Genomic DNA, 54,617 nt, shown 5'->3' on the forward strand with positions numbered 1-54,617 from the left:
CCACGCTGGAACCCTGTTCCCTGCGCGACAGCGCAGCCAGGAAGGGCTGCGTAATCTCCTACAGAGGTTGCTTATAGCCTGTGATTGTCTGCTACCAGGCCACCGCCTCCCGCCCCCTGACCCGCACCTGCTGCGCCGGCACCCGCGCGTGCCATTGCACCACGCCCAGCGCCTCGATCTGGAACTGGCTGCGCAGCGTGCGCCCTTCTTCCTCGAACGACAACTGCAGCACGAAATGGCCGCTGTTGAGCAACAACCCTTCGCTTAACCGGGCGAAGGTCTCGTCATCCACCGCCCCCAGCGCCTGGCGCAATGCCGCGGCATCCACGTACCCCGCCGCCGGGCGGCCGCTGATGATGCGGCTGAGCATCGAACGGGAAAACTGCCCCTCGTACAAGGCCTCCAGCAACGGCAGGTGCTCCAGCCCCAGGGCGTTGGCATTGAGTCGCCAGCCGCCGGTCGATGGCAGTGCGCAGAGCATTCGGTAGCGGCCTTGCCGGCCACTGTCGGGCTCCAGCAGCAGGTTGAGTTCACTGGTGTCGAGCATCGGCTGGTTGGCCGCCAACCGGGGTGGCTGCTGGCGCAGATACTGGGCACTCTCGGCCCCTTGCAAGCGGGCATCGCTGTCGGCGTCCAACCAGTCGGCCAGGGCATCGACCAACCGCTCGGCGGCCATGTCGTCACCCAGCAGGTGGCGCAACTGGCGTTCGGCCCGTGGGCCGTCCTCACCCAACAGGGCATTGACGTTGAAGCAACCGTGCTGGTCGATCACCCGCAGTTGCGCCTTGCCGGCGCCGAAGTCGTAGGCCAGCGGCTGCCCGCGCAGGGCCTGCCAGAACAGCGGGCTGGCCCGCCAGGCCGGATCGCGCAGGGCCTGGGAGGCATAGGCCAGCCCAGCCTGCTCCATGGCCCGTACCTGCACCCGCTGGTGCAGCAGGCGCACCTCATCCACCTGGCGCCGGCCATCCTCCACCAGCCAGGCCAGCCCCGCCGCGAGCATCGCCAGTACCACCAACACCATCAGCAGTGCCGCGCCCTGTTGTCGCCTGCGCCCCATCCCTGTCTTCCTGTGGCCGCTGAAAAGCGCCAGTCAACACGCCCGTTGTTGCAGTCAGATGGCAGTCATGTGCCCGTCATCTGCGCAGGGCAGGATTGGCCTTCCTTTTTCTTTGACCTGACAGGAGTGGTCTTACATGGGTGGCATCGGAATCTGGCAATTGGTGATCGTGCTGTTGATCGTCTTCCTGCTGTTCGGCACCAAGCGTCTCAAGGGGCTCGGCAGCGATGTCGGTGAAGCGATCCAGGGCTTTCGCAAGTCCATGGGCGGTACTGCCGACAATGGCGTCGAGCAGCAACCCCAGGTGCTGAACAATCAGCCGGTACAGCAGGCGCAGACGGATCGCCAGGCCTGATGTTCGAGATAGGCTTCACCGAACTGCTGCTGGTCGGCATCGTCGCCCTGCTGGTGCTCGGCCCCGAGCGCCTGCCGGTGGCGGCGCGTACCCTCGGCCGTGGGCTGGGCCAGGCGCGGCGGGCGTTGAATGCGCTGAAGGCGCAGGTGGAGCGGGAGATCGACATACCCGCCCTGGATGCCGTGCCGTTGCAGCGCCTGGAACAAGAGATCCGCCAGGGTATCCAGCTCGACGCGACGCCGGCCAATGATGCGACTCCGGTCGCCCACGCCAAGGAGAGCGCCTGATGTCCCTCGCCCTCGAACAGGCGGCGCGCATGCCGCTGACCGACCACCTGCGCGACCTGCGCAAGCGCCTGGTGCGTTGCCTGCTGGTGGTCGCGCTGGTGTTCTGCGGCTTGTTCCCCTTCGCCCAGACGCTGTACACGCAGATCTCCGAACCGCTGCGCCGCTACCTGCCCGAAGGCGCCAGCATGATCGCCACCAGCGTCACCTCGCCGTTCCTCACGCCGTTCAAGCTGACGGCGATGTGCGCGCTGTTCGTCGCCATGCCGCTGTTGCTGCATCAGGCCTGGGGTTTCATCGCCCCGGGGCTGTACCGCCGCGAGCGACGCATCGCCCTGCCGCTGCTGGTGTCGAGCATCGTGCTGTTCTATGGCGGCATGGCGTTCGCGTTCTTCCTGGTGTTCCCGATGATGTTCGGCTTCTTCGCCAGCGTGACCCCCGACGGGGTAGCGATGATGACCGACATCGGCTTGTACCTGGACTTCATCATGGCGCTGTTCCTGGCGTTCGGCCTGGCCTTCGAGATCCCGGTGGCGACCTTCATCGTGGTCTGGGCAGGGTTGACCGACGTGGCCACGCTGCGGCGCAGCCGGCCCTATGTGATCGTCGGGTGTTTCGTGGTGGGGATGATCCTGACGCCGCCGGATGTGTTTTCCCAGACCATGCTGGCAGTGCCGATGTGGGTGCTGTTCGAGGTGGGGTTGCTGGCGTGTGGGTTGGTGCGCCGGGCGGTCTAACACTGTACCGGCCCTATCGCGGGGCAAGCCCGCTCCCACGCCAATCGCACATTTGCACACTCTGCGTGGGAGCGGGCTTGCCCCGCGATAGGGCCATCGGCTCAACCGGAACGGTTCAACCCCACCTCCATGTCATCGATCAACGCCTTGGCCATGGCACTGAGGATCCGCGCCGAGCTGCCGGCCAACAGGTCACCCTCCATTTCCGCCTCGCAGGTCAGGTGGCGGATGCAGCCGAGCAGCACCGACAACTCGCTGAAGGCGTCCTCGAAGGAAACACCCGGCTCGACCTTGAACAGGTCCAGGCAGACCGTACGGCCTGCGGTATGGCCACGAGTCATGGTCGGGCCTCCGGTTTGTGTTCGAGCAGGGCGCAGGCCAGTTGGCCTAGGTAGTCGCTGGCGGTGAACAGGCGGTCCTGAACTTCACCGGGTTCGGTCTGGAAGTAGATATCGAGCACATCGGAGATGGCGGTGGCTACCTCGACAGCAGCGGCCATCGCCTCCTCGCGGGTGAGCGTGGAACGGATACTGATGAAGGGTGCGAGACGGGGTGGATCGGGGACGATTTTTTTCATAGGTCCAACTCTTGTGCGTTCCAAGGAAGCGCCATCCCATGGCAATTCTCACAAGACAAAGGGTGGCAGCCGTGAACGGGGTGAGAATCCGGGGCACAAGAAACCCGGTCAGACCGAAGTCTGCCCGTGCACGGCTGCCATGAAGGGACTGCCGAAAAACTTGTACTCCAGGATTCTCACACCCTGGTCACCAAATCTGGCGACCCGATGAAGTTATCCCTGGGGTATTTCCCCGACAACGCGGCGGCTTCCGGCAAGCGCGTAGGATAGTTCCCAAGCTTTGTTGGCTGAAGCATTTGGTTTCAGATTCGGAAATATCTGACAGTTCTTGAGATCGCTGGGGCTGTTTCACAGCCCTTTCGCGGCACAAGGCCGCTCCTACACAGGAGTACGCGCATCCCTGTAGGAGCGGCCTTGTGCCGCGAAAGGGGCGCAAAGCGCCCCCAGGGATTACGACAGATAACCTGACCAGTGGTATTGACCTGGTATTAAAGTGGTATTAATTTTCCACCCAACAACAATATCGGACACCGCCCATGCGTCCTCTATCGGCCCTGCGCCCCGACGACACCAGCGCCACCCCGCTCTACCTGCAGCTGGCGCGCAACCTTGAGCAGGCCATCCACGCCGGCCAATGGACCGCCGACCAGGCGCTGCCCTCGGAGCGCACCCTCAGCGAAACCCTGGACATCTCCCGGGTCACCGCGCGCAAGGCCCTCGAGGTCCTGCTCGAACAAGGCCTGATCCATCGCATCCAGGGCTCCGGCACCTTCATCACCCCACGCCTCGAACAACCCCTGTCACGCCTGTCGAGCTTCAGCGAAATGCTGCGCATGAAAGGCTTCGTGCCCAGCTCCCAGTGGCTTGAGCGCAGCATCGGCACCCCGAGCAACGACGAACTGATCCGCCTCGGCCTGTCGCCCACCGACCAGGTGGTCCACCTCAAGCGCCTGCGCAAGGCCGACGATATCGTCATGGCGGTGGAGGTCAGCACCCTGCCCGCCCGCCTGCTCGGCGACCCGCAGGCCATCGGCGACTCGCTCTACCAGCACCTCGACCGGCTCGGCCGTCCGGTGGTCCGCGCCCTGCAACACATCCGCGCAATCAACGCCAGCGAAGAGCTGGCCGCCCAGGTGGGCATCGCCCCCGGCACCGCCATGCTGCTGATGACCCGCATCGGCTACCTCGACGACAACACCGCCATCGAGCTGACCGACACCTACTGCCGCAACGACTACTACGACTTCGTCGCCGAACTGCGACGCTGACCGGAGCCCCCATGGACATCGCCAATATCCTCACCCCCGACGGCTGGGTGCGCGGACAACTGCACCTGGAAAACGGCCGCATCCGGGCCATCGACGGCACGCCGTGCGACCCGCAGGCCAACGACCTGCCGTACCTGCTGCCCGGGTTCATCGACCTGCACGTGCACGGCGGTGGCGGCAGCGACATCATGCAGGGCGGCGACGCCTTCGCCACCATCGCCCGCACCCATCGGCGCTTCGGCACCACCTCGCTGCTGGCCACCACCATGACCGCGCCCCGCGAGGAGCTGACCCGCGTGCTCGCCGAACTGGGCGAACACCTCAGGCAACCGCGCCAGGGCGCGCGCATCCTCGGCGTGCACCTGGAAGGCCCGTACATCAACCCCGGCAAGCTCGGCGCGCAGCCGAACTTCGCCCACCAGGCGCTGCTCGACGAGGTCGAGCAATACCTGGCCCTGGCGCCGATCAGGGTCATCACCATCGCCCCGGAAGTCGCTGGTCACCTGCCGCTGATCCAGGCCCTGAGCCAGCGCGGCATCCGCCTGCAGATCGGCCACACCCTGGGCAGCTACGAAGAAGGCGTGGCGGCCCTGGAGGCCGGCGCCACCAGCTTCACCCACCTGTACAACGCCATGAGCCCGCTGCACCACCGCGAGCCGGGCATCGTCGGCGCGGCCCTGGCCCACGCCCGCTACGCCGAACTGATTCCCGACCTGCTGCACGTGCACCCCGGCGCCATGCGCGTGGCCCTGCGCTCGATCCCCTGCCTGTACTGCGTGACCGACTCCACCGCCGCCGCCGGCATGCCCGATGGCGAATACCGCCTGGGCAGCCACACCGTGACCAAGTGCCTGGGCGGCGTGCGCCTGCCCGACGGCACCCTGGCCGGCAGTACCCTGACCATGGACCAAGCGCTACGCAATCTGGTGAAGATCGGCCTGCCGCTGGCCGAAGCGTCCGAGCGCCTGTCACTCCATCCCGCCGATTATCTCGGCATCGCCGACCGTGGCCGCCTGCAAGCGGGCGCCTGGGCCGATGCGGTGCTGCTGGACCGCCAACTGAACCTGACCGCCGTGATGATCGAAGGAGAAACCGCATGAGTTCAAGGATGCTCGAAGAAGCCCGCGCCTGCGCCGAGGTCGTCGAACGTCAGACGCAGACGCTGGACCCACGCCTGCAAACCCTGGCCGAACAGCTGCGCCGGCTCGATCCGCAAGTGGCGCTGACCGTGGCCCGGGGCAGCTCGGACCACGCCGCCAGCTACTTCGCCTACATCGCCATGCAGCAGCTGGGTCTGCCGGTGGCTTCGCTGCCGATGTCGGTGGTGACCCTGCAGCAGGCGCCGCTGCGGGTGCGTGGCCAGGTGGCGCTGGGCTTCTCGCAGTCGGGCCAGAGCCCGGACCTGGTCGACAGCCTGCGGCGCCTGGGCCAGTGCGGGGCGACCACGGTCTCGCTGGTCAACGCCGAAGGCTCGCCCCTGGAGCAGGCCTGCCAGCACCACTTGCCGCTGTGCGCAGGCCCTGAGCTGTCGGTGGCGGCGACCAAAAGCTTCGTCGCCACCCTGGCTGCCAGCGCCCGCCTGGTCGCCCACTGGGGCCAGGACCGCGCCCTGCTGGAAGCCGGCCTGGCCCTGCCCGCGCAGCTGCGCGAGGCCGCGGCGCAGGACTGGAGCCCGGTCATCGACACCCTGCGTGACAGCGAGCGCCTGATGGTGATCGGCCGTGGCGCGGGCTTTGCCATCGCCCAGGAAGCCGCGCTCAAACTCAAGGAAACCTCGGTGATCCAGGCCGAGGCCTTCAGCAGCGCCGAAGTGCGCCATGGCCCGATGGCCCTGATCGATGCCCAGTACCCGCTGCTGGTGTTCGCCCCCCGTGGCGTCGAGCAGGCCGGGCTGCTGCAACTGGCCGCCGACATGCGCCAGCGCGGCGCCCGCGTGCTGCTGGCGGCGCCGGCCGATATCGCCGGGCGCGACCTCACCCTGAGCTGCGCCGAACACCCGGCCCTGGACCCGCTGCTGGCGATCCAGAGCTTCTACATCATGGCCGCGGCCCTGGCCGAGGCCCGCGGCCTCGACCCCGACCAACCGCGTCACCTGAGCAAAGTGACCTGCACGCAGTGAAGCCGCGAGGAACAGCGCATGCCCGACAATAACAAGATTATCCTCCATGCCCCGCTCGCCGGACCGCAGGTACCGCTGGACCAGGTACCGGATCCGGTGTTCAGCAGCGGCACTTTGGGCGACGGCGTCGCCATCGACCCGTTGAACGACGTGCTGCACGCGCCCTGCGCCGGCGAAGTGGTGCAACTGGCGCGCACCGGCCATGCGCTGACCCTGCGCGCGGCCAATGGTGCGGAAGTCCTTTTGCATATCGGTGTCGACACCGTGCAGTTGCAGGGGCGCGGCTTCTCGCCGCTGGTGGCGCTGGGCGACCAGGTGACCCTGGGACAACCGCTGGTGCGCTTCGACATGGACCTGGTGGCCCAGCACTGCGTCAGCCTGGTCACCGTGATGCTGGTCAGCAATGGCCCGGGCTTTGGCCTGATGCGGCTGGAGACAGGCACTGCGCGCCTTGGCGCGGCGCTGCTGGAGGTCGAGGCCACGGACAGCGAAGCTGATATACGACCGGTCAGCCATGAGCGTGCAAGTGGTCATGCCCGGGTTGCTCATCACGGTGGCCTGCACGCCCGCCCCGCCGCCCTGCTACGCCAGACCGCGCAAGGCTTCCAGAGCCATGCGGTGCTGCGTTTCGCCGAGCGCGAGGCCGACCTCACCAGCCTGGTGGCAGTCATGGGCCTGGGCGTTGGCGAGGGCGCAGAGGTCGAGCTTATCTGCACTGGGCCGGACAGCCAGGCCGCGCTGCAGGCGTTGATCGTCGCCGTGCAGACCGCCTCGGTCGGTGAGCGCCATGCCACCCACGTGCCCACCAGCGTCGCCACGCCCACACCCAATGCCGAGCCCGGCGTGCTCAACGGCGTCTGCGCCGCCCCAGGCCTCGCCCTCGGGCCACTGGCGCGCCTGGACGGCATCAGCCTGCCGGCGGACAGCGGCGACAACGATCCCGCCGAGCAGCACCAGGCGTTGAACACTGCCCTGGCCGAAGTCCGCCACGCCATCGACCGCGACTGGCGGCACCTGCCTCGCGGCCAGGAGGACGCGGCGGCGATACTCGAGGCCCACCTGGCCCTGCTCGACGACCCGGCCCTGCTCGGTGACGCCCGCCAGCATATCGCCGGCGGCGTCGCCGCCAGCCATGCCTGGAGCCGCGCCATCGAGACCCAGTGCCAGGTCCTGCGCAGCCTCGGCAACCCGTTGCTGGCCGAGCGCGCCAACGACCTGTACGACCTGCAGCAGCGGGTGCTGCGCGCCCTGCTCGGCGAAACCCGGCAACTGCGCCTGCCGCCGGCGGCCATCGTCGTCGCCCACGAACTGACCCCCTCCGACCTGCTGCTGCTCGCCCGCCATGATGTCGCCGGGCTTTGCATGGCCGCCGGTGGCGCCACCTCGCACGTCGCCATCCTCGCCCGCGCCCGCGGCCTGCCATGCCTGGTGGCCGTGGGCGAAGCGCTGCTCGACCTGCCCGCCGGCACGCCGCTGGTGCTGGACGCCGACCAGGGTCGCCTGGAAACCCAGGCCGCCCCACAACGCCTGGCCGAGGTCCACTGCCACCTGCAGCAACGCCGCGAAATCCGCCAGCGCCAGCAGGCTGCCGCGCAGCAAGGCGCGCGTACCCGCGATGGCCAGCTGATCGAGGTCGCGGCCAACGTCGCCAGCGCCGAAGAGGCCGCCCAGGCCCTGGCCCAGGGCGCCGACGGCATCGGCCTGCTGCGCAGCGAGTTCCTGTTCATCGACCGCCCCACCGCACCGGACGAGGCCGAGCAGCGCAACGCCTACCAGGCGGTGCTCGACGCCATGGCCGAGCGCCCGGTGATCATCCGCACCATCGACGTCGGCGGCGACAAGCAGCTCGACTACCTGCCCTTGCCGGCCGAGGCCAACCCGGTACTGGGCCTGCGCGGCATCCGCCTGGGCCAGGTGCGCCCGGAGCTGCTCGACCAGCAACTGCGCGCCCTGCTCCAGGTCAGCCCGCAGCGGCGCTGCCGAATCATGCTGCCGATGGTCACCGAGGTCGACGAGCTGATCGCCATCCGCCAGCGCCTCGACCGGCTGGCCGCCGAGCTGGGCGTGACGACTCGCGCCGAACTGGGGGTGATGATCGAGGTGCCGGCCGCGGCGCTGCTCGCCGAGCGTCTGGCCGAGCACGCAGACTTCTTTTCCATCGGTACCAACGACCTGTCCCAGTACACCCTGGCCATGGACCGTGACCATGCCGGGCTGGCCGCGCGGGTCGATGCCCTGCACCCGGCACTGCTGCGCCTGATCGGGCTGACCTGCCAGGGTGCGGCGAAACACGGGCGCTGGGTCGGCGTGTGCGGCGCGCTGGCCTCCGATCCGCTGGCCACGCCCGTGCTGGTCGGCCTGGGCGTGGCCGAGCTGTCGGTCAGCGCGCCGCAGATCGGCGAGATCAAGGCTCTGGTCCGCCAGCTCGATGCCAGTGCCTGCCGCCGCTTCAGCCAGGGCCTGCTGGGCCTGGCCAGCGCCGGTGCGGTACGCCAGGCCTGCCGTGACTTCGCCGCGCAACCCAACGCCCAACCAGCGGCCCCCGTGGCCCTACAACAATAATCGGAGCGCACCATGTACCAGCACTTCATCCAGGGCCTGCAGCGGCTCGGCCGCGCCTTGATGCTGCCCATCGCCATCCTGCCCATCGCCGGCCTGTTGCTGCGCCTGGGCGACACTGACCTGCTCGACATCGCCCTGGTGCATGACGCCGGGCAAGCGATCTTCGCCAACCTGGCGCTGATCTTTGCCATCGGCATCGCCGTCGGCTTCGCCCGCGACAACAACGGCACCGCGGGCCTGGCCGGCGCCATCGGCTACCTGGTGCTGGTGGCGACGCTGAAGGTGATCGATCCGAAGATCGACATGGGCATGCTCGCCGGCATCATCTGCGGCCTGCTCGGCGGCGGCTTGTACAACCGCTTCAAGGACATCCAGCTGCCGGACTACCTGGCGTTCTTCGGCGGCCGGCGCTTCGTGCCGATCGCCACCGGGGTATCGGCGGTGTTTCTCGGGCTGCTGTTCGGCCTGATCTGGCCGCCGATCCAGCACGGCATCAACGAACTCGGCCAGCTGATGCTGGAGAGCGGCAGCATCGGCGCGTTTTTCTTCGGCGTGCTCAACCGGCTGCTGATCATCACCGGCCTGCACCATATCCTCAACAACCTGGTGTGGTTCGTCTTCGGCAGCTTCCAGGCGGCCAGCGGCCAGGTGGTCACCGGCGATCTGGCGCGCTTCTTCGCCGGCGACCCTGACGCCGGGCAGTTCATGACCGGCATGTTCCCGGTGATGATCTTCGGCCTGCCCGCCGCCTGCCTGGCCATGTACCGCCACGCCCTGCCACAGCGGCGCAAGCTGATCGGCGGGGTGCTGCTGTCGATGGCACTGACCTCGGCGCTGACCGGAGTGACCGAGCCGATCGAATTCGCCTTCATGTTCCTGGCGCCGCTGCTGTACATGATCCATGCACTGCTGACCGGGTTGTCCATGGCCATCTGCGACCTGTTGGGGATCCGCCTGGGCTTCACCTTCTCCGGCGGCGGCATCGACATGGCCCTGGGCTGGGGACGCTCGAGCAACGGCTGGCTGGTGTTCCCGGTGGGCGTGCTCTATGGGTTGGTCTACTACTTCGTGTTCGACTACTGCATCCGCCGTTTCGACCTGAAGACACCCGGCCGCGAAGAACAGGCGGCCAGCCAGGCCGAGGGCAGCGATGCGCCACGGGCCCGACGCTACATCGACGCCCTCGGCGGCGCGGCCAACCTGCAGGGCGTCGATGCCTGCACCACGCGCCTGCGCCTGGTACTGGCCGACCGCAACCTGGCCCGCGACCAGGACCTGAAAGCCCTCGGCGCCCTCGCGGTGGTGCGTCCCGGTACCGGTGGCAGCCTGCAGGTGGTGGTGGGGCCGATGGCCGATGCGCTGGCCGACGAGATTCGCGCAGAACTGCCCCATGCGCGGGTGGCGGCACCGGTTGCCGAGAAGGCCGCCGTGGTCACCGAGACGGTCGTTGCGGATGAATGGCTGCAGGCCCTGGGCGGGCGCGAGAATGTGCTGGAGGCGCAGTGCGTGGCCTCGAGCCGGCTGCGGGTAAGGGTCAGGGATGAGGGCAAGGTAGAGCAGGAACGCTTGATCGCGCTGGGGTGCCTGGGGGTGAGTCCGCAGGCGGGTGGGGTGTGGCATCTGTTGGTGGGAGCGCGAGCGCCTGGATTGAGCCAGGCGCTGCAAGACATGTAGGAGCGGCCTTGTGCCGCGAAAGGGCCGCAAAGCGGCCCCAGAATTCCGGCGTTTTCGTCAAGATTGCCGGGGCTGCTGCGCAGCCCTTTCGCGGCACAAGGCCGCTCCTACAGCGATGGCACTAGCCTTAGAAATCGGCCAGCGGCCAGACCTCATAAGCCGGCGTTTCATACGGGTGGCTTTGCTTGAGCGCAGCAACCACCTGGCCGATCAGCGCATCAGCCACCACCAGCTCCACCCTCCACTCCTCGACCACCTCGACCTGGCCGGTCTGCCCGAGGTACGGCTGGCTGCCGTCCAACGGGCGGAACTGGCCCTGGCCGAGGGTCTGCCAGGCGCAGTGGTCGTAGTCGCCGATGCGTCCGCCACCGGCGGCGAACACGGCGGCCTTGACCACCTCGACATGGCTGTCGGGGACGAAGAAGGCGAGCTTGTACACCCTCAGTTCACCCACACCCGCGCATTGCGGAACATGCGCATCAGCGCCGCGTCTTCCTGCCACTCATCCGGGCGCCAGGAGTTCTGCACCGCGCGGAACATACGCTCCGGGTGCGGCATCATGATGGTCACGCGGCCGTCGCGGCTGGTCAGGCCGGTGATGCCACGCGGCGAGCCGTTCGGGTTGGCCGGGTAGGCTTCGGTGACCTTGCCGTGGTTGTCGACGTAGCGCAGGGCCACGCAACCGGACAGGTCGGCTTCCAGCAGTGCTTCCTCGCTGGCGAACTCGGCATGGCCTTCGCCGTGGGCGATGGCGATCGGCATGCGCGAACCGGCCATGCCCTGGAGGAAGATCGAGTTGGATTTCTGCACCTCGACCATGGCCACGCGGGCCTCGAACTGCTCCGAGCGGTTGCGCACGAAGTGCGGCCAGTACTCGGTGCCCGGGATCAGCTCGTGCAGGTTGGACATCATCTGGCAACCGTTGCACACGCCCAGGGCGAAGCTGTCGGTACGCTCGAAGAAGGCCTGGAAGGCATCGCGGGCACGGGCGTTGAACAGCGCCGACTTGGCCCAGCCTTCACCGGCACCCAGCACGTCGCCGTAGGAGAAGCCGCCGCAGGCCACCAGGCCCTTGAACGCTTCAAAGTCGACACGGCCGGCGAGGATGTCGCTCATGTGCACGTCGATGGCAGCAAAGCCTGCGCGGTCGAAGGCCGCAGCCATCTCGACCTGGCCATTGACGCCCTGCTCACGCAGGATCGCCACTTGCGGGCGCACACCCTTCTTGATGTACGGCGCGGCGATGTCTTGGTTGACGTCGTAGCCCAGCTTGACCGACAGGCCCGGGTTGTCTTCTTCGAGCAGGGCGTTGAATTCCTGGTCGGCGCAGTCGGCGTTGTCGCGCAGGCGCTGGACCTGGTAGCTGGTCTCGGCCCACTGGCGCTGCAGCAGGCGACGGTCGCCGTTGAACAGTTCTTCGCCTTCGAAGTTGATCAGGACTTCACCGTTGTTGATCGGCTGGCCGATCACGGCGACGCAATCCTCGCCCAGGCCAGCGGCGCTGAACTGCGCCAGCACATCCGGCGTGGCGTCCTGACGGACCTGGATCACCGCGCCCAGCTCTTCGTTGAAGAGGATGGCCGCGACTTTCTCGCGCTTGCTAGTCAGGTTGCCCAGTTCCAGCTCCAGGCCACAGTGGCCGGCGAAGGCCATTTCCAGCACGGTGGTCAGCAGGCCACCGTCGGAACGGTCGTGGTAGGCCAGCAGGTGGCCGTCTTCGTTCAGCCCCTGGATCACGGCGAAGAACGCCTTGAGGTCTTCGGCGTCATCGACGTCCGGCGCCTGGGCGGCCAGCTTGCCGTGGGTCTGCGCCAGGATCGAGGCGCCCATGCGGTTCTTGCCACGGCCCAGGTCGATCAGGATCAGGTCGGTTTCGCCCTTGTCCATGCGCAGCTGCGGGGTCAGGGTCTTGCGGATGTCGGTGACCGGGGCGAAGCCGGTGATGATCAGCGACATTGGCGAGGTGACGCTCTTCTGCTCGCCCGCTTCGCTCCACTGGGTCTTCATCGACATCGAGTCTTTGCCGACCGGGATGGTGATGCCCAGCTCCGGGCACAGCTCCATGCCGACGGCCTTGACGGTGTCGTACAGGCGGGCGTCTTCACCCGGGTGACCGGCGGCGGACATCCAGTTGGCCGACAGCTTGATGTCGGACAGCTTCTCGATGCGCGAGGCGGCCAGGTTGGTCAGGGTCTCGCCGATCGCCATACGGCCAGAGGCAGGGGCGTCGAGCAGGGCCAGCGGCGTACGCTCACCCATGGCCATGGCTTCACCGGTGTAGACGTCGAAGCTGGTGGCGGTGACGGCGCAGTCGGCCACCGGTACCTGCCACGGGCCGACCATCTGGTCGCGGGCCACGAGGCCGGTGATGGTACGGTCGCCGATGGTGATCAGGAAGCTCTTGCTGGCCACGGCCGGGTGGCGCAGGACGCGCTCGACCGAGTCATTCAGGTCCAGGGTGCTCGGGTCGAACTCATCGCCCAGCTCCGCTTCGCGGGTGACCGAGCGGTGCATGCGCGGCGGCTTGCCCAGCAGCACGTCCAGCGGCATGTCCACCGGCGTGTTGGCGAAGTGGCTGTCGGTAACGGTCAGGTGCGGTTCTTCGGTGGCCTCACCGACCACGGCGAACGGGCAGCGCTCGCGCTCGCAGATAGCCTGGAAGCGCTCGAAATCTTCGGCGCTGACCGCCAGCACGTAGCGCTCCTGCGATTCGTTGGACCAGATTTCGTGCGGGGCCATGCCCGGCTCGTCGTTGGGCACGTTGCGCAGTTCGAAACGGCCACCGCGGCCACCGTCGTTGACCAGTTCCGGGAAGGCGTTGGAAATACCACCGGCGCCGACGTCGTGGATGAAGGCAATCGGGTTCTTGTCGCCCAGCTGCCAGCAGCGGTCGATGACCTCCTGGCAACGGCGCTCCATTTCCGGGTTTTCGCGCTGCACCGAAGCGAAGTCCAGGTCGGCGGAGCTGGCACCGGTGGCCACCGACGAAGCGGCGCCGCCACCCAGGCCGATCAGCATGGCCGGGCCGCCGAGCACGATCAGCTTGGCGCCGACGGTGATCTCGCCCTTCTGCACGTGGTCTTCACGGATGTTGCCCATGCCGCCGGCGAGCATGATCGGCTTGTGGTAGCCACGGACTTCTTCACCGTGCGGGGTGTTGATGCCCTGCTCGAAGGTGCGGAAGTAGCCGGTCAGCGCCGGGCGGCCGAATTCGTTGTTGAACGCGGCGCCGCCCAGTGGGCCTTCGATCATGATGTCGAGGGCGTCGACGATACGCTCAGGCTTGCCGTAAGGCTTCTCCCATGGCTGCTCGAAGCCCGGGATACGCAGGTTGGACACGGTGAAGCCAGTCAGGCCAGCCTTGGGCTTGGCGCCACGGCCGGTGGCGCCTTCGTCGCGGATTTCGCCGCCGGAGCCGGTGGAGGCGCCGGAGAACGGGGCGATGGCGGTCGGGTGGTTGTGCGTCTCGACCTTCATCAGGATATGCACCGGTTCCTGCACCGCGCCGTACTGGCGGGTCTCAGGGTTCGGGAAAAAGCGGCCGGCGACGCTGCCGACGATCACCGAGGCGTTGTCCTTGTACGCAGACAGCACGCCTTCGCTGTGCATCTGGTAGGTGTTCTTGATCATGCCGAACAGGCTCTTCTCCTGCGCCTGGCCGTCGATGTCCCAGCTGGCGTTGAAGATCTTGTGGCGGCAGTGCTCGGAGTTGGCCTGGGCGAACATCATCAGTTCGATGTCGTTCGGGTTGCGCTTGAGCCCCTGGAAAGCATTGACCAGGTAGTCGATCTCGTCTTCGGCCAGGGCCAGGCCCAGGTCGATGTTGGCCTGCGCCAGGGCGGCGCGGCCACCGGCGAGGATGTCCACCGAGGTCATCGGCTTGGGCTGGGCATAACTGAACAGGTCGCCTGCGTCTTCCAGCCTGGCCAGCACGCGCTGGGTCATGCGGTCGTGCAGCTCGGCGGCAAGCACCTGGGCGTCGGCGTCGGAGATGCTACCGGCGACGTAGTAGGCGATGCCGCGCTCCAGGCGCTGGATCGACTGCAGGCCGCAGTTGTGGGCGATGTCGCTGGCCTTGGATGCCCAGGGCGAGATGGTGCCCAGGCGCGGCACGACCAGGAACAGGCGGCCGGCTGGCTCCTGCACCGGCACGCTCGGGCCGTACTTGAGCAGACGGCCCAGCACCTGCTGCTGGTCGGCGGTCAGCTCGCCGTCGACGTCGGCGAAGTGGGCGAATTCGGCATACAAACCAGTAACAGCGGGGACTTTCTGGCTCAGTTGCTCGAGTAATTTACCGTGGCGAAAGGCAGAAAGGGCAGGAGCGCCGCGCAGGATCAACATCGTCGGGACAGCCTCAGGAAGGGGTGTGCTTAGAGGCCGTGCATTCTAGCCTAATTCGCAGGCTTTCGGCACCCGCTCAAAGCCAATGCTGCCGGGCGGTGGAACCGGACCCAGGGGTCAAAAAAACCACCGGCTTCGCGCGATCCCTGTAGGAGCGGCCTTGTGCCGCGATGGGCTGCGCAGCAGCCCCAAATTCACTGCTGTGCTGGGAAAACCCTTGGGGGCCGCTGACGCAGCCCATCGCGGCACAAGGCCGCTCCTACAAAGGAATCGAGCCGCTTCTGCACAGAACCCGCTAGCAGACCTGCCAACCATTGTCGAGATATGGCGCCGCCGGTCCTTTGCGTATACTGCACCCTATGTTCGCCCACACTGCTTTGCGCCAGCGATGCGCCAAATGGCTCCTCGCAACCGGACTCTTCCTGATGCTCGGTGCCTGCGTTGAAAAACCCAGCACCCTCGAACGCGTCAAGGAGGATGGCGTATTGCGCGTGATTACCCGTAACAGCCCGGCCACCTATTTCCAGGACCGCAACGGCGAAACCGGTTTCGAATACGAACTGGTCAAGCGTTTCGCCGACGACCTGGGCGTGAAGCTGGAGATCGAGACCGCCGACAACCTCGACGAGCTGTTCGACCAGTTGGGCAAGCCGTCCGGCCCGGTACTGGCCGCCGCCGGCCTGGTCAGCAGCGAGCGCCGCGCCGCCCAGGCGAAGTTCTCCCACCCCTACCTGGAAGTGACCCCGCAGGTCATCTATCGCAATGGCCGCTCGCGGCCGACCAGCGCCAAAGGGCTGGTGGGCAAGAAGATCATGGTGCTCAAGGGCAGCAGCCACGCCGATCAGCTCGCCGAGATGAAAAAGCAGAACCCGGGGCTGGAGTACGAGGAGTCCGACGCCGTCGAGGTGGTCGACCTGCTACGCATGGTCGACGAGGGCCAGATCGACCTGACCCTGGTCGATTCCAACGAGCTGGCCATGAACCAGGTGTACTTCCCCAATGTGCGCGTGGCCTTCGACCTGGGCGACACCCGCGACCAGCGCTGGGCGGTGGCTGCCGGCGAAGACAACAGCCTGCTCAACGAGATCAACGAGTTTCTCGACAAGTCGCAGAAGAACGGCACCCTGCAGCGCCTGAAGGACCGTTACTACGGCCATGTCGATGTCCTCGGCTACGTCGGCGCCTACACCTTCGCCCAGCACCTGCAGCAGCGCCTGCCCAAGTACGAGAAGCACTTCAAGACCAGCTCCAAGGTCGAGCAGGTCGACTGGCGCCTGCTCGCCGCGATCGGCTACCAGGAATCGATGTGGCAGCCCGAGGTCACCTCCAAGACCGGCGTGCGCGGCCTGATGATGCTGACCCAGCGCACCGCCCAGGCCATGGGCGTGTCCAACCGCCTGGACCCCAAGCAGAGCATCCAGGGTGGCGCCAAGTACTTCATGCTGGTCAAGGACCAGCTCGACGACAGCATCAAGGAGCCGGACCGCACCTGGTTCGCCCTGGCCGCCTACAACGTCGGCAGCGGCCACCTGGAAGACGCCCGCACCCTGGCCAGGCGCGAAGGCTTGAACCCGAACAAGTGGCTGGACGTGAAGAAGATGCTGCCGCGCCTGTCGCAGAAGCAGTGGTACAGCAAGACCAAGTACGGCTACGCCCGCGGCGGCGAGCCGGTGCACTTCGTGGCCAACATCCGCCGCTACTACGACATTCTCACCTGGGTCACGCAGCCGCAGCTCGAAGGCCAGGTGGCCGAGGGCAACCTGCATGTGCCGGCGGTGAACAAGGACAAGCCGGCGGAACAATCGCCGCCGATGTGACACGCCACCGTCCTTTGTAGGAGCGGCCTTGTGCCGCGAAAGGGCTGCGCAGCGGCCCCAGGATTTCAGAGTTGAGCAAAGATCGCTGGGGCCGCTTTGCGGCCCTTTCGCGGCACGAGACCGCTCCTACAGGGATCGTGTCAGCTAGGCTTTCGCCCGCCGCGCCTTGAAGAACTCACTCAAGATCGTTCCGCACTCCTCTGCCAGCACCCCACCCTCGAACATCACCCGATGGTTGAGGAACCCCTGGCTGAAGAACTGCCCCTGGCTCTGCACGATCCCCGCCTTGGGCTCCAGTGCCCCATAGACCACCCGCGCCACCCGCGAATGGACGATCAGCCCCGCGCACATGCTGCATGGCTCCAGGGTCACGTACAGGGTGCTGCCCGGCAGCCGGTAGTTGCTGGCCGACTTGGCCGCGGCGCGAATCGCCACCATTTCGGCGTGGGCGCTGGGGTCGCTGTCGATGATCGGCCGGTTGAAGCCCTGGCCGATCACCTGGCCATGCTGCACCAGCACTGCCCCCACCGGCACCTCGCCCAGGGCCGCGCCCTGGGCCGCCAGATCGAGGGCCAGGCGCATGAACTCCTGGTCGCGGCTGCGATCGATGATCTGCGGTCGCATCAGACCACCGCGATCGCGGCCATCAGGCCGGTTTCCATGTGGTCGATGACGTGGCAGTGGAACATCCAGGTGCCCGGGTTATCCGCCACCAGCGCCACCTGCGCCCGCTCGTTCTTGCCCAGCAGGTAGGTGTCGGTGAACCACGGCTCGACGATCTTGCGCCGATTGGAGGCGATTACCTTGAAACTCATGCCATGCAGGTGGATCGGGTGCTGGTACTGGGTCATGTTCTTCAGCTCGAGGATGTAGCTCTTGCCTTTCTGCAGCGTGGCGATCGGCCGGTCGGCGCAGGTCTTGTCGGTGATGTCCCAGGCCTGGCCGTTGATCTGCCACAGGCTCGGCGGTTTGCCGTTCTCGGTGTTCACCGAGACCTTGCCGACCCATTCGAAATTGAAGTTGAGCTTCTCGGCGTTCTCCAGGTCCGGCTCGGCGACCGGATTCGGCGGCAGGGCCTCGGGCCAGTCGCCGGGCGCCTCGCTGCTGGCCACCGAGCGCAGGGTGCCCAGGCGCACGAATCCATCTCGCAGGGAAACCTCCTCGCCCGCCTCGGGAATGCGGATCGCCAGGCAAATGCGCATGCCCGGCCCGAGCCAATACTCGTCGTCCAGTGGCCGCGGGGTCACCGGGTTGCCATCGAGGGCATAGATCATTGCCTCGCAGTTGCCCTTGAGGTTCAAGCGGTAGGTCCAGGTGTTGTCCAGGTTCAGCAGGCGCACCCGCACCACCTGCCCGGCCGGCAGCTCCGTAACCGACTCGGCCTGGCCGTTGATGGTGATCAGGCGCCCGGCGGTGCCATTGCGGGCCGCCTCGCGGGGGATGCTGAACGGCAGCCAGGCGCCCTGCTCGTCCACGTGCCAGTTCTTCAGGCTCAGGGTGCGTTCATGCTGGAAGCCCGTGGGTTCGCGCTCCTCGACGATCAGCGGCCCGACCAGGCCGCGGCCCAGCTCCTCGGAACTGCTGACGTGCGGGTGATACCAGTAGCTGCCGGCATCCGGCACCTTGAACTTGTAGTCGAAGTATTCGCCCGGTTTGACCGGCAACTGCGAGACATACGGCACGCCGTCCATCTCCAGCGGCAGGCGGATGCCGTGCCAGTGGATGGTGGTCTCCACCGGCAGGCGGTTGATGAAGCGCACCCGCAGCCAGGTGCCCTGACGCACCCGCAGTTCGGTACCCGGCGCCGACGGGCCGAAGGCCCAGGCCTCGGTCTTGAAGCCCGGCACCAGCTCGACGTCCAGGGGCGCGGCGATCAGCTCGTAGTCGTGCCCGGCATTGTCGTCCTCGACCTTGCCCAGCCAGTAGCGTGCCGCGCCTCCGGCGCCCAGGCCTACCACCACCAGGCCGGTCAGGCCCTTGAGCATTTGTCGACGGGTAAAGGACATCGGTGCGGGTACCTCGTGTTTTGCACAATCAGTCTGCCAACTGCGGCTGGCGATGAAGGGCGAATACGATACACCTGCAAATAGGAAAGATTAAGTGAAGTGTTGTCGCAACGGCTGACGGGCAGGACTCCCTGGCCACCGCGGATGTGACGGGACAATGCGCCGAAAATGACTGCTCAGGCTAGTGCGGTGTTTCAGCGGTACTTCCGAGACAGGACACTAGCAATTCAACCAAGGCGCCTGCACTATCACGCACCGTCCCCGTACGCTGCGATACGAGACTTTGCATCATGTGTTGTGACCTTGGGTGAGCAGATACGCTTACTGTCGGTGGATATCGACCAGCCTCCATGGCGTCTGGATGCTAATGCTCAGCGCGCTTTTGATCGCCTGCCAATCGCCGCGCGAGGCGCTGCAACAACTGGCTGAAGAGCACGGCCGACCATTGCAGGTGCTCCCGGGCCACACCTACCCGCTCGTCATGCTAGCGCCGCACCCTGCAGAAAAGATGACCCGCCTGCGTGTCTACCTGGAAGGCGATGGTCACGCCTGGTCGACGGCCACTCAACCCAGCCTGGACCCGAGCCCGCACAATCTGCTGGTGCCACGGCTGGCGCTCAATGACCCAACCCCGAATGTGTATTTGGCACGCCCCTGCCAGTTCATCATGGCCGCAGCCTGCCAATCCTCCCTCTGGACCCATCGACGATTCTCCAGTGAGGTGGTTACCCGCCTGAGCCACGCGCTGGACCAGTTGAAGCAGCGATATGCCAACAGGGAATTCGAACTGGTGGGGTATTCAGGTGGCGCCGCCCTCGCCTTGTTGTTGGCGGCGCAGCGCAACGACGTTACCCAGGTGCAAAGCCTCGCTGGCAACCTCAGTCCACATCTGTGGGCGATGATGAAAGGCCTGTCGCCACTCGAGGGCTCATTGGAGCCTCTGGACTATCGCGATCGGCTCGCCTCGCTACCCCAGCGTCATTTCATTGGAGCAGCAGACCCGATCATCCCTGCCAGCTTGGCCGATAGTTACCAACAGGCGCTTGGCTCACCCCTCTCCCAATGTGTCCTTGTGCCACAAGCAAGCCATGATAGAGGGTGGGAGGCAACATGGAGCCAATGGGCTCAAACGCCGCTGGCACCGGTCCCCTAAGACCTGGCTTGGACGAGGCTCTTCGCCTGATCGTTGAGTTCCCTTAATACTGAAGGGGAAGCTCCAAAAAGCTGCCTCGAAGCATTCGTTGGGCTTATTCGTTCGGATTTGTCTTTTTCATGATGAATTCTCCTGCAGGCATCGTGTAGATTGCACGCGTTTAAAATCAGCACTTCACCGACACGCTGGCTGGGATGCCTATAACAAACGCTGATGCGCAGTGTTCCCTGCCGGTTTCTCCCTGTAAGGATACGACTGTCTTGAGCATCTACCTCTTGCGCCGCTCGCTGTTGGCGCTGTCTGTCGCCGCGGCTACTGCCCATGCCACACCCGCACCCGACCTCAACCATGACCTGGGTACAGGGGCCTACAACAGCTCCGGTGATGTATTCAATAACGTCACCTTCACCGGCACGTCGCAGAACGCAGGTGTAACGTTGGTTAACGTGACCCTGGCGGGCAACCTGGTCAACCAAGGCAAAATCAACCTGGCGGCGGCGAACACCAGCGACGTCCTGTCGGGTATCAGCATGACCCTCAACTCCACCGCCACTGGCGACCTGGTCAACCAGGGCGACATTACGGTAGACAGCAACAGCGCCATGGGGCTGGACCTGTACCTGGCGAAGATCGCGGGTGAAGTGAACAACAACGGCAACATCACTGTGACTGGCGAAGGTGCCAATGGCATGATGATCACCTCGACCCAGGCGAACATCAACAACTCGGGCACCATCACCGCTCGCGGCATCGACTCTGCGGGTATCGAAGTAGAGAACGCCCGCTTCACCGCTCAAGTGTTGGGTGGCGACTTCAAGACCGCTATCAACAATAGCGGGACGATCTCGGCCGATGGGGTGGGCATTCACTTTGTCAGCCTCGACCCCTCGGGCGGTTTCAGCATTTTCGCCATCACGCAGACAGGTGGCCTGATCGAAGGCGGCACTGCGGCAATCCTGGCGGACGACAACACCTCGCCCTCGTATTTCTACTGGCACGCAGGGCAAGTAAAAGGTGACCTGCTGGGCTTGAACGGTGTGCTGGTGAGCGGTGAAGCGATATTCGATGGCTCGACCATCCGTGCCGGTTACGTCGATATCGACGGTGGTCGCCTGACGCTGCTCCGCCCGCAGACGACCATCGTGGGCGGCCTCGACCTGGACAGCGACACTGCGCGCCTGCGTCTGCTGCTGGATAACGACACATTGCCTGAAACGCCGATCCTCAAAGTCACAGGCAACACCTACTTCTCCGAGGGTAGCCAGGTCGAACTGCAAGCTCGCTCCGACGACTTCCGTACACCGGCCCAGGGCACTCGTTACACCCTCATCAACTCAGGCACCTGGGAAGATCCGCAGAACCTGTCCGTGGTCTCCTCCTCGGCACTGCTCGAGGTGAAAAGCTTCGGCATCGAAGGCCAGGATCTCAAAGCACTGGTCGCCACCCGCAGTGACGAGGTGATTGCGCAGGGCCTGCAGGATGCCAGTGGCTCGAACAACGCGGTGAACGCGATCAAGCCGCTCAAGAACACCGTCTTGGGCCTGATGGACGAAAGCGATCCGGTTTTCCAGCGTTTCGCCAACGCCGCCACCAACGAAGAGCTGGCCAAACTTGCCGAAACCCTGACCCCGGATGTCAGCCGTGGGGTGATTCATGCCGCCACCAGCGGCCAGAACCTGGTCACAAGCGCCATCAACCGTCGCGCCAGCAAAGCGCGCAATGGCCAGTCCTCCGGTGACGTCCTGGCAGAACAAGGCGTATGGCTGCAAGCGCTGTCCAGCGATGCCAACCAGGACAGCCGCCACGGCGTCGACGGCTACGACGCAAATACCCACGGCATCGCCGTGGGTGCTGACGGCAAGCTCGACGCCAATACCACCCTGGGCGTGGCATACAGCTACCTCACCAGCGACGTCAAATCCGACCTGGGTAGCAAGACCGACGTCAGCGGCCATGCACTGACCTTGTACGGCAACTGGGCCCGTGACAACTTCTTCGTCGACACCTCGCTGATGTATGGCTGGAACGACAACGAGTCCAAACGTTACATTGCCGGTACCCGCGCCAAGGCCGACTACGACAGTGAAATCTTCGGCGTCAACGCCCTGGCAGGCTACACCTTCCAGCTCGACAAGCAGTGGCTGCTGGAACCACAGGTCGGTGCGCGCTATGCCAAGGTGTCGATTGATTCGTACCGTGAAAAAGGCAGCTCAGCCGCCCTCAACGTCGGCAGCCAGCGCTATGAAATAGGCGAGATGGGCCTGGGCGCTCGCCTGGCGGCCGCTTTCGACGTAGGCGTGGGCACCCTGGAACCGGAAGCCAAGCTGATGGCCTGGCACGACTTCATCGCTGACAAGGCCAGCACCACCTCCACCTTCGTGCTCGGAGGCACCCCGTTCACCACCACGGGCGCGAAACCTGCGCGCGACAGCTACGAGCTGGGGCTGGGTGCAAACTACCGCGTGGGTGCGTGGAGCGTAGGAGGCACGTACAACTACCTGGCCAGCAGCGGCTTCAACGCCGACACCTTCAGTGCGAACGTGCGCTACGACTTCTGATCAACGTCTTCGCCTGAAACGACAAAGCCCGCTGATGCGGGCTTTGTCGTTTCAGGCTGCCGGGCTATGGAATAAGCAATATGCACCTCCACCCAAGCATGCGAGCGCCTGACACTGAGGTTCATTTTTCTGTACCGGACCCTCGTGATGCCCATCTTTACTCGCACCTCCAGTGATCAGCAGACCCTGCTGACAATCGCCCGGCAACTCACCGAAGACTGCCCGGACATGCGCGAGATGGCGCGAACAGTCGCGCAACAGATCCTTGACCGCAATGGCCTGAAAGCGCTGGATCCCGACAGTGTGTACCTGCACCGATTCAATACCGCCGTCAGCAGCCCCAGGACCTTCAACGGCTGGCAGCACTTCGATCAGCCGTACGAGTCGATGACTCTGCCACAACTGGTGATGCACCGTTTCGATGTCCATGACCAGGACAACGCCGACTTGCTCAGCTATCTGGTGGGTTTCTACAGCGATGGGCCAGGCAAGGACAGCTACGACGAACACAATGAAGTACGGCTCGATGCCAAGGATGTGCTGGATGACTTCTGGAAGATCGACTTCGCCGCTGATTTCAAGCGGCGGCTGGGCACCTTCTGGACGAATCATTCGGAAAACTTCCGCACGCTGGCCAAGGCCAACTTCCTGAGCAAAGTACTGGAAACCTGTGCCCATGACCCCAAGTCAGCGCTCGCCCGCCAGTGCAGTGACATCGTGCGGGCACTGGTGGGCGAAATGCCCTGGCCGCCATCAGTGCAAGCGTTGCACCAACGAATGCTGCCGGGTAACGGCGTGCGCATATGCACATTCGATATCGGCGGCCATGTCGCGACGGATATCCTGCGCCTGCAGATGCAAGACGGTAGCCAGGTCATCTACCTGCCCGGGGACATCGAAGGCCTGTATCACTTCCAGGATGTGCAGGCATTGTTCCTGTGGGTGCTCAACCACTGCAATCATGCCGAGAACCGGGCACGCTTCGTAGCGCACTTCGCCCTGAACGATCGCGACGAGGGCGACAGCCAGGTCGGGTTGAATCATTTGATCGACCTGCTCTACCACGGCTGGGGCAGGCAGGATTTCTCCGGCCTCAACACCCTGGACCAGCAGATCGACGAAGATGCCTTCGACTGGCTGCGTAACAAAGCCCACCAGCGGATGCTCGATGATGCGCACTTCGCCCTGCGCTCCAACGCCGACCTGCGCAAACAGCTGTGGATCGGTTACTTGAAGGCCGGCCTGCAAGTGTTCGGCCCCATGGCGGCCGTGGACTGGCCGGTGGCCTTGGCACTGGTGGGCGCCGGCATCGCCGAAACAGGCTTGAACATCGACCAGGCAATAACCGGGCACACGACCCGCGAACGCAAGGCAGGTGTTACGGGCGCGATTTTCGCCGCCATCGAGACCCTGTTCAATGCGACCTTTCTGCTCAGCGCTCCCGGCAACCCCCTTGCCGAGTTAGGTGAAGCAGAAGGAACAACGGATATCGGGGAGCGCCCAACCGAGACAGAGGAGCACGCAGCTTCCGGCGATAGCGAAGTCGAGGATGACTCAGCGACAAGCGTGGCGGATGCCATCAAGACCTGGGTACCCGACCCTTTCCAACCTGCGCAAAGCTGGGAGCTGCTGAACCCTTTCGAAACCAATGTAATGCTCAGCGGCGAACCGGGGTCAGGTACCCTAGAAGGGATCTACACGCAAGGCGGGCAATTCTACGCACTGGTTGAAGATATGCCTTACCAGGTGCGTTTTGTATCAGAGCTGAAAACCTGGACCATCGTCGACCCCGACAACCCGCTCTCTTTCTACAAGAACCAACCGATCCGCCTGGATGCAGAAGGACACTGGCAACCTGTGGATCGCCCAGGCCTCAAAGGGGGCATGCTCGCACGCCTGAAGGCCTGGGGTCGCCCGTCAACGTCCGCTAGCCCGCCTGCACTTGCAGAGACACCTTATGACGTCCCCGCCGACCTGCGCCAATCACTGAACGATGTTTCAGAGCATGAGATTACGGGTACGCGGGAACGATTGGAGGCACCAGAACGCAACGCCGCCCTCAAGCGTTTCCGCCAGCTACGTGATCAATTGGCGACAGACGCCAATGATTTCATGAAGACGGTGCAGCCTCCCCCACGTCCACAGATACCTGAGATCCCTCCTGGCGCCGCCTCCAAACGGGTGCTGCAAAGCATCTACGAGAACAGCAATGGCTTGGTCATCGGAGAAGCGCATAGCAGCCTTGGCAGCAAGCGGCTACTGATCGACAACATGCGCCTGCTGCGCAAGCTGAAGGTCAGGACGCTGTACATGGAGCACTACACGACCGACTTCCAGCAAGCGGACCTGGACACGTTCAATCGCAGCGGCGTGATGCCCAAAGCGCTTGATGCTTATGTCGCGGAACAGGATCTCGGCCACGGCACCGACCCGGCTGGCTGCTACACCTTCCGCCGGGTAATGGTTGAGGCGCAGAAGAACGGCGTACGGATCCAAGCCATCGACTGCATGGCCAGCTATCGCCAGGCATGGGTGAATCCGGTTGCCGATGGGACACGCCAGCAGATGATGAACTTCTATGCGCACCTGATCATCGAGGCCGACCAGGCTGCACGAGGTCCGGGAAAATGGGTTGCACTTGTGGGTAGCAGCCACGCCAACAACTTCCATGGCGTTACTGGTCTGGCTGAAACGGAAGGCGCAATTGGCCTGCGCGTCGAAGACGGCCCGATCGATGGAATCGACACCTACAGCGCCGACCCCGGCAGGGACATCGTTGACCCGAAGGCTGGTGTCAGGCATCTGGAAAGCGACCTGCTCCTGCGTGCGGCAGTGTTGCCCATACGCTCGACATCACCTGACTTCGACAGCATGCTGGTCACGCCAGGCGATTACACCATCGAACGGGTCAATGGCGAGGAATACGTGATCAACCGCAGCCGGAATTCGGCCCTGCGACGCACCCTGATCAAACGGGACGGGCGCTATTGCTACATCGAACGCCCCGACTGGCCAGACGTACATGAACGGCGCTTCGAACACCTTGCCGACCTGCATACCCGCTTGAGTCTGCGCGGCATGCGCTACATCAGCCATTGAGCGAAGCGCAGATACGACAAGGGCGCCTTGCGGCGCCCTTGTGGCTCAACTCATTCCCACTCGATAGTGGCCGGCGGCTTGCTCGACACGTCGTAGGTGACGCGGGAGATACCGTCGATTTCGTTGATGATACGGCCGCTGACGGTTTCCAGCAGCTCGTACGGCAAGTGCGCCCAGCGCGCGGTCATGAAGTCCACGGTCTCGACGGCACGCAGGGCCACGACCCAGGCGTAGCGACGGCCGTCGCCGACGACGCCGACCGACTTGACCGGCTGGAACACCACGAACGCCTGGCTGGTCTTGTGGTACCAGTCGGCCTTGCGCAGTTCTTCGATGAAGATGTGGTCGGCGCGACGCAGGATGTCGGCGTATTCCTTCTTCACTTCACCAAGGATACGCACGCCCAGGCCCGGGCCCGGGAACGGGTGGCGGTAGACCATGTCGTACGGCAGGCCCAGTTCCAGGCCGATCTTGCGCACTTCGTCCTTGAACAGCTCGCGCAGCGGCTCGACCAGCTTGAGGTTCATCTCCTCCGGCAGGCCACCAACGTTGTGGTGCGACTTGATCACGTGGGCCTTGCCGCTCTTGGCGCCGGCCGACTCGATCACGTCGGGGTAGATGGTGCCCTGGGCGAGGAACTGGATGTTGTCCAGCTTGCTGGCCTCGGCATCGAACACGTCGATGAAGGTGCGACCGATGATCTTGCGCTTTTTCTCCGGGTCCGCTTCGCCTTCCAGGTTGTCGAGGAACTGCTTCTCGGCATCGGCGCGGATCACCTTGACGCCCATGTTCTCCTTGAACATGGCCATCACCTGGTCGCCTTCGTGCAGGCGCAGCAGGCCGTTGTCGACGAACACGCAGGTCAGCTGGTCGCCGATGGCGCGGTGCAGCAGCGCGGCAACCACGGAGGAGTCGACGCCGCCGGACAGGCCCAGCAGGACGTTGGCCGAACCGACCTGTGCGCGCACCTGGGCGATGGCGTCCTCGACGATGTTCGAGGCGGTCCACAGGGCTTCGCAGCCACAGATGTCCTGGACGAAGCGCGACAGGATGCGACCGCCTTGCTTGGTGTGGGTCACTTCCGGGTGGAACTGCACGCCGTAGTAGCCCAGGGCGTCGTCGTACATGCCGGCGATCGGGCAGCTCGGGGTGCTGGCCAGTACGCTGAAGTTGCCCGGCATCTGGGTGACCTTGTCGCCGTGGCTCATCCACACGTCCAGGCCCAGTACGCCGTCGTCATCGACATGGTCTTCGATGCCGTCGAGCAGGCGGCTCTTGCCGACCACGTCGACACGGGCGTAGCCGAACTCGCGCAGGTCGGAACCTTCGACCTTGCCGCCCATCTGCTCGGCCATCGTCTGCATGCCGTAGCAGATGCCCAGCACCGGGACCTTCAGGTCGAACACGGCCTGCGGGGCGCGCGGGCTGTTGGCTTCGTGGACCGACTCGGGGCCACCGGCCAGGATGATGCCGCGCGGGTTGAATTCGCGGATCGCTTCATCGTCCATGTCGAACGGGTGCAGTTCGCAGTACACGCCGATCTCGCGCACGCGGCGGGCGATCAGCTGGGTGTACTGGGAACCGAAATCGAGGATCAGGATGCGGTGAGCGTGAATGTCGAGGGCCATGACTCAATCTCGTCAGTGGAAATCGGAAACGACACGGGGCTGTCATGACAGCCCCGCTTGCTATTGCTGGAAGCCTCAGCCTACGCGGTAGTTAGGGGCTTCTTTGGTGATCTGCACGTCATGCACATGGGACTCGGCCATGCCGGCACCGGTGATGCGCACGAACTCCGGCTTGGTGCGCATCTCTTCGATGGTCGCGCTGCCGGTGTAGCCCATGGACGAACGCAGGCCGCCCATCAGCTGGTGGATGATCGCGGCCAGGGCGCCTTTGTATGGCACACGGCCTTCGATGCCTTCCGGTACCAGCTTCTCGGCACCGGCCGAGGAGTCCTGGAAGTAACGGTCGGAGGAGCCTTGCGCCTGTGCCATGGCACCCAGCGAGCCCATGCCGCGGTAGGCCTTGTAGGAACGGCCCTGGAACAGTTCGACTTCACCCGGTGCTTCTTCGGTACCGGCGAACATCGAGCCCATCATCACGCACGAGGCGCCAGCGACGATGGCCTTGGACAGGTCACCCGAGAAACGGATGCCGCCGTCGGCGATCAGCGGCACGCCAGTGCCTTCCAGTGCGGCGGCGACGTTGGCGATGGCGCTGATCTGCGGCACGCCGACACCGGCGACGATGCGGGTGGTGCAGATCGAGCCCGGGCCGATACCGACCTTGACCGCGTCGGCGCCGGCTTCAGCCAGGGCCTTGGCGGCAGCGCCGGTGGCGATGTTGCCGCCGATCACCTGCACTTGCGGGTAGGTTTCCTTGACCCAGCGAACGCGGTCGATCACGCCCTTGGAGTGACCGTGGGCGGTGTCCACCACCACCACGTCAACGCCGGCGGCAACCAGGGCGGCTACGCGCTCGCCGGTGTCCTTGCCGGTGCCGACCGCAGCGCCGACGCGCAGGCGACCCTGGTCGTCCTTGCTGGCCAACGGATAGGCCTTGGCCTTCTCGATGTCCTTGACGGTCATCATGCCCTTGAGGGCGAACTTGTCGTCGACGATCAGGACTTTTTCCAGGCGGTGCTTGTGCAGCAGCTCGCGGACTTCGTTCTTGTCGGCACCTTCGCGGACGGTGACCAGACGCTCTTTGGGGGTCATCACGTCGCGGACCTTGGCGTCCAGGCGGGTTTCGAAGCGCACGTCACGGGAGGTGACGATGCCGACCAGGTCGCCGTTCGCCAGTACCGGAACGCCGGAGATGTTGTTCAGGCGGGTCAGGTCGAACAGGTCGCGCACGGTGGCGTCGGCGTCGATGGTGATCGGGTCCTTGACCACGCCGGCCTCGAACTTCTTGACCTTGCGTACTTCGCCGGCCTGCTGCTCGATGGTCATGTTCTTGTGGATGATGCCGATGCCGCCTTCCTGGGCCATGGCGATGGCCAGGCGCGCTTCGGTCACGGTATCCATGGCGGCGGAGACCAGGGGAATGTTCAGCTCGATGCCACGAGTCAAACGGGTCTTGAGACTGACTTCATTGGGCAGTACCTCGGAGTAGCCAGGTACAAGGAGGATATCGTCGAAGGTCAGGGCTTCTTGGCTGATACGCAGCATCGCGGGGGCTCCCGGAAGGGGAAAAATGGAAGCGCGCCATTATACCCATCCATGGCGCGCCGCTCAATGCAAAATAAGGGCCTTCGGTCAGCCTTGCGGCAGTTTTACCTGCACCACCGCCACCGGCTGGTCCAGCCAGTCGGCGAAGCTGTCGAGGAAGGCCTGGGTGAACCCGGCCTCGCCCCAGTTGTTGAAGATGAACCCCAGGTTGGAAAAGGCACACGGCTGCAGGTAGAGGAAGCCATTGATGTCGTCCTCGAATCCGCACAGCGGGCAGGTGAAGTTGTCGCTCACCCCCGGCATCCATTCCTCCAGGCTCTCGAACAGCGGCTCGCCCACCTCCCGCCGGCATTCCGGGCAGCCGGCCTCCTCGAGAAATCCGTCGGTAGGGGTATAGATGCAGCGCTTGAGCATCACCTCAAGGCCATTGACCTGTGCGCCGAACGGCAGCTTCTCGGGGTGCAGGGCCACCTTGCGCGCCCCTTCGGCCAGGGCATGGCCCATACGATTGCCGGTGCGACCGCAGGTGCTCAGTTGCTCCTCGACGATCTTCTCGCGCACCAGCCAGCGCAGGATGGCGCGGGCACGGGCTTCGTGAACCGGCACGGTGGACAGCTTGGGGACGATGATGCTTTGGGTGTTCATGCTTGAGGCGGGCCTGCGAACTGCGGTAATCACTCAATTCTACCGTCTGCTCAGGCGCTCAGGTAGCGACCGATCAACGCCAGGCCGCTGGCCAGCACCAGCCAGGTGATCAATCGCACGAAGGCCTCGCGGGATAGCCTCAGGGTCAGCCGCCGTCCCAGCCAGGTACCGGCGAACATCACCGGCAACAGGCAGGCGGCCAGCAGCAACAGGCTGACGTCGGCATATACCCCGGCGATCAGGAACAGCGACAGGCGCACCACCGTGCTGCAACTGATCAGTGCGACCTGGGTCGCCCGCACCTGCTCCTTGGCCTCCAGCCGTGCGCTGAGGTAGATCGCGTACAAAAAACCACCACTGCCGAACAGGGCGCCGAACAACCCGCCCACCGTGCCCATGGGCACCGCCCAGGCGCCCGACAAGCTCGCCGGCCGCACCTTCACCGCCAGGCCATAGACCGCGTAGGCAGTGACGAACAGCCCCATCAGCAACAGCAGCACATCCGACTTCAGGCGCAGCAGGAACACGACGCCCAGGGTACAGCCCACGGCCATGAACGGCAGCAGCCGCAGTAACTCGCCGCGCACCACGTCACGCCGCGACGGCAGCAGGTTGCCGAAGGCGGCGACGAAGTCCAGCAACACCAGCAACGGAATGATCCGCGACAACGGCATGAAGTGGATCAGCACGGGGCCGGCGACCAGCGCGGTGCCGAAGCCGGCGATGCCGAAGACGATATAGGCCACCCCCACACCCAGCAGGATGGGCAGCCAGTCGAGCGTGGAAAACGACAATTGAGCGAGCATCGCGACAGTTCCTCGGGAGACCACTGAAGGTTAGCCAGCGACAAGCCATGCCGACTAATATGCCTTTACGCCATGAGCCATCTGGAAAAGGCATGACATGACTTCGATCCGTCAGCTGCGCTATTTCGTCGAAATTGCCGAGGCCGGCAGCTTCAGTGCCGCCGCAGAGCGGCTGTACATCGCCCAGTCGGCCCTCAGCCGTCAGATCAAGGAGCTGGAGCTGCACCTGGGGTCCGCACTGTTCGAGCGCACCGCTCGCCAGCCACGGCTGACCGCCGCCGGGCTGGCCTTCCTCGACCGCGCCCGACGCCTGCTGGCCGACCTGGACAAGGCCGAACGCCTGGCCCGCGAAGTTGGCCAAGGCCTGCGCGGCAGTTTGCGTCTGAACCACTCCAGCACCGTGCCGCTGACCGGGCAGTTGCTGCAGCGCCTCGGCACCTACCTCGAGGCTAACCCTGGCGTATCCCTAGAAATCGCCCAGCAATCGTCGGAAGCGCAGCTGGAGGACATCGCCGAGGGACGGCTGGAGATCGGCCTGTTGCGCCTGCCAGTACTGCGCCAGCACGAGGGCGTGGAACTGCATGCGCTGTTCGACGAGCCCCTGCTGCTGGCGGTGGCGGCGAGCCACCCACTGGCCACGGCGGCCAGTGTTCGGTTGGGGCAACTGCGCGAGGAACGCTTCATCTCCATCCCCCATCGTCAGCGCGGCGGGCTGAGCTACCTGTCGGCGTCGCTGTGCATGAACGAGGGATTCTATCCCCAGGCGGCGCAGGTGGTGTCGCGCAAGACCACGCAACTGCAGTTGATCCAGGCCGGGTTCGGGGTAGCATTGTTGCCGGCGAGCATGCGCGAGATCGCCCCGCCATTGGTGCGTTTCGTGCCGTTGGTCGAGGCGTGCCAAAGTACCGTGGCGCTGGCTTGCCGGAGGGATGCCGGGGAGTTGGTGCGTCAGTTCGTGGCGATCATGCAAGGCTGAAGGCCTCTATCGCGGGGCAAGCCCGCTCCCACGCCCTAGGTCGTATGTGCGTGGGAGCGGGCTTGCCCCGCGATAGAGGCCGGCACAGACAACCAGGCCTTCGCTCCTTTATGATGCCCGGCATGATCAGAGACCCTTTCGAACGACTCGGCCTGGACCGCGAGGTCCTCACCGTCAGCCAGCTCAACGGCCGCGCCCGCGTGCTGCTCGAGGACGTGTTCCGCAGCGTCTGGGTGGAAGGCGAGATTTCCAACCTCGCCCGCCCGGCCTCCGGCCACATGTACTTCACCCTCAAGGACAGCGGCGCGCAGATCCGCTGCGCGCTGTTCCGGCAGAACGCCGCCCGTGTGCGCCAGGCCCTGCGTGACGGCCTGGCGGTAAAGGTGCGCGGCAAGGTTTCGCTGTTCGAGGGCCGCGGCGACTACCAGCTGATCCTCGACACCGTCGAACCGGCCGGTGACGGCGCCCTGCGCCTGGCCTTCGAGGCACTGAAGGAAAAGCTCGGCGCCGAGGGCCTGTTCAGCACCGAACGCAAGCAGCCGCTACCGGCCCACCCGCAGCGCATCGGCATCGTCACCTCGCCCACCGGCGCGGTGATCCGCGACATCATCAGCGTGTTCCGCCGCCGCGCGCCGCAGGTCGAACTCAACCTGATCCCTACCGCCGTGCAGGGCCGCGAAGCCATCGCGCAGATCGTCCGCGCCCTGCAGATGGCCGACCGACAGGGCTTCGACGCGCTGATCCTGGCCCGTGGCGGCGGCTCGCTGGAAGACCTCTGGTGCTTCAACGAAGAGGCCGTGGCCCGTGCCGTGGCCGCCTGCGTGACACCGATCGTCAGCGCCGTGGGCCATGAAACCGACGTGTCGATCAGCGACTTCGTCGCCGATGTGCGCGCCCCCACGCCTTCGGCCGCCGCCGAGCTGCTCGCCCCCGACAGCAGCGGCCTGCAACAACGCCTGGACAGCCTGCAGCGGCGCTTGTTGCTGCGCATGCAGAGCCGCCTGGCCCATGACCGCCTGCGCGTGGAGGGCCTGGCCCGGCGCCTGCGCCACCCGGGCGAACGCCTGCGCCAGCAGGCCCAGCGCCTGGACGATCTGGACATGCGCCTGCGCCGCGCCTTCGCGCTGACCATGAGCCAACGCCACGAACGCCTCGGCCGCCTGGACATGCGCCTGGCCGCGCAACACCCGGGACGCAACCTGAAACTGCTCAAGCAACGCCTGGACAGCCTGGCCGAACGCCTGCCACGGGCCATGCGCGAGGTGATCAAGGACCGTCGCCAGCGCTTCCAGGCGCAGTTGCAGACGCTGCAGGTGGTCAGCCCATTGGCCACCCTCGCCCGCGGTTACAGCATCCTCCTCGACGAGCGCGGCCAGGCCATCCGCAGCGCCGCGCAGACCCACAACGGCCAGCGCCTGACCGCCCGCCTAAACGAAGGCGAGCTCAAGGTGCGGGTCGAGGACAACCACCAGACTCCGGTCACTCTCTCCCTACTGGACTGACACATGCCCCGCCTGTTCGCGCCCCTGCTCGCTTTTGCCCTGCTGCTGCCACTTACCGCGGCCCAGGCCAGCTACATCACCCGCACCCTCGACAAGCCGGTGCCCGGCGGCGTGGCAGTGATCGACCTGGGCCCCTCCACCAGCGCCCCCACGGCCCGCTTCGACGGCAAGCCGGTGTTGGTAGTGAAGGAACAGGACAAATGGCTGGCCATTGTCGGCATCCCGCTCACCCAGAAGCCCGGCAGCGCCGTGCTCAGCCAGGCTGGGCGCGACATCCGCTTCAGCGTGGGCAGCAAGAAATACCCCGAACAGCACATCACCTTGAAGAACAAGCGCCAGGTCAACCCCGAGCCCGAGGACCTCAAGCGCATCGACCGCGAGCTGGCCGAGCAGATCAAGGCCTACCGCAGTTTCAGCCCGACCCTGCCGAGCAACCTGATCCTCGACAAGCCGGTCAACGGCCCGCTTTCGAGCAAGTTCGGCGTGCGCCGCTTCTTCAACGGCGAGGAGCGCAACCCCCATGCCGGCCTGGATTTCGCCGTGCCCGCCGGCACGCCGATCAAGACCCCGGCCAATGGCAAGGTGATCCTGGTGGGCGACTACTTCTTCAATGGCCGCACGGTGTTCGTCGACCATGGCCAGGGCTTCATCAGCATGTTCTGCCACATGTCGAAGATCGACGTGAAGCCGGGGCAGGTGCTGCGCCGTGGCGAGGTGGTCGGCCGCGTGGGCTCCACCGGCCGGGCGACCGGGCCGCACATGCACTGGAACGTCAGCCTCAACGATGCGCGGGTGGATCCTGCGATCTTCATCGGCGCGTTCCAGCCCTGAGACGTGTGCTGTCTGGGCCGGCCCCTTCGCGGGTAAACCCGCTCCCACAGGAATTGCGCTGTACCTGTGGGAGCGGGTTGACCCGCGAAGGGGCCGGCACGGCCAACATCAATCACTTTGTGTTGCGCCATCGAAAAATACTGCGCAACATTAAAGAAACCGAACAAAAATATCAGCCATAAAATCTCGAGAAATAGCATTTTTTAAGCATTTCTCTCAATTTCCCCGCAGTGCTTGCCATCCCCCAACCCACTGGTTAGGGTTGAGCCTATGAACATCTTCAGCACCCTGCTCCGACAACATCGCAGCCTCTGCCTGGTCAGCGCCCGACTACCAGGGTGAATCGCGTCGCCTCGCCTTTTTCTCTCGTTTTCGTTTGGCAGGCCCGATCACGGCCGCACATAAAAGGATTGCTTTCATGACCATGCTCAAAGACCCATCGAAGAAGTACCGCGCGTTCCCGACCATCGACCTGCCCGACCGTACCTGGCCGTCGAAGACCATCACCCAGGCGCCGATCTGGTGCAGTTCCGACCTGCGTGATGGCAACCAGTCGCTGATCGAGCCGATGGACTCGGAGAAGAAGCTGCGGTTCTGGAAGACCCTGGTGCAGGTGGGCGTGAAGGAAATCGAAGCGTCGTTCCCGTCGGCCTCGCAGACCGACTTCGACTTTGTGCGCACCCTGATCGAAGACGGCCACATCCCGGACGACACCACCATCCAGGTGCTGACCCAGGCCCGTGAAGACCTGATCGCCCGTACCTTCGAGTCCCTGCGTGGGGCCAAGAAGGCCATCGTGCACCTGTACAACGCCACCTGCCCGTCGTTCCGCCGCATCGTCTTCAACCAGGACAAGCAGGGCGTGAAGGACATCGCGGTCAACGCCGCCAAGCTGTTCGTCAAGTACGCCGCGCAGCAGCCGAATACCCAGTGGACCTTCCAGTACTCGCCGGAAACCTTCAGCGCCACCGAACTGGAGTTCGCCAAGGAAGTGTGCGATGCGGTGATCGAGGTGTGGAACCCGACCCCCGAGCACAAGATCATCCTCAACCTGCCGGCCACCGTCGAAGTCGCCACGCCGAACGTCTACGCCGACCAGATCGAATGGTTCTGCCGCAACATCAACCGTCGCGACAGCGTGATCATCAGCCTGCACACCCACAACGACCGTGGCACTGGGATCGCCGCCACCGAGTTGGGCCTGATGGCCGGCGCCGACCGTGCCGAAGGCTGCCTGTTCGGCAACGGCGAGCGCACCGGCAACGTCGACCTGGTGACCCTGGCGCTGAACCTCTACACCCAGGGCATCGACCCGCAGCTGGACTTCTCCGACATCGACGGCGTGCGCAAGGTCGTCGAGGAGTGCAACCAGCTGCCGGTGCACCCGCGTCACCCGTACGTCGGCGACCTGGTCCACACCGCCTTCTCCGGCTCGCACCAGGACGCCATCCGCAAGGGCTTCGCCAAGCAGCAGGACAGCGAATTGTGGGAGGTACCGTACCTGCCGATCGACCCGGCCGACATCGGCCGCAGCTACGAGGCGGTGATCCGCGTCAACAGCCAGTCGGGCAAGGGCGGCATCACCTACCTGCTCGAGCAGGAGTACGGCATCAGCTTGCCGCGCCGCATGCAGATCGAGTTCAGCCAGGTGGTACAGGGCGAGACCGACCGTCTCGGCCTGGAAATGACCGCCGAGCAGATCTACAAGCTGCTGCAGAAGGAATACCTCCAGGCCAATGCACCGTATGCGCTGGTCAGCCACCGCCTGCAGGAAGAGAACGGCAGCAGCCACGTGCAGGTGGAAGTTTCCGGTGAAGGCGAGACCACCCTGCACTGGCACGGCAAGGGCAACGGCGCCCTGGAAGCGCTGGTGGCCGGCTTGCCGGTCAGCGTGGAGATCATGGACTACAACGAGCACGCCATCGGTGCCGGCACCAACGCCAAGGCGGCGGCCTACATCGAACTGCGCGTGGCCGGTGGGCGTCCGGTGCACGGCGTGGGCATCGACGAGAACATCACCACCGCCAGCTTCAAGGCGCTGTTCAGCGCGCTGAACCGCTCGCTGAGCCAGCAGCAGGCGAAGGCGGCGTAAGCCATCGCCGATGAACGAAGCCCGCACATGATGCGGGCTTTTTCATGCCTGTTGCTTTGGCCTGCGTCCGCCCATGTAGGAGCGGCCTTGTGCCACGAAAGGGCCGCAACGCGGCCCCAGCGATCTTTGCATGAACACTGAAACCAGGGCCGCTGCGCGCCCCTTTCGCGGCACAAGGCCGCTCCTACAGGGCGATCGGCCACCCTGCAAGGCGCAACTGCAGGCGAAAAAAAGGGGCGCCGACCAAGCGCCCCACAAGCCGTGTAGCACACAACGAAATCTGTCAGTCCAGCAGCGCCATCGCCTCGGCGCTGCATGCCTCGATCCGCGCCCAGTCGCCGTTCTTGATCCAACTGCTGTCGAGCATCCAGGTGCCGCCCACGCACATCACATTGGGCAGGGCCATGTAGTTGCGCACGTTGGCCGGGTTCACCCCGCCGGTCGGGCAGAAGCGAATGTCGCCGAACGGGCCGGCAAAGGCCTTGATCGCCGCCACGCCACCACTGATCTCCGCCGGGAACAGCTTGAAGCGACGGTAGCCGAGGGCATAGCCCATCATGATCTCCGACGGCGTGCTGATGCCCGGCAGCAGCGGAATGTCGCTGTCCACGCCCGCCTCGAGAATGTCCTGGGTGATGCCCGGGGTGACGACGAACTGCGCGCCCGCGGCCTCGACGGCGGCGAACATGCCACGGTCGAGCACGGTACCGGCGCCGACGCACAGTTCCGGACGCTGCTCGCGCAGTACCTGGATGGCCTTCAGGCCGTGCTGCGAGCGCAGGGTCACTTCCAGGGTGCGGATGCCGCCGGCGGCCAGGGCGTCGGCCAGGGGCAGGATGTCTTCCTCACGGGCGATGGTGATCACCGGCAGGATGCGCGCCTTGTCGCAGATCGCGTCGATCCGCGCGGCTTTGTCGGCCATCGAGAGCAAAGGCTGTGGGCGTTCGAGGGTGGTCATGACAATGGGTCCTTGGCTCATGGGCACCAGTAGATGTCCAGGGGGTCGTGAAGAAAGGCGCGAATCGGCATTTCGGTTGGGTCTTCCGCCGCCAGGGCGGCACACAGGGTGGCGAGCTTGCCCGCGCCTTGCACGGACAGGGCGATGAAGCCGGCGCTGGCCAGCAGCGCGCGGGTCATGCTCAGGCGCTGGTGCGGCACGCTCGGCGCCAGCATCGGCAGGCAGCGACGCTCGCCGACCTTGGCCAGGCCCTGGCGCAGGTTGGGGCTGGCCGGGAACAGCGAGGCCGTGTGGCCGTCGTCGCCCATGCCCAGCACCAGCACATCGATCGGCGGCAGGTCGGCGAGCACCTGGTCGGCCTGCTCGGCGGCGGCTTCCAGGGTCGCGGCACTCTGGTACAGGCCGATGAAACGCGCCTTGGCCGCCGGGCCCTTGAACAGGTGACGAGCCAGCAGGCCGGCGTTGCTGTCGTCGTGCGCCACCGACACCCAGCGCTCGTCCGCCAGGCTCACGGTGACTTTCGACCAGTCCAGCACCTCTGCCGCCAGTTTCTCGAGAAACGGCACCGGGCTGCGGCCGCCGGACAGCACCACGCAGGCCTGGCCCTTGCTGGCGATGGCCTGGCGCAGGCGCTCGGCCACATCATGGGCCAGGGTCGCCGCCAGGGTTTTCGCATCAGCCAGCTGATGCGCCTTCACCGTCGCCGGCAGTTGTAGTTCAGATATCGCCATACCAGGCCCTCCCATCGCGAGTGATCAATGCAATCGAGCTCATCGGCCCCCAGGAACCGGCCGCATAGGGCTTGGGCGCGTCGCCGCTGGTCTTCCAGCCGGCGATCAGCTGATCGCACCATTTCCAGGCGTATTCGATCTCGTCCTTGCGCACGAACAGGTTCTGGTTGCCGCGCATCACCTCCAGCAGCAGACGCTCGTAGGCGTCGGGAATCCGCGCGCTGCGCCAGGTGTCGGAGAAGTTCAGCTGCAGCGGGCCGCTGCGCAGCTGCATGCCCTTGTCCAGGCCCTGCTCCTTGGTCATCACCCGCAGCGAAATGCCTTCGTCCGGTTGCAGGCGGATGATCAGCTTGTTGCCGATCTGCAAACGCTGTTCCGGGGCGAAGATGTAGTGCGGGGTTTCCTTGAAGTGGATGACGATCTGCGACAGCTTCTGCGGCATGCGCTTGCCGGTGCGCAGGTAGAACGGCACGCCCGACCAGCGCCAGTTGCGGATATCGGCGCGCAGGGCGACGAAGGTCTCGGTGTCGCTCTGGGCGTTGGCGTTGTCCTCTTCCAGGTAGCCCGGCACCGGCTTGCCGTCGCTGAAACCAGCGATGTACTGGCCGCGCACCACATGGGTGCTCAGGCCTTCGCCGGTGATCGGTGCCAGTGCCTTGAGCACCTTGACCTTCTCGTCGCGGATGCTGTCGGCCGACAGGTCGCTGGGCGGGTCCATGGCGATCAGGCAGAGCAGCTGCAACAGGTGGTTCTGGATCATGTCGCGCAGCTGGCCGGCCTTGTCGAAGTAGCCCCAGCGGCCCTCGATGCCGACCTTCTCGGCCACGGTGATCTCCACATGGGAGATGGAATTCTGGTTCCACTGGGTTTCGAACAGGCTGTTGGCAAAGCGCAGGGCGATCAGGTTCTGCACCGTTTCCTTGCCCAGGTAGTGGTCGATGCGGTAGACCCGGCTCTCGGGGAAGAACCGCGCCACGGCGTCGTTGACCCGACGCGACGACTCCAGGTCATGGCCGATGGGCTTTTCCAGCACCACCCGGGTGCGCGAGGCCAGGCCGGCCTTGTCGAGGTTCTCGCAGATCGCGCCGTAGACTGCCGCCGCCGTGGCGAAGTAGGCGATCAGCGGCTGCCCGCTCGGCGCCTGTTCGGCCAGGGCCTGGTAGCCCTCGGGCTCGACGAAGTCCAGGTGCAGGTAGCTCAGGCGCCCGAGGAAGCGCCCCAGGGAAGCGGCATCGATCTCCGCCTCCGGCACATGCCGACGCAGATGGGCTTCGATGTTGTTCAGGTGTTCCTGCACGCTGCCCGGCTCGCGGGCCAGGGCCAGCAGGCGGGTGTCCGGGTGCAGGAGGTCGGCGCGGTCGAGCTGGTAGAGCGCGGGAAACAGCTTGCGCAACGCCAGGTCGCCGAGGGCGCCAAAGAGGGCGAAGGTGCAGGGTTCGACACTGATCGCAGCCATGATGTTGGTTCTTTTATAAATGTTGGACTAGGAATACCGGTTTCAACCCTGCTTTTCAAGGGTTAATGTAGTAAAAACCACAACATCGAATACAGCCATTACAGACAAGTGGTGTGACAATCTTACCGACAGTACGATACACGCCAGCGCAAAAAGCCTGCTTCCCGACCCAAGGACACACCATGGACCGCGTGCGTAACCTCCTGGAACAGATCCAGGGCCGCCTCGACGAGCTGAACAAGGCCGAACGCAAAGTCGCCGAAGTCATCCTGCTCAACCCGCAACAGGCCACCCGCTTCAGCATCGCCGCCCTGGCCCAGGCGGCCAAGGTCAGCGAACCGACGGTCAACCGCTTCTGCCGCTCGTTCGGCGTCAGCGGCTACCCCGAGCTCAAGCTGCAGCTGGCGCAAAGCCTGGCCAGCGGCGCCGCCTATGTCAGCCGCGCGGTGGAGGCCGACGATGATCCGGCCGCCTACACCCAGAAGATCTTCGGCAGCGCCATCGCCTCGCTGGACAGCGCCTGCCAGGCGCTCGACCCGCAGCAGGTCAGCCGCGCCGTGGACATGATGATCCAGGCCCGGCAGATCCACTTCTTCGGCCTTGGCGCCTCGGCCCCCGTGGCCCTCGACGCCCAGCACAAGTTCTTCCGCTTCAACCTTGCCGTGTCGGCCCACGCCGATGTGCTGATGCAGCGCATGCTGGCCTCGGTGGCCCACACCGGCGATCTGTTCGTGATCATTTCCTACACCGGGCGTACCCGCGAACTGGTCGAGGTGGCGCGCCTGGCCCGGGAAAACGGCGCCTCGGTGCTCGGCCTGACCGCCGCCGGCTCGCCCCTGGCCCAGGCTTGCAGCCTGAGCCTGCACATTCCGCTGCCGGAAGACACCGACATCTACATGCCGATGACCTCGCGGATCATCCAGCTCACCGTGCTCGACGTGCTCGCCACCGGCATGACCCTGCGCCGCGGCGTGGACTTCCAGCCGCACCTGCGCAAGATCAAGGAAAGCCTCAACGCCAGTCGCTACCCGATCGAGGACGACGACCTCAACTGAGCCGGTGCGCCTGCAGCCGCAGGTGCGCCCGCTCGCCCGGCGCCAGGCTCAAGCCCTCGCCACTGCCGCTGGCCGCCTCGACACAGACAAAGCCCTGGCATTCGCGCCCGGTCACGCCCATCAACGGGCGATTGCCTGGGTGCCAGACCACGGTGTCGTCGCTGTCGCCGGTGTCGATGCACAGCTCGCGCTGCCAGGCCGGATCCTGCAACTGCACCTTGGGTGTACCGGGGTAGACCTTCTGGCAGCCACCCTTGAGGGTCAGCGCGCCATCCTCGCGGCAGGCCTGGCGATTGAGGCGATCGTAGCCTTGGATATCCTCGAGTCCGGACAGCGCTATCTTCGACACGTCGCTGATTCGCCAGTAGGCCAGCAGCGCATGGCTCAACTGGCAGGGCTCGCTGTCCTGGTGCTCGGTACTCAGGCTCAGCTCCATGCTCGCGCCGAGCCGGGCGTGCAGGTCGACCTGCCAGTCGCACAGGTCAAGGCGCCACTTCAGGGTCACGCCTTGCTCGTCCTCACGACTGTCCACCAGCTTCCAGTCAAGCAGGCGCGCCCAGCCGTGGGCCGGCCACAGGTCCTCGCTGGGATGACGGCCATACCACGGCCAACACACCGGCACGCCACCGCGGATGGCGCCCACCTGCGGCCACTGCTCGGCGCACCACAGCCAGGGCTTCTCGCCGGCCGGCTGGAAATGCAGCAGTTGCGCGCCCTGGCGGCTGAACACCGCCTGGCAGCACGGGTGGTCGATGATCAGCACATCGCGCTGCTGGTAACGCTCCCACTCGAAGGTTGGCCTGGGCCGTTGCGAAGTGAAGAAGCGATGTAGCGGATGTTCAGGCATGGTTCCAAGCTCTTTTGTTGTTCGAGATAGCGCTGTCTCGGCCCGTGCCCGCTAACCACTGCTGGCCAGTGGTTAGCGGGAGGTCGAGATGGATGGCGTAAATTTACAACAATTTTTCTCAGAATGACGACTGAATCTTCAACCCCGCGACCAGCGCGTTATCCACCTGGTCGACACCGCCCGGGCTCTTGATGTACTGCAGGTTCGGGCGCACGGTCAGCCAGTTGGTGACGTGGAAGCCGTAGTAGAGCTCGGCGTTGTACTCGGTGCGCTGCAGCGGCGCGAAGCCCGGGTTGTCGTAGTCATTGATACCGCTCTGGGCATTGAGCAGCTCGGCGCGCTTCTTCACGTCGTCGTTGACGTGGATGCGGGCGATGCCGAAGCCGATGTCGTCCTTGGGCCGAGCGTCGAAGGCGCCCTTGTAGACCAGACCGACCTGCTGGTAGTTGTCGACAACGTTGGTGGCCTTGTCATGCACGGTGAAGTTGGCGAACAGGCTCAGGCCGCGATTGACGTCGCCGGCATGGGCGGTGACCTGCTGCTGCGCCACCACCCACCAGCCGTGCTTGCTGGAGTGCGACTTGAACGCCGCACCGGTCAGCGCCTGCGGGTTGCCGTTGATGTCGTCGTACACATCGTCGGCCTTGGCGGTGCTGTAGTAGTAGCCCAGGCGGTACTCGCCCGGCAGGCCGTTGACCTTCGGCGACCACACCGCCTCCACCGGCAGGATCGCGCCCTTGGTGCCACTGCCGCTGAGCTTGAAGCCGTTGCCGGTCTCAAGGTTCGACGGGTTCTGCTCGTAGGCGCCGACCTGGACGAAGAATTCCGGGGTGATGTTGTACTTGACCCGCAGCGCCCACTGGCTGACCGGCCAGTTGTACCAGATGCCGCCGACCCAGTTGCCCACCTGCGAGCCACAGAAGGCCAGGTTCTGGAAGTCGCAGGGGAAGCTGTTGAAGTCCTCGCCTTCGCCGAAGCGGCCGAATTTCACATCCAGCGCGCCATCGAAGTACTTCTGCTTGATCCACATCTGGGTCAGCCGCCAGGTCTGGCCCCGGCCCCAGACTTCCTGCACCGAGCTGAACTGCCCGGCGCGCGGGTCGCTGATGCGGTCGTTGGACAGGTTGCGGCCGCTACGCTCGGTGATCGCCAGTTTGAACTCGGTGTCCTTCCAGCCGAAGATCTTCTCCAGGTCCAGGTGCGCGCCGAGGGCGAACTGGTCGCTGTAGCGCGCGGTCTTGTCGTCGTTGTAACCGCCGTTAAGGTTGCCGGCCACCTCGCCGACGTAGTCGAGGGTGAAGTCGTAGCCCTTCTCCAGCAACTCGGTTCGGGTGCCGCCCCAGTCGCCGGTCATCCATTTCGATTCCGACGAGAAAGCCTCGGCGGCCTGGGCCCCGCTGCTGCCGACCACGGCCAGCAGTGCCAGTGAGCCCAGCGTCCTGATGCGATTGCGATGTTCCATCCCTTTGCGTCCTCTTTTCTTGTTATTAACAGAACGGTTTAACGGCGTTCGTCTGTAGGAGCGGCCTTGTGCCGCGAAAGGACTGCGAAGTAGCCCCAGGTCTTGGCATCCTTCAGCATTGCTGGGGCTGCTGTGCAGCCCTTTCGCGGCGCAAGGCCGCTCCTACAGGGTATGACCGCCGTCCTTAACGGCCTTTGAAACGCGTCACGTTGTCCTTTACTGCGGTGGCGGCAAGGTCCAGGCGTTCGCCGCTGCCGGCGTCGAACAGCAGCACCCGCGCCGGGTCGAACTGCAGGTTGAGGCTGTCGCCGACCCGGCACGCCACATCCGGTGCCAGGCGGCAGCAGACCTTGGTCTGGTTGAGGGTGACGAACACCAGCAGGTCCGGCCCGGTGGGCTCGGTGACCTGCACTTCGGCGCGGATGCCCGGCAGGCCATTGCCCTGCTCCGCCCCCAGGGCGATCTGCTCCGGGCGCACGCCGAGGATGATCTCGCGGCCTTCCAGCTCGTCCGCCGCCACGCCCAGCGGCAGCTCGCAGCGCGCCTGGCCGCTGTCGAGCAGCGCCAGCACGCGGCCGTCCTGCCGGGTCAGGCGCACCGGAATGAAGTTCATCGGCGGCGAACCGATGAAACTGGCGACGAACAGGTTGGCCGGGTCGTTGTAGATCTGCTGTGGCGTGCCGAACTGCTGGATGATGCCGTCCTTCATCACCGCCACCTTGTCACCAAGCGTCATCGCCTCGATCTGGTCGTGGGTGACGTACACCGTGGTGGTCTTCAGGCGCTGGTGCATCAGCTTGATCTCGGTGCGCATCTCCACCCGCAGCTTGGCGTCGAGGTTCGACAGCGGCTCGTCGAACAGGTAGATCTTCGGCCGCCGCGCCAGCGCTCGGCCCATGGCCACGCGCTGTTGCTGGCCGCCGGACAACTGCCCCGGCTTGCGCTCGAGCAGGTGCTCGATCTGCAGCAGCTTGGCGACCCGCGCCACCTCTTCGTCGATGGCGGCCTGGGGCATCTTGCGGATCTTCAAGCCGAAGGCGATGTTGTCGCGCACGTTCATGGTCGGGTACAGCGCGTAGGACTGGAACACCATGGCGATGTCGCGGTCCTTGGGGCTCATGCCGCTGACGTCCTCGTCATCGATGAGGATCGCCCCGCCGCTGATGCTTTCCAGGCCGGCGATGCAGTTCATCAGCGTCGACTTGCCGCAGCCCGAGGGGCCGACCAGGATCAGGAACTCGCCGTCCTTGATCGCCAGCTGGATGTCCTTGAGCGTGTCCGGCAGGCCCACGCCGTAGGTCTTGTGCACATTGCGAAGTTCGAGTGTTGCCATGACTTACCCCTTGACCGCGCCGGCGGTCAGCCCGCGCACGAAATACTTGCCCGCGACCACGTAGACCAACAGCGTCGGCAGCCCGGCGATCATCGCCGCGGCCATGTCGACGTTGTATTCCTTGGCCCCAGTGCTGGTGTTGACCAGGTTGTTGAGGGCCACGGTGATCGGTTGCGAGTCGCCGCTGGAGAACACCACGCCGAACAGGAAGTCGTTCCAGATCTGGGTGAACTGCCAGATCAGGCAGACCATGATGATCGGCGTCGACATCGGCAGGATGATCCGCCCGAAGATGGTGAAGAACCCGGCGCCGTCCAGGCGCGCGGCCTTGACCAGCGCCTCGGGGATGCTCACGTAATAGTTGCGGAAGAACAGCGTGGTGAAGGCCAGGCCGTACACCACGTGCACCAGCACCAGCCCGCTGGTGGTGCTGGCCAGGCCCAGCTTGCCGAGGGTGAACGAGGCCGGCAGCAGCACGGTCTGGAACGGCAGGAAGCAGCCGAACAGCAGCAGGCCGAAGAACAGCTGCGAGCCACGGAAGCGCCACATCGACAGCACGTAGCCGTTGAGCGCGCCGATGGCGGTGGAGATCAGCACCGCCGGCACGGTGATCAGGATCGAGTTGACGAAGTAGCCGCTGACCGTGGCCCAGGCCTTGCTCCAGCCGATGGCGGTGAACGCGGTCGGCCAGCTCAGCAGGTTGCCGCTGCCGATGTCCTCGGGGGTCTTGAAGCTGGTCAGCAGCATCACCACCAGCGGCACCAGGTACAGCAGCACGGCCAGCAGCAGCACGGCATGAATGGCGATACGGCTGAGGTTCAGTGCGGGTTTGTCGGTCAGGCTAGTCATGGCGTTTGCCCCGCAATTCGGAATACAGGTACGGCACCAGGATCGCCAGGATGGCGCCGAGCATCAGGATCGCGCTGGCCGAGCCCATGCCCATCTGCCCGCGGCTGAAGGTGAACGAGTACATGAACATGGCTGGCAGGTCCGAGGAGTAGCCAGGGCCGCCGGCGGTCATCGCCGCCACCAGGTCGAAGCTCTTGATGGCAATGTGCGAAAGGATCATCAGCGAGCTGAAGAACACCGGGCGCAGGCTGGGCAGCACCACGGTCCAGTAGATGCGCGGCAGGCTGGCGCCATCGAGCTGGGCGGCGCGGATGATCGACTGGTCGACACCGCGCAGGCCGGCGAGGAACATCGCCATGATGAAGCCCGAGGCCTGCCACACGGCGGCGATCACCAGGCAGTAGACCACGCGGTCGGGGTCGATCAGCCAGTCCAGGCGAAAGCCTTCCCAGCCCCAGTCGCGCAGCAGCTTGTCCAGGCCCATGCCAGGGTTGAGCAGCCACTTCCAGGCGGTACCGGTAACGATCATCGACAGGGCCATGGGGTAGAGATAAATGGTGCGGATGAATCCTTCGCGGCGGATGCGCTGGTCGAGCAACACGGCGAGGAACACGCCGATGGCCAGGGTGATGCCGATGAACAGGCCGCCGAACAGCAGCAGGTTCTTGCTCGCTACCCACCAGCGGTCGTTGTCGAACAGCCGGGCGTACTGCGCCAGGCCCGCCCACTTGTAGGTGGGCAGGAAGGTCGAGGTGGTGAACGAGAGGACGAAGGTCCACAGGATGTAGCCGTAGAAGCCCACCAGGACGATGAACATGCTCGGCGCCAGCACCAGCTTCGGTAGCCAGCGCTGCAGCGCATCCAGGGGGGAGGCCCGCAGGCGGGCGGTTGCTGTGGTCATGGTTCAGATCTCGTTTCGAGAAAGGCAGATAACCGTGTAGGAGCGGCCTTGTGCCGCGAAAGGGCCGCAGCGCGGCCCGTGTGCATCAGCACAGATACTGAAATTGCCGGGGCCGCTTTGCGGCCCTTTCGCGGCGCAAGGCCGCTCCTACACAGGCGCCTGACTACTTGGCGGCGTTGACTGCTGCGGCCAGCTTCTTCGCCGCATCCGCAGGATCGGCCTTCGGATCGTTGATGTAGTTGGTCACCACATCGAAGAACGCCCCCTGCACCGCCAGCGTGGTGGCCATGTTGTGCGCCATGCTCGGTTGCAGGCCGCCGGACTTGGCGTCGGCCAGGAAGTCCTTGGCCGCGGTCTGGGCGCAGCTGTCGAAGCCATGCTTGCCCATGTCGGCGAGCATGTCGTTACGCACCGGGATCGAGCCCTTGTTGATGCTGAAGACCTTCTGGAAATCTTCGCCCAGCACCTTGCGGGCGATGTCCTGCTGGCCCGCCGCCGTGCCCTTGTCCTTCTGCTTGAACACCACCAGCGAGTCGATGTTGTAGAGGAAGGCCTGGTCGGTGCCGGGGAAGGCCACGCACTGGTAGTCCTTGCCGGCGGTCTTCTTGGCCAGGGTCCATTCGCTCTTGGCCCAGTCGCCCATGATCTGCATGCCGGCCTTGCCGTTGATGACCTTGGCCGCCTCCAGGTTCCAGTCCTGGCCCTTGCCGTCAGGATCCATGTAGGTGGCGACTTTCTTCAGCTCGGTGAGCGCCTTGACCATCTCGGGGCCGGTCAGGGCCTTTTCGTCCAGCTCGACCAAGGCCTTCTTGTAGCCTTCGACGCCCATCACCGAGAGCACCACGCTTTCGAACACGGTGCTGTCCTGCCACGGCTGGCCGCCGTGGGCCAGCGGGATGAAGCCGGCGGCCTTGAGCTTGTCGCCAGCGGCATAGAACTCTTCGAGGGTGGTCGGCGCCTTGTCGATGCCGGCCTTCTTGAACACCTCGGGGTTGATCCACAACCAGTTGATGCGGTGGATGTTCACCGGCACGGCCACGTAGTCGCCTTCGTACTTCACGGTGTCGGCGACCTTCTTGTCGAGCAGGCTGTCCCACTTCTCTTCCTTGGCCACGTCCTTGAGCACATCGGGATCGAGCAGGCCGGTGGCGGCCCAATCCTGGATATCCGGCCCTTTGATCTGCGCGACTCCAGGCGGGTTACCGGCCACGGCGCGGCTCTTGAGCACGGTCATGGCGGTGGCGCCACCACCGCCGGCCACGGCGCCGTCCTTCCAGATGAAACCGTCCTTCTCGACCTGGGCCTTGAGCACATCGACCGCGGCCTTTTCGCCGCCGGAGGTCCACCAATGGACGACTTCCACGCTGCCTTTGGAGTCGGCGGCCTGGGCACTGAGGGAGAACAGGGAGGCGAAGGAGATCGCGGCGGCGAGACGAAGCGTCGAATGCATGGGAATACCTTTCTTGTTGTTATGCGAGGCAAGACTGTCGCTTGCATGGCATGGAGTGTAAGGAGCCCGCGCCAGCCTTCAGGTAACGAACGGATGCGCGAATGTCATCATCTGGTTACATGGCCAGGGCCGTGGCCAGGCTCGGCGCCAACGGCAGGCGCGGCAGCAGCAGGGCCTGGTAGGCGTGGTAGAGATCGGGCTTGCCGCCCCAGATGCGCGCACTGGGCAGCAGCGCCGGGTCCAGCTCGTGGTGCCAGCTGCCATGGCCGCGGTCGATGAAGTGGCTGGCGATGAAGTCCCAGAAGCAGCGGTACCAGTGTTCGTATTGCGCCTCGCCGGTACGCCGCAACAGGGCCGCGGCGGCGGCGCTGGCCTCGGCATGCACCCAGTGCAGGCGCTCGCGCACCACCGGGCGGTTGCGCCAGTCCAGGGTGTAGACCAGCCCCGGTGCGCCATCGGCCTGCCAGGCATGCTTGCAGGCGTTGTCGAACAGTCCCCTGGCGGCAGGCAGCAAGGACTCCGGCGCGGGCAGTTGCGCCCGTTGCAGGGCCGCTTCCAGGTGCAGTATCAGGCGTGCCCATTCGAAGGCATGACCGGGCGTGGTGCCGTAGGGGCGGAAGCCGTCGGCGGGGTTGTCGCGGTTGTAGTCGGGCAATGCCTGCCAGTGCTCGTCGAAATGCTCGGTGACCCGGAAACCATCGGCAGCCACCTGGGCCAGGATCAAGCGTTCGACGATCCGCAGGGCACGGCTTAGCCACAGCGTGTCGCCGGTCACGTCGGCCAGGGCGAGAAACGCCTCGACGCCGTGCATGTTGCTGTTGGCGCCACGGTAGGCTTCTGCCTGCTGCCAGTCACGGGAGAACGACTCGCGCAGGACGCCCTCCTCCTCGCACCAGAAGCGCTGCTCGATGACCCGGACCACGGCCTCCAGCAGTGCCTGGGCCGGTGTGACACCCGCCACCACCGCCGAACAGGCGGCAAGGGCGACGAAGGCATGCAGGTAGGCTGCCTTGCCGGTGTCGCCGTGGCCTTCGGGCTGCGCGTACCAGCCGTCGTCCTCCTGGTCGCGCAACGGACCGAGCAGGGCCTCGACGCCATGCTCGACCAGCTCGCGGCACCCCGGAACGCCCTGGATATGCGCCAGGGCGAAGCTGTGGGTCATGCGCGCGGTGTTCATGGTCTCGGCCAGGGCACAACGGGGCAGCCGGCCTTCGTCGTCGAGGTTGCCGAAACCCTGGGGCAGCCGCGAAGCCCTGGCGAAGGCGAGCAGGCGCAGGGCCTCGGCGTCGAGCCAGGCATGGTGTGTCGGGGAGTCGATCCAGCGGTTGGCCATGGGTGCACCCTCCTTGTTGTTGTCAGCCGATTCTAGTCAGCCGTCCTGGCTGGCATGTCACGAAGGCCTGCCGAATTGTCACCATGTAGTGACATCAGTCCCCTGTAGGAGCGGCCTTGTGCCGCGAAAGGGTTGCGAAGCAGCCCCAGCAATTTCAGATCCCTGGGGCCGCTTTGCGGCCCTTTCGCGGTACAAGGCCGCTCCTACAGGGGATCGTGTCATTCGGCTGTACGGGGTAGGTACAAAGTCACCCGCAACCCACCCTCACGCAGGTTGAACAGACTCACCTCGCCGCCATGGCTGTGGGCGATGTTGCGCGCGATTCCCAGCCCCAGCCCATACCCCTGCTGCTGCCCGGCCAGGCGGAAGTGCGGCTCGAACACCTGCTCCAGACGCTGCTCCGGCACCCCCGGGCCCTGGTCGTCCACCTGCAGGACGAAGCTCTCGGCACTGTCGAGGATCCGCAGGTGCGCCCGCTCGCCGTACTTGATGGCATTGTCGATCAGGTTGCCGATGCAGCGGCGCAGGGCCAGTGACTTGCCAGGGTACGGCGCCAGCGCCTGTCCTTCGAGGGTGATGCGGCCGTCGCCGATATAAGGTTCGGCGAGCATCTCCAGCACCTGGTTGAGGTCGATCGGCTCGATGTTCTCGTGAATGTCGGTGTCCTTCACGCACTGCAGCGCGCCCTTGACCAGCAGCTCCAGCTCGTCGAGGTCGCGGCTGAACTTCGCTTGCAGCTTCTCGTCCTCGAGCAGCTCGACCCGCAGGCGCAGGCGCGTGATCGGCGTACGCAGGTCATGGGAAATGGCGCTGAACAACTGGGAGCGCTCGGTGAGGTAACGGCTGATCCGCTCGCGCATGCTGTTGAACGCCCGCCCCACCTCGACCACTTCACTGCCGCCGCCCTCGGCCACCGGGGCCACGTCGGCGCCCAGCGACATTTCCCGCGCCGCCCGCGCCAGGCGCTTGAGCGGCCGGCTCTGCCAGTGCACCAACAGGCCGATGAACAGCAACAGCAGGGCGGTGGTCATGGCGATAAAGCCGATCTGCTGGCGAGGCAGACGCTCGGCCTCGAGGCTGGTGTAGGGCTCGGGCAGCAGCGAGGCGATATACAGCCACTCACCCTCGCCCAGGCGGATCTGGGTCACCAACACCGGTGGGTTGAGTGGCTCCAGGGTCAACGAGTAGTGCGCCCAGGAGCGGGGCAGCTCATCGAGTTTCAGGCCGCTGTTGAAGATCCGCAGGTCATCGGGGCTGACGAATTCGACGGAGATCTCCAGCTGCTGACCCAGGCGCTCGTGCAACACCTGCTGGAACACGTCGATTACCGCCTGCTTGCGCGGGGTGATCGGCAGCACCGGCATCTCCAGCGGCTTGACGTTGAGCGAGACGAAGAAGCGCGTTCCGCCCATGCTACGCAACTGGTCAAGGACCATCGGCCGGTAGGCCACCGGCAGCGAACGGAAGTAGCTGACGCTGGCACTCATCGAATGGGCCAGGCTGCCGGCACTGGCACGCAGGCCCTGCAGCTGGCTGGCGCGCAGTTGCGCCACCCAGATCAGGCTCGACAGCCCCTGGGCCAGCAACACCACCAACAAGGTCAGCAGCAGCATGCGCCCCAGCAGCGAGCGCGGCAGCAGGCGCCAGCGGCGCTCGCTAGGCCGGGCAGACATTGGCCGCCAGCAGGTAGCCGCTGCCGCGCACGGTGCGGATCAGCCGAGGGGGTTTTTCCGTGTCGCGCAGGCGCTGGCGCAGGCGGCTGACCGCCATGTCGACGATACGGTCCAGCGGCATCGGCTCGCGCCCGCGGGTGGCGTTGCCGATGGTGTCGCGGTCGAGGATCTGCTGCGGGTGGTCGAGGAACAGCTTGAGCAGGGCGAAGTCGGCGCCGGAGAGGATCACCTCCTCGCCATCGCGGTGGAACAGGCGATGGCTGATCGTGTCCAGCCGCCAGTCGTCGAAGGCCAGCACCGCGCTGGCCGGCGCCGCCTGGCCGAAATCGGCGCGGCGCAACAGGGCCTTGATGCGGGCCTGTAGTTCACGTGGGCTGAAGGGTTTGCCGAGGTAATCGTCGGCGCCCAGCTCCAGGCCGATGACCCGGTCGGCCTCGTCGGAACTGGCGGTGAGCATGATGATCGGCACCCGCGCCTGGCGCGGGTGCTGGCGGACCCAGCGGCACAGGCTGAAGCCGTCCTCGTCGGGCAGCATCACGTCGAGGATCACCAGGTCGTAGGGGTTGGCGTCCAGGGCGCGGCGAAAGCCCTGGCCGTCGGGTTCGGCATGGACCTGCAGGCCGCAACGGGCCAGGTAGGTCTGCAACAGTTCGCGGATGTCCTGGTCGTCGTCGACCATCAGGATCGATTTGCCGGCAGTGGTCACAATGGTCAGTCCTCTTGTAAACGCAGATCTTGATGTCTGCTGTGGGGCTGCTTCGCAGCCCTTTCGCGGCGCAAGGCCGCTCCTACAAAGGCTACGCAATCAACTGTAGGAGCGGCCTTGCGCCGCGAAAGGGCCGCGAAGCGGCCCCAGCGATCAATGATCCAACGCCTGTTGCAAGGCCACCCCGGCCCCCAGCAACCCGGAAAACTCCGCCGTCACCAGCCATACCGGCACCCCGGCGAAGTAGCCGCTCATACAGCCCTTGTCGGCGAAACTCGCAGCGAATCCGCTGCCCAGGAACAACTCGGCGAAACGCGGAATCACCCCGCCGACAATGTAGACCCCACCCCGTGCGCCCAGGGTGAGCACGTTGTTGCCCGCCACCCGCCCGAGGAAGCGGCAGAACTGCTCGATCACCGCCAGCGCCCGGGGCTCGCCGGCCAGGGCCGCGTCGGTGATCTGCGCCGGGGTCTTGTGCGTCGGCGTGGCGCCATCGAGCGCGCAGATCGCCTGGTACAAGCGCACCAGCCCACCGCCGCTGAGCACCGTCTCGGCGCTGACATGGCCGATCTGCCGGTGAATCTCCTGATGGATCGCCGCCTCGCGGGCATTGCCCACCGGCAGGTCGACATGCCCGCCCTCCCCCGGCAGCGCCAGCCAGTGCTCGCCCAGGCGCAGCAGGCTGCCCACGCCCAGGCCGGTGCCGGGGCCGATCACCAGCGCCGGACGCGACGGGTCGGCGAGGCCTGCGCAGACCTCGCGGAACTCACCGTCGCGCAGCCGGGTCATGCCCAGGGCCATGGCGGAAAAATCGTTGATCAGCAACAGGCGCTCGACCTGCAGCGTCTGGCAGAACGCGCTGCGGCTCAGGCGCCAGTGGTTGTTGGTGAAGCGGAATTCGTCGCCGTCCACGGGACCGGCCACCGCCAGGCACACCGCCGCCAGGCCGCCACGGGCGATGCCCTGGTCGACGAGGTAGGCCTCGATGGCCTGCTCGGGGCTGGTGTAGTCGGCGGTGGCCAGCACCTGGACCGCCTGCAGCTCGTTGTCGCGCCACAAGGCGAAACGTGCGTTGGTGCCGCCGATGTCGCCGACCAGCAAGGCCTTCATTTGAGATTCTCCAGGGCCGAGGTGAAGGCGCTCGCGCCCTGTTCGGCGGAACTGAACGCCACGCGCATGAAGCCGAACAGCTCGCGCCCGCAGCCCAGGTCGTTGCCGGTGGGCGGCTCGGGCAGCTCACGGCTGGCCAGTTCCTCGGCCGAGACCATGATCCGCAGCGTGCCTTCGGCACCATCGACGCGCACGATATCACCATCGCGCACTCGCGCCAGCGGGCCGCCGTCGAAAGCCTCCGGGCACACGTGGATGGCCGCCGGGATCTTGCCCGAGGCCCCGGACATGCGCCCGTCGGTGACCAGCGCCACCTTGAAGCCGCGGTCCTGCAGCACGCCGAGGAAGGGTGTCAGCTTGTGCAACTCGGGCATGCCGTTGCAGCGCGGCCCCTGGAAGCGCACCACGGCGACGAAGTCGCGCTCCAGTTCGCCGGCCTTGAACGCATCGGCCAGCGCCTGCTGGTCGTGGAACACCCGGGCGGGCGCCTCGACCACGCGATGCTCCGGCGCCACCGCCGACACCTTCATCACGCCGCGCCCCAGGTTGCCCTCCATGACCCGCAGGCCGCCCTCGGCGGAGAACGGCCGCGCCACCGGGCGCAGGATGCTTTCGTCGAGGCTGTCCTTCGGACCTTCGCGCCACACCAGTCGGCCATCCTCGAGGAACGGCTCCTGGGTGTAGCGGCGCAGGCCATGCCCGGCCACGGTGTTGACGTCCTCGTGCAGCAGGCCCGCGTCGAGCAGCTCGCGAATGAGGAACGCCATGCCGCCGGAGGCCTGGAAGTGGTTGATGTCGGCTTTGCCGTTCGGATAGACGTGGGACAGCGTCGGCACCACCTCGGACAGGTCAGCCATGTCCTGCCAGGTCAGCTGGATGCCGGCGGCCTGGGCGATGGCCGGGATGTGCAGGGTGTGGTTGGTCGAGCCGCCGGTGGCGTGCAGGGCGACGATCGAGTTGACCAGCGCCTTTTCGTCGACGATCTCGCCGATGGGCATGAAGTTGCCGCTGGCCTTGGTCATCCGCGTGACCTGGCGCGCGGCCTCGGCGGTGAGGGCGTCGCGCAGCGGCGTGTAGGGATTGACGAACGAGGCGCCCGGCAGGTGCAGGCCCATCACCTCCATCACCAGCTGGTTGGTGTTGGCGGTGCCGTAGAAGGTGCAGGTGCCCGGGCCGTGGTAGCTCTTCATTTCCGATTCGAGCAGTTGCTCGCGGGTGGCCTTGCCCTCGGCGTAGCGCTGGCGCACATCGGCCTTCTCCTTGTTGGAGATGCCCGAGACCATCGGCCCGCCCGGCACGAAGACGGTCGGCAGGTGGCCGAAACGCAACGCGCCCATCATCAGGCCGGGAACGATCTTGTCGCAGATGCCCAGCATCAGGGCGGCGTCGAACATGTTGTGCGACAGGGCGATGGCGGTGGACATGGCGATCACTTCGCGGCTGGCGATGGCCAACTCCATGCCCGGCTCGCCCTGGGTGACGCCATCGCACATGGCCGGCACGCCGCCGGCGAACTGGCCGACCGAGCCGACTTCGCGCAGGGCCTGCTTGATCTGCTCGGGAAAGTGCTGGTACGGCTGGTGCGCCGAGAGCATGTCGTTGTAGGCGGAGACGATGGCCACGTTGGCGGCGTTCATCAGGCGCAGGGTCTGCTTGTCCTCGCCGCCACAGCCGGCCACGCCATGGGCGAAGTTGGCGCACTGCAGGCTGGCGCGCATGGGTCCGTCACTGGCCGCCCCACGGATCAGCTCAAGGTAGCGTTCACGGGTACGGCGGCTGCGGGCGATCAGCCGTTCGGTGACCTCAAGGATGCGCGGATGCATGTACTGGACTCCAGGCTAACGGTAAGGGCGGTTTTACCAGGGACTGTCCCTCCAAACGATTGCGACCTAGGCTCTGGATAGAGGCTTCTGGTCCGTTTGCGACGGCACTGCCAACCACTCGTTGTATGTTTAAACAAAATACTGCCAGCAAAAAGGCTTGTTTTCTATCTCTCGGTGAATAATCTTGTAATTCCAACAACAAAACCGTTTCAGTGAAGCTGCTCTTTGTGCCACAGGCTTCACCCGACTGCCAGAGGTAACGTCATGACCCTACGCATCGCCATCAACGGATTCGGCCGCATCGGACGCAACGTCCTGCGCGCACTGTACACGCAGGGCTACCGCCAGGACCTGCAGGTCGTCGCCATCAACGACCTGGGCGACAGCGCGATGAACGCCCATCTGCTCAAGTACGACAGCGTCCACGGTATTTTCGACGCCAGCGTCGAGGCCGATCATGAAAGCCTCACCGTCAATGGTGACCGCATCGCCGTCAGCGCCATCCGCAACCCCGCCGAACTGCCCTGGAAGACCCTGGCCATCGACGTGGTGTTCGAATGCACCGGGCTGTTCACCGAACGCGCCAAGGCTGCCGCGCACCTGACGGCCGGTGCCGGCAAGGTGATCGTCAGCGCGCCGGCCAAGGGCGCCGACGCCACTGTGGTATACGGGGTCAACCACGATGTGCTGCGCGCCTCGCACCAGATCATCTCCAACGCCTCGTGTACCACCAACTGCCTGGCGCCGATCGCCCAGGTGCTGCACCGCGAGTTCGGCATCGAGCAAGGCCTGATGACCACCATCCACGCCTACACCAACGACCAGGTGCTCACCGACGTCTACCACAGTGACCCGTACCGCGCCCGCTCGGCCACCCAGTCGATGATCCCGAGCAAGACCGGCGCCGCCGAAGCCGTGGGCCTGGTGCTGCCGGAACTGGCCGGCAAGCTCACCGGCATGGCCGTGCGGGTACCGGTAATCAACGTGTCGCTGGTCGACCTCACGGTCAACCTCAAGCGCGAGGCCAGCGCTGAGGAAGTCAACCAGCTGTTCCTCGAGGCCAGCCGCCACTCGCGCGTGCTGGGCTACAACGCCCTGCCGCTGGTGTCGTGCGACTTCAACCACAACCCGCTGTCGTCGATCTTCGACGCCAACCACACCCGCGCCAACGGGCGCATGCTCAAGGTGCTGGCCTGGTACGACAACGAATGGGGCTTCTCCAACCGCATGCTGGACAACTGCCTGGCGTTGTTCAACGCCAGGTGAAGTTTTGCACGATCTCCTGTAGGAGCGGCCTT

43 protein-coding genes are annotated in these 54,617 nt (G+C 65.4%); 18 read left to right on the plus strand and 25 right to left on the minus strand.

Annotated elements, in window-relative coordinates:
* Positions 1-91: 91 nt before the first annotated feature.
* A complete protein-coding gene (gene gspK, locus POF53_RS19240) occupies positions 92-1,057 on the minus strand; it encodes a type II secretion system minor pseudopilin GspK (RefSeq protein WP_232855937.1) in 966 nt (321 codons plus the stop codon).
* 136 nt (positions 1,058-1,193) lie between these two features.
* Between gspK and tatA the strand changes: the two genes are divergently transcribed.
* From tatA to tatC, 3 genes are read left to right on the plus strand one after another with little or no spacing between them, the layout of a single operon-like run.
* Complete coding sequence (tatA, locus tag POF53_RS19245; RefSeq protein WP_062574996.1) at positions 1,194-1,412, plus strand: twin-arginine translocase TatA/TatE family subunit; 219 nt, start codon at positions 1,194-1,196, stop codon at positions 1,410-1,412.
* Positions 1,412-1,699 carry a Sec-independent protein translocase protein TatB gene (gene tatB / locus POF53_RS19250; protein ID WP_232855938.1) on the plus strand — a complete coding sequence of 96 codons (288 nt, stop codon included), beginning with the start codon at positions 1,412-1,414 and terminating at the stop codon, positions 1,697-1,699. The genes tatA and tatB overlap by 1 nt, the downstream gene beginning before the upstream one ends.
* On the plus strand, positions 1,699-2,433 hold the full coding sequence (gene tatC / locus POF53_RS19255; protein WP_232855939.1) for a twin-arginine translocase subunit TatC: 735 nt from the start codon (positions 1,699-1,701) through the stop codon (positions 2,431-2,433). Before tatB ends, tatC begins: the two co-directional genes overlap by 1 nt.
* 101 nt (positions 2,434-2,534) lie before the next feature.
* On the opposite strand, the gene POF53_RS19260 is transcribed toward tatC, so the two are convergent.
* Both POF53_RS19260 and POF53_RS19265 read right to left on the minus strand, forming a co-directional pair.
* Positions 2,535-2,774, minus strand: coding sequence for a DUF3077 domain-containing protein (locus POF53_RS19260; RefSeq protein ID WP_050704173.1), 240 nt, complete (start codon positions 2,772-2,774; stop codon positions 2,535-2,537).
* A complete protein-coding gene (locus tag POF53_RS19265; protein WP_232855940.1) occupies positions 2,771-3,010 on the minus strand; it encodes a hypothetical protein in 240 nt (79 codons plus the stop codon). Before POF53_RS19265 ends, POF53_RS19260 begins: the two co-directional genes overlap by 4 nt.
* A gap of 536 nt (positions 3,011-3,546) precedes the next feature.
* Here POF53_RS19265 and POF53_RS19270 point away from each other — a divergent pair.
* The 5 genes from POF53_RS19270 to nagE are packed head-to-tail and all read left to right on the plus strand — an operon-like array spanning position 3,547 to position 10,633.
* Entirely contained in the window at positions 3,547-4,278 is a 732-nt protein-coding gene (locus POF53_RS19270; protein ID WP_232855941.1) for a GntR family transcriptional regulator, read from the plus strand.
* An 11-nt stretch (positions 4,279-4,289) separates the two neighbouring features.
* Positions 4,290-5,378 carry an N-acetylglucosamine-6-phosphate deacetylase gene (nagA, locus tag POF53_RS19275; protein ID WP_232855942.1) on the plus strand — a complete coding sequence of 363 codons (1,089 nt, stop codon included), beginning with the start codon at positions 4,290-4,292 and terminating at the stop codon, positions 5,376-5,378.
* Positions 5,379-5,386: 8 nt separating this feature from the next.
* Entirely contained in the window at positions 5,387-6,397 is a 1,011-nt protein-coding gene (locus POF53_RS19280; RefSeq protein ID WP_498969042.1) for an SIS domain-containing protein, read from the plus strand.
* A gap of 18 nt (positions 6,398-6,415) precedes the next feature.
* Complete coding sequence (gene ptsP / locus POF53_RS19285; RefSeq protein WP_232855944.1) at positions 6,416-8,959, plus strand: phosphoenolpyruvate--protein phosphotransferase; 2,544 nt, start codon at positions 6,416-6,418, stop codon at positions 8,957-8,959.
* Between the two features lie 12 nt (positions 8,960-8,971).
* Positions 8,972-10,633, plus strand: a complete 1,662-nt coding sequence (nagE, locus tag POF53_RS19290; protein ID WP_232855945.1) for an N-acetylglucosamine-specific PTS transporter subunit IIBC — start codon at positions 8,972-8,974, stop codon at positions 10,631-10,633.
* Between the two features lie 127 nt (positions 10,634-10,760).
* Here nagE and POF53_RS19295 read toward each other — a convergent pair whose 3' ends face one another.
* Positions 10,761-11,072, minus strand: coding sequence for a YqfO family protein (locus tag POF53_RS19295; protein WP_232855946.1), 312 nt, complete (start codon positions 11,070-11,072; stop codon positions 10,761-10,763).
* A gap of 2 nt (positions 11,073-11,074) precedes the next feature.
* The gene (purL, locus tag POF53_RS19300) at positions 11,075-14,974 is read right to left on the minus strand and encodes a phosphoribosylformylglycinamidine synthase (protein WP_232855947.1); all 3,900 of its coding nucleotides are present in this window, start codon (positions 14,972-14,974) and stop codon (positions 11,075-11,077) included.
* Positions 14,975-15,333: 359 nt separating this feature from the next.
* On the opposite strand from purL, the gene mltF reads away from it, so the two are divergent.
* Positions 15,334-16,791 carry a membrane-bound lytic murein transglycosylase MltF gene (gene mltF / locus POF53_RS19305; protein ID WP_232855948.1) on the plus strand — a complete coding sequence of 486 codons (1,458 nt, stop codon included), beginning with the start codon at positions 15,334-15,336 and terminating at the stop codon, positions 16,789-16,791.
* Positions 16,792-16,935: 144 nt separating this feature from the next.
* Here the strand turns inward: mltF and tadA are convergent, their stop codons facing one another.
* Together tadA and POF53_RS19315 are read right to left on the minus strand one after the other, a co-directional pair.
* A complete protein-coding gene (gene tadA, locus POF53_RS19310; protein ID WP_050704163.1) occupies positions 16,936-17,415 on the minus strand; it encodes a tRNA adenosine(34) deaminase TadA in 480 nt (159 codons plus the stop codon).
* Positions 17,415-18,797: a multicopper oxidase family protein gene (locus POF53_RS19315; RefSeq protein ID WP_232855949.1), complete on the minus strand. Its 1,383-nt coding sequence runs from the start codon at positions 18,795-18,797 to the stop codon at positions 17,415-17,417. Before POF53_RS19315 ends, tadA begins: the two co-directional genes overlap by 1 nt.
* 367 nt (positions 18,798-19,164) lie before the next feature.
* Between POF53_RS19315 and POF53_RS19320 the strand changes: the two genes are divergently transcribed.
* From POF53_RS19320 to POF53_RS19330, 3 genes are all read left to right on the plus strand, one after another.
* Positions 19,165-19,950, plus strand: a complete 786-nt coding sequence (locus POF53_RS19320; protein WP_232855950.1) for an alpha/beta hydrolase — start codon at positions 19,165-19,167, stop codon at positions 19,948-19,950.
* Positions 19,951-20,210: 260 nt separating this feature from the next.
* The gene (locus POF53_RS19325; protein WP_232855951.1) at positions 20,211-22,508 is read left to right on the plus strand and encodes an autotransporter family protein; all 2,298 of its coding nucleotides are present in this window, start codon (positions 20,211-20,213) and stop codon (positions 22,506-22,508) included.
* A 147-nt stretch (positions 22,509-22,655) separates the two neighbouring features.
* Complete coding sequence (locus tag POF53_RS19330) at positions 22,656-25,607, plus strand: membrane-targeted effector domain-containing toxin (protein WP_232855952.1); 2,952 nt, start codon at positions 22,656-22,658, stop codon at positions 25,605-25,607.
* Between the two features lie 50 nt (positions 25,608-25,657).
* Here the strand turns inward: POF53_RS19330 and guaA are convergent, their stop codons facing one another.
* From guaA to POF53_RS19350, 4 genes are all read right to left on the minus strand, one after another.
* Positions 25,658-27,235, minus strand: a complete 1,578-nt coding sequence (gene guaA, locus POF53_RS19335) for a glutamine-hydrolyzing GMP synthase (RefSeq protein ID WP_050704158.1) — start codon at positions 27,233-27,235, stop codon at positions 25,658-25,660.
* A gap of 75 nt (positions 27,236-27,310) precedes the next feature.
* Positions 27,311-28,777: an IMP dehydrogenase gene (gene guaB / locus POF53_RS19340; protein WP_498969044.1), complete on the minus strand. Its 1,467-nt coding sequence runs from the start codon at positions 28,775-28,777 to the stop codon at positions 27,311-27,313.
* 90 nt (positions 28,778-28,867) lie between these two features.
* Entirely contained in the window at positions 28,868-29,425 is a 558-nt protein-coding gene (locus tag POF53_RS19345) for a sugar ABC transporter ATPase (RefSeq protein WP_110738328.1), read from the minus strand.
* A gap of 50 nt (positions 29,426-29,475) precedes the next feature.
* Positions 29,476-30,231, minus strand: a complete 756-nt coding sequence (locus tag POF53_RS19350; RefSeq protein WP_232855953.1) for a sulfite exporter TauE/SafE family protein — start codon at positions 30,229-30,231, stop codon at positions 29,476-29,478.
* 97 nt (positions 30,232-30,328) lie between these two features.
* Between POF53_RS19350 and POF53_RS19355 the strand changes: the two genes are divergently transcribed.
* From POF53_RS19355 to leuA, 4 genes are all read left to right on the plus strand, one after another.
* Complete coding sequence (locus POF53_RS19355; RefSeq protein ID WP_232855954.1) at positions 30,329-31,207, plus strand: LysR family transcriptional regulator; 879 nt, start codon at positions 30,329-30,331, stop codon at positions 31,205-31,207.
* Positions 31,208-31,329: 122 nt separating this feature from the next.
* Positions 31,330-32,709, plus strand: coding sequence for an exodeoxyribonuclease VII large subunit (gene xseA, locus POF53_RS19360; RefSeq protein WP_203650954.1), 1,380 nt, complete (start codon positions 31,330-31,332; stop codon positions 32,707-32,709).
* Between the two features lie 3 nt (positions 32,710-32,712).
* On the plus strand, positions 32,713-33,540 hold the full coding sequence (locus tag POF53_RS19365; protein WP_203650952.1) for a M23 family metallopeptidase: 828 nt from the start codon (positions 32,713-32,715) through the stop codon (positions 33,538-33,540).
* A gap of 424 nt (positions 33,541-33,964) precedes the next feature.
* Positions 33,965-35,632, plus strand: coding sequence for a 2-isopropylmalate synthase (gene leuA, locus POF53_RS19370; protein WP_498969046.1), 1,668 nt, complete (start codon positions 33,965-33,967; stop codon positions 35,630-35,632).
* A 283-nt stretch (positions 35,633-35,915) separates the two neighbouring features.
* Here leuA and POF53_RS19375 read toward each other — a convergent pair whose 3' ends face one another.
* From POF53_RS19375 to zwf, 3 genes are read right to left on the minus strand one after another with little or no spacing between them, the layout of a single operon-like run.
* Entirely contained in the window at positions 35,916-36,590 is a 675-nt protein-coding gene (locus tag POF53_RS19375; protein WP_050704151.1) for a bifunctional 4-hydroxy-2-oxoglutarate aldolase/2-dehydro-3-deoxy-phosphogluconate aldolase, read from the minus strand.
* A 17-nt stretch (positions 36,591-36,607) separates the two neighbouring features.
* On the minus strand, positions 36,608-37,321 hold the full coding sequence (gene pgl / locus POF53_RS19380; RefSeq protein ID WP_498969032.1) for a 6-phosphogluconolactonase: 714 nt from the start codon (positions 37,319-37,321) through the stop codon (positions 36,608-36,610).
* Complete coding sequence (zwf, locus tag POF53_RS19385) at positions 37,308-38,777, minus strand: glucose-6-phosphate dehydrogenase (protein ID WP_186734093.1); 1,470 nt, start codon at positions 38,775-38,777, stop codon at positions 37,308-37,310. The genes pgl and zwf overlap by 14 nt, the downstream gene beginning before the upstream one ends.
* Before the next feature lie 191 nt (positions 38,778-38,968).
* On the opposite strand from zwf, the gene hexR reads away from it, so the two are divergent.
* Complete coding sequence (hexR, locus tag POF53_RS19390) at positions 38,969-39,832, plus strand: DNA-binding transcriptional regulator HexR (protein ID WP_172402443.1); 864 nt, start codon at positions 38,969-38,971, stop codon at positions 39,830-39,832.
* Here hexR and POF53_RS19395 read toward each other — a convergent pair.
* The 11 genes from POF53_RS19395 to edd all read right to left on the minus strand — a co-directional run bounded on the left by POF53_RS19395 (position 39,825) and on the right by edd (position 53,319).
* Positions 39,825-40,679: a D-hexose-6-phosphate mutarotase gene (locus POF53_RS19395; RefSeq protein WP_203650942.1), complete on the minus strand. Its 855-nt coding sequence runs from the start codon at positions 40,677-40,679 to the stop codon at positions 39,825-39,827. The genes hexR and POF53_RS19395 overlap by 8 nt on opposite strands.
* 118 nt (positions 40,680-40,797) lie before the next feature.
* Positions 40,798-42,141: a carbohydrate porin gene (locus tag POF53_RS19400; RefSeq protein ID WP_254464726.1), complete on the minus strand. Its 1,344-nt coding sequence runs from the start codon at positions 42,139-42,141 to the stop codon at positions 40,798-40,800.
* 184 nt (positions 42,142-42,325) lie between these two features.
* Positions 42,326-43,474 carry an ABC transporter ATP-binding protein gene (locus POF53_RS19405; protein WP_498969035.1) on the minus strand — a complete coding sequence of 383 codons (1,149 nt, stop codon included), beginning with the start codon at positions 43,472-43,474 and terminating at the stop codon, positions 42,326-42,328.
* Positions 43,475-43,477: 3 nt separating this feature from the next.
* Positions 43,478-44,323 carry a carbohydrate ABC transporter permease gene (locus POF53_RS19410; protein WP_084943463.1) on the minus strand — a complete coding sequence of 282 codons (846 nt, stop codon included), beginning with the start codon at positions 44,321-44,323 and terminating at the stop codon, positions 43,478-43,480.
* On the minus strand, positions 44,316-45,224 hold the full coding sequence (locus POF53_RS19415; RefSeq protein ID WP_050704143.1) for a carbohydrate ABC transporter permease: 909 nt from the start codon (positions 45,222-45,224) through the stop codon (positions 44,316-44,318). The genes POF53_RS19410 and POF53_RS19415 overlap by 8 nt, the downstream gene beginning before the upstream one ends.
* Positions 45,225-45,387: 163 nt before the next feature.
* Positions 45,388-46,674: an ABC transporter substrate-binding protein gene (locus POF53_RS19420; protein WP_232855959.1), complete on the minus strand. Its 1,287-nt coding sequence runs from the start codon at positions 46,672-46,674 to the stop codon at positions 45,388-45,390.
* Positions 46,675-46,789: 115 nt separating this feature from the next.
* A complete protein-coding gene (locus POF53_RS19425) occupies positions 46,790-48,007 on the minus strand; it encodes a D-mannose isomerase (RefSeq protein ID WP_232855960.1) in 1,218 nt (405 codons plus the stop codon).
* Positions 48,008-48,225: 218 nt separating this feature from the next.
* A complete protein-coding gene (locus tag POF53_RS19430; RefSeq protein ID WP_232855961.1) occupies positions 48,226-49,680 on the minus strand; it encodes an ATP-binding protein in 1,455 nt (484 codons plus the stop codon).
* Positions 49,664-50,386, minus strand: a complete 723-nt coding sequence (locus POF53_RS19435; protein WP_046854317.1) for a response regulator — start codon at positions 50,384-50,386, stop codon at positions 49,664-49,666. The genes POF53_RS19430 and POF53_RS19435 overlap by 17 nt, the downstream gene beginning before the upstream one ends.
* Before the next feature lie 153 nt (positions 50,387-50,539).
* Entirely contained in the window at positions 50,540-51,496 is a 957-nt protein-coding gene (locus POF53_RS19440; protein ID WP_232855962.1) for a glucokinase, read from the minus strand.
* Positions 51,493-53,319, minus strand: a complete 1,827-nt coding sequence (edd, locus tag POF53_RS19445) for a phosphogluconate dehydratase (RefSeq protein ID WP_203650925.1) — start codon at positions 53,317-53,319, stop codon at positions 51,493-51,495. Before edd ends, POF53_RS19440 begins: the two co-directional genes overlap by 4 nt.
* 264 nt (positions 53,320-53,583) lie before the next feature.
* On the opposite strand from edd, the gene gap reads away from it, so the two are divergent.
* A complete protein-coding gene (gene gap, locus POF53_RS19450) occupies positions 53,584-54,585 on the plus strand; it encodes a type I glyceraldehyde-3-phosphate dehydrogenase (protein WP_498969041.1) in 1,002 nt (333 codons plus the stop codon).
* Positions 54,586-54,617 lie beyond the last annotated feature (32 nt).

It is taken from the genome of Mitsuaria sp. RG (assembly GCF_028369275.1).
Classification (GTDB): Bacteria; Pseudomonadota; Gammaproteobacteria; order Pseudomonadales; family Pseudomonadaceae; genus Aquipseudomonas; species Aquipseudomonas peradeniyensis.

What these genes read in the sequence shown, in the direction of transcription:
- gspK (WP_232855937.1), bottom strand. Translation starts at nt 1,057, where the DNA reads ATGGGGCGCAGGCGACAACAGGGCGCGGCACTGCTGATGGTGTTGGTG.
- tatA (WP_062574996.1), top strand. Translation starts at nt 1,194, where the DNA reads ATGGGTGGCATCGGAATCTGGCAATTGGTGATCGTGCTGTTGATCGTC.
- tatB (WP_232855938.1), top strand. Translation starts at nt 1,412, where the DNA reads ATGTTCGAGATAGGCTTCACCGAACTGCTGCTGGTCGGCATCGTCGCC.
- tatC (WP_232855939.1), top strand. Translation starts at nt 1,699, where the DNA reads ATGTCCCTCGCCCTCGAACAGGCGGCGCGCATGCCGCTGACCGACCAC.
- POF53_RS19260 (WP_050704173.1), bottom strand. Translation starts at nt 2,774, where the DNA reads ATGACTCGTGGCCATACCGCAGGCCGTACGGTCTGCCTGGACCTGTTC.
- POF53_RS19265 (WP_232855940.1), bottom strand. Translation starts at nt 3,010, where the DNA reads ATGAAAAAAATCGTCCCCGATCCACCCCGTCTCGCACCCTTCATCAGT.
- POF53_RS19270 (WP_232855941.1), top strand. Translation starts at nt 3,547, where the DNA reads ATGCGTCCTCTATCGGCCCTGCGCCCCGACGACACCAGCGCCACCCCG.
- nagA (WP_232855942.1), top strand. Translation starts at nt 4,290, where the DNA reads ATGGACATCGCCAATATCCTCACCCCCGACGGCTGGGTGCGCGGACAA.
- POF53_RS19280 (WP_498969042.1), top strand. Translation starts at nt 5,387, where the DNA reads ATGCTCGAAGAAGCCCGCGCCTGCGCCGAGGTCGTCGAACGTCAGACG.
- ptsP (WP_232855944.1), top strand. Translation starts at nt 6,416, where the DNA reads ATGCCCGACAATAACAAGATTATCCTCCATGCCCCGCTCGCCGGACCG.
- nagE (WP_232855945.1), top strand. Translation starts at nt 8,972, where the DNA reads ATGTACCAGCACTTCATCCAGGGCCTGCAGCGGCTCGGCCGCGCCTTG.
- purL (WP_232855947.1), bottom strand. Translation starts at nt 14,974, where the DNA reads ATGTTGATCCTGCGCGGCGCTCCTGCCCTTTCTGCCTTTCGCCACGGT.
- mltF (WP_232855948.1), top strand. Translation starts at nt 15,334, where the DNA reads ATGTTCGCCCACACTGCTTTGCGCCAGCGATGCGCCAAATGGCTCCTC.
- tadA (WP_050704163.1), bottom strand. Translation starts at nt 17,415, where the DNA reads ATGCGACCGCAGATCATCGATCGCAGCCGCGACCAGGAGTTCATGCGC.
- POF53_RS19315 (WP_232855949.1), bottom strand. Translation starts at nt 18,797, where the DNA reads ATGTCCTTTACCCGTCGACAAATGCTCAAGGGCCTGACCGGCCTGGTG.
- POF53_RS19320 (WP_232855950.1), top strand. Translation starts at nt 19,165, where the DNA reads ATGCTCAGCGCGCTTTTGATCGCCTGCCAATCGCCGCGCGAGGCGCTG.
- POF53_RS19330 (WP_232855952.1), top strand. Translation starts at nt 22,656, where the DNA reads ATGCCCATCTTTACTCGCACCTCCAGTGATCAGCAGACCCTGCTGACA.
- guaA (WP_050704158.1), bottom strand. Translation starts at nt 27,235, where the DNA reads ATGGCCCTCGACATTCACGCTCACCGCATCCTGATCCTCGATTTCGGT.
- POF53_RS19345 (WP_110738328.1), bottom strand. Translation starts at nt 29,425, where the DNA reads ATGAACACCCAAAGCATCATCGTCCCCAAGCTGTCCACCGTGCCGGTT.
- POF53_RS19350 (WP_232855953.1), bottom strand. Translation starts at nt 30,231, where the DNA reads ATGCTCGCTCAATTGTCGTTTTCCACGCTCGACTGGCTGCCCATCCTG.
- POF53_RS19355 (WP_232855954.1), top strand. Translation starts at nt 30,329, where the DNA reads ATGACTTCGATCCGTCAGCTGCGCTATTTCGTCGAAATTGCCGAGGCC.
- xseA (WP_203650954.1), top strand. Translation starts at nt 31,330, where the DNA reads ATGATCAGAGACCCTTTCGAACGACTCGGCCTGGACCGCGAGGTCCTC.
- POF53_RS19365 (WP_203650952.1), top strand. Translation starts at nt 32,713, where the DNA reads ATGCCCCGCCTGTTCGCGCCCCTGCTCGCTTTTGCCCTGCTGCTGCCA.
- leuA (WP_498969046.1), top strand. Translation starts at nt 33,965, where the DNA reads ATGCTCAAAGACCCATCGAAGAAGTACCGCGCGTTCCCGACCATCGAC.
- POF53_RS19375 (WP_050704151.1), bottom strand. Translation starts at nt 36,590, where the DNA reads ATGACCACCCTCGAACGCCCACAGCCTTTGCTCTCGATGGCCGACAAA.
- pgl (WP_498969032.1), bottom strand. Translation starts at nt 37,321, where the DNA reads ATGGCGATATCTGAACTACAACTGCCGGCGACGGTGAAGGCGCATCAG.
- zwf (WP_186734093.1), bottom strand. Translation starts at nt 38,777, where the DNA reads ATGGCTGCGATCAGTGTCGAACCCTGCACCTTCGCCCTCTTTGGCGCC.
- POF53_RS19395 (WP_203650942.1), bottom strand. Translation starts at nt 40,679, where the DNA reads ATGCCTGAACATCCGCTACATCGCTTCTTCACTTCGCAACGGCCCAGG.
- POF53_RS19400 (WP_254464726.1), bottom strand. Translation starts at nt 42,141, where the DNA reads ATGGAACATCGCAATCGCATCAGGACGCTGGGCTCACTGGCACTGCTG.
- POF53_RS19405 (WP_498969035.1), bottom strand. Translation starts at nt 43,474, where the DNA reads ATGGCAACACTCGAACTTCGCAATGTGCACAAGACCTACGGCGTGGGC.
- POF53_RS19410 (WP_084943463.1), bottom strand. Translation starts at nt 44,323, where the DNA reads ATGACTAGCCTGACCGACAAACCCGCACTGAACCTCAGCCGTATCGCC.
- POF53_RS19415 (WP_050704143.1), bottom strand. Translation starts at nt 45,224, where the DNA reads ATGACCACAGCAACCGCCCGCCTGCGGGCCTCCCCCCTGGATGCGCTG.
- POF53_RS19420 (WP_232855959.1), bottom strand. Translation starts at nt 46,674, where the DNA reads ATGCATTCGACGCTTCGTCTCGCCGCCGCGATCTCCTTCGCCTCCCTG.
- POF53_RS19425 (WP_232855960.1), bottom strand. Translation starts at nt 48,007, where the DNA reads ATGGCCAACCGCTGGATCGACTCCCCGACACACCATGCCTGGCTCGAC.
- POF53_RS19430 (WP_232855961.1), bottom strand. Translation starts at nt 49,680, where the DNA reads ATGTCTGCCCGGCCTAGCGAGCGCCGCTGGCGCCTGCTGCCGCGCTCG.
- POF53_RS19440 (WP_232855962.1), bottom strand. Translation starts at nt 51,496, where the DNA reads ATGAAGGCCTTGCTGGTCGGCGACATCGGCGGCACCAACGCACGTTTC.
- edd (WP_203650925.1), bottom strand. Translation starts at nt 53,319, where the DNA reads ATGCATCCGCGCATCCTTGAGGTCACCGAACGGCTGATCGCCCGCAGC.
- gap (WP_498969041.1), top strand. Translation starts at nt 53,584, where the DNA reads ATGACCCTACGCATCGCCATCAACGGATTCGGCCGCATCGGACGCAAC.